Source organism: Nocardia terrae (assembly GCF_009760405.1).
Lineage (GTDB): Bacteria > Actinomycetota > Actinomycetes > Mycobacteriales > Mycobacteriaceae > Nocardia > Nocardia terrae.
The window spans coordinates 514,077-571,747 of sequence record NZ_WRPP01000003.1 but is presented as its reverse complement, the minus strand read 5'-3'; the positions used below and the strand labels follow the sequence as shown (position 1 = coordinate 571,747).

The window sequence follows — 57,671 nt, the reverse complement described above, 5'->3', positions numbered from 1 at the left end:
CCGAGATCGGGCCGACCTCGGCGCCCGGCGTGGTCTGCAGGGTGAGCGAGCCGACGCTGCTGGACATGTTCACGATTCGCGGCGAGGCCGAGCCGCGCAACATGGGCAGCATCGCGTTGGTGACGCGGAGGACGCCGATCACGTTGGTTTCCACGGCGGCTCGCACGATCGCGGGATCGACCGTGGTGGGCGTCTGCGGCATACCGCCGGTGATCGCGGCATTGTTGACCAGAACGTCGAGTCCTCCGGCGTATTCGGCGATCAGCTCGGCCGCGGCGGCGACACTCGCGTCGTCGTTCACATCGAGCGGCACGCCGAACGCGTCGACCCCGCCCGCACGCAATTTCTCCACCGCGGTCTCGCGCCGTTCCCGATCCCTCGCGCCCACACCGACTTTCCAGCCCAGGGCGCCGAGGCCCGCCGCGATCTCGTATCCGATTCCCTTGTTCGCGCCGGTCACCAGCGCGATCGTCCGTTCTGTCATACCGTCGATCGTGCTGCGGACCCGGGTGGGATTTCCAAGACCGATCGGGTGGACAGCGATACCGTACGGGTATTGATCGTGGTGAGCGCCGGATACGATCACATGGTGGAGACGCGGGAGATGCGCTATTTCGTCGCCGTCGCCGAGGAGTTGCACTTCGGGCGGGCGGCGCAACGGCTCGCGATGGCGCAACCGCCGCTGTCGCGGGCGATCCAGCAACTGGAGCGTCGGCTCGGAGTCGTTCTGCTGCAACGCAATTCACGCGGTATCAGCTTGACCCGGGCCGGGTCGGTGCTGCTGAGGGAGGCCCGGCTCGCCCTCGAAGCGATCGAAGCCGCCGAGCGCCGCACCCGCCGCGCCGCCGACCGAGCCGGTGTGGTGCTGGCGGTCAAGGCGGGATCGTCCAGCGAATTGCTGTCGAAGTTGCTGGACGCCTACGCCGCCGAACCCGGCGCTGTCCCGGTCGAGGTCGTGCTGGTCGGTCCGGGCCAACCGGAAACCCTGCTGCGCAACGGAACTGCCGACGTCGCGCTACTCCACAAGCCCTTTGACACGACGACCGGCTTCGACACCGAGGACCTGCACACCGAACCGCAGGTCGTCGTCCTGCCCGCGGGTCACCCCCTCGCCATCCGCGCCCACCTGTCGATGTCCGAGATCGACGTCCTGACCGACCTCCTGCCCCGCTGGCCCCGCCGAGACGGAACCTACCCGGACGGCCCCGGCCCCCAGATCCGCGACCACACCCAACTGACCCAACTGATCAGACTCGGCCGCGCCTGCGCGGTCATGCCCGAATCGATTCGAGCCCAACTGGGCGAGGGGCATGCCATCGTCCCGGTGCCGGACGCCCCGCCGGTCACGACCGTCATCGCCTGGCCACCCCACAGCCGTTCCAAACCGATCGCCGACCTCGTCCGCACTGCGACCCGCCTCTAGCGAAACATCAACGCGGAACCGCACATTACGCACCCGGTGTGTATTCTTTGCCTGCTGTTTTCCCATTCCATTTCTTCCGCGCCTTTCGAGGGCGCGGTCAGGCGTGCTCGGGAAAGGTGAAATGCGCATCACGGTGTCCGGGAGGAATTTCCGCCGTTCGATATCGATTCTGGCCGGTGTGGCGGCGGTCTGCCTGCTGTTTCCCCAGTTGGTGGCGGGTGCGGCGCCGGCCGAGAATCCTGACGCGCAGCCGGTTCCGGTGCGGCCGGTACTGCCGTTCCCGATTCCGCCGCTGCCCCCGGAATTCGATCCGGGCTTCTACGCCCCGCCTGCCGAGATCATCGCCGACAAGCAGCCGGGCGACATCATCGCGGCGCGGGAAGTGCATCTGGCGTTGTACTCGGTGATTCCGTTCAATATCGATGCCTGGCAATTGTCGTTCCGGTCGACGAACACCCGGGGCGAGCCGATCGCGGCGGTCACGACGGTCATGAAGCCGCGCGGCGACAACGGCGGGCAGCCGCGGCCGCTGCTGTCCTATCAGTTCCCCGAGGACTCGAACGCCAACTACTGCGCGCCGTCGTATGTGCTGCAGCAGGCGTCGATCCCGGGAAACATCACCTCGCAGTACGACATTCCGTTCGAGTTCGTCGCGCCGCTGACCGCGCTGGGCGCGGGGTGGGCGGTCGCCATGCCCGATCACGAGGGCCCGAACTCGGCGTTCGCGGCCGGGCCGCTCGGCGCGCACATCATCCTGGACGGGATTCGCGCGGTGGAGAATTTCGCGCCGATGGGTCTGCCCGGCCGGGAGACCAAGGTCGGTGTGGCCGGATACTCCGGCGGCGCAATCGTTTCCTCACACGTCGCCGAGCTGCACGCGGCCTATGCCCCGGATCTGAACATCGTGGGTGTGGCCACCGGCGGCAACGAACCGGACCTGCGCAAGACCATCGAGTTGGCCAGTAACAATCTCGGGTCGGGCATCGTCTTCAGCGGACTGCTCGGGGTGGCGCGCGAGTATCCGGCACTGGACGCCTATATCCAGCAGTATATGAATCCGTTCGGCCGCGCCATGATTCCGGTCAAGAACGCCCTGTGCCTCTACTCGGCGGGCATCTTCCCGTTCCTCAATATCCAGGGGCTGTTCGATCGCCCGGACCCGCTGCACGATCCGATCCCGAACGAGGTCTTCGACGCCATCCGGCTCGGGCATTCGGTGCCGGACATGCCGGTGTTCTTCTACCAGTCGAATCCCGACTGGCTGGCCCCGGTCGGGCCGGTGAACGCGGTCGTCGATCAGTATTGCCACGACTCGAACGCCCGAATTCAGTATGTGCGCGATCATTTCAGCGAACACGTCACGCTGGAGATCATCGGCATGCCGCGGGTGCTGCTGTGGCTGAAGGACCGCTTCGACGGCGTCCCGGTCCAGCCCGGCTGCGATATCCGCGACGAAGGATCGATGGCGCTCGACCCCGCCACCTGGCCGGTCTGGTTGCAGGGCGCGGGCACCCTGCTGGCCGGAATCGTGCAGTGGCCGATCGGAAGTCGCTGACCCTGCCCCGGGCAGGATTCGAAACTGCGACACCCGCTTGCGCCCTCGGGTCCGGGGGCGCCAGCGGGCGGCGGTCAGGACAGCGTGATGACGGTCAGGGTGCCGTCGGCGTGCTGGGCGCGCAGGCGCTTCTTGTCGAACTTGCCGACGCTGGTCTTCGGGACCTCCTCGATGAAGCACCAGTGTTCGGGCAGCTGCCACTTGGCGAACTTGGGGGCCAGGAAGTCGCGCAGCTCTTCAGGTTTCGCCTCGGAACCTTCGACCAGGACGATGGCCACCAGGGGACGCTCGTCCCACTTGGCGTCGGGGATGCCGATGACGGCGGCCTCGGCCACGGCCGGGTGGCCCATGACGGCGTTCTCCAGATCCACCGACGAGATCCACTCGCCGCCGGACTTGATGACGTCCTTGGAGCGGTCCACCAGGGTGAGGTAGCCGTTGGGGCTGATCTTGCCGACATCGCCGGTGCGCAGCCAGCCGTCGTGGAACTTGTCCGGATCGACCTCCCCGCCCGAGGGCGAGTAGTAGGAGCCGGTGATCCACGGGCCGCGAACCTCCAACTCGCCCAGGGCTTCTCCGTCATTGGGCAGCACGCTGCCGTCGTCGCCGACCAGGCGGGCCTGTACGCCGGCGGGGAAACGGCCCTGGGTGTAGCGGTAGGCCCAGGCCTCGTCACCCTCGGCGCCGGCCGGCGGGTGGCCGACCGAACCCAGCGGGGAGGTCTCGGTCATGCCCCACGCGTGCAGCAGCTTCACGTGGTGGCGCTCCTCGAAGGCCCGCATCATCGACGGCGGCACCGCGGCGCCGCCGACCACACAGGTGCGCAGGTAGGAGATGTCCTGCGGGTGGGCCTGCAGCGCGGCCAGCACGCCGCCCCAAATGGTGGGCACGGCCGCGGCGAAGGTCGGCTTCTCCTGCTCCATCATCTGCAGCAGCGGGGCGGGCTGCAGGAAGCGGTCGGGCATCAGCACATTCGCGCCGGACATGAGCGCGGCGTAGGGGATGCCCCAGGCATTGGCGTGGAACAGCGGCACGATGGCCAGCACGGTGTCCGCGGCGGTGAAGCCCATGCCGTTGGGGGAGATCACCTGCATGGCGTGCAGCCAGTTGGAGCGGTGGGAGTACACGACGCCCTTGGGGTCGCCCGTGGTGCCCGAGGTGTAGCACATGCCGGCCGCGGAACGCTCGTCGATGACCGGGAAGTCATAGGCGTCGGACTGGGCATCGAGCAGCTCGCGGTAGGAGTGCACGGTGACGCCCTCGGGCGCGGTCAGCGCGGCGGCGTCGCCGTTGGCCACGATGACGTGGCGGACCGTCTTCAGGTTCGGCAGATACTGCGCGAACATCGGCAGCAGCGAGCCGTCCACGATGACGACCTGGTCCTCGGCGTGGTTGGCCACGTAGACCAGCTGCTCGGGGAACAGCCGGATGTTCAAGGCGTGCAGCACCGCGCCCATCGCGGGCACCGCGATGTAGGCGACCATGTGCTCGTTGTTGTTCCACATGAACGTGCCGACCCGGTCGCCGACGCCGATGCCCAGGTCACGCAGGGCATTGGCGAGCCGGGCCGCATCCTGGCCGATCTCGCGATAGGTCTGGGTGCGCACGCCGTCGCCGGTCCAGGTGGAGACATGGCTGTCGCCCTGGAAGGTGGAGGCGTAGCGCAGCAGCGTCGCGAGTGACAGCTGCTCGTCCTGCATGGTGCTCAACATTTCCCAACCGCTCCTTGCATGTACTCACCGATGAGTGAACTGGGTCACTGCGGCGAGCCTAGCCGAAATCGGACATGCGCGGTCGGGGCCCCGCACCCGCGCGAAATTCCTCGGGCTGCGGACGGCGAACCCCACCTTCGCCGTCCGCAGCCCGTAGCCGACCCGCCGCCGCCCAACACGGCAACGGTCCGGCACCGCGGTCCTGATCAGCGTCTCGACATGCTTACGCAGCCCCCTGCGGCGGCGCAGAATAGCCAATCACTAACCAGGACAAGTAAATTGGAGCAAGATCCTCCGTGAATATATTGAGTGGGATATCGGGCTGTCCAGTCGAGGACAGAGTCGCAGGTCAGACGATGCTCACTGACCCGGACAGCGGATGGTGAGGGTGATAAGCGAGCGCTCGCTGAGTCGGGAGTCGGTCCTCACTTGCGGCCGTGGCCGAAAATACCGATTCACTGACCGGGGATGTCTTCGTGACCAGCGGGAACGGCTCTACCGTTGCTGATATGCAGCGAGAGCCATCCATTCTGATCATCGGCGCCGGGTTCGCCGGACTGGGCATGGCGCTGGAATTGCGGCGCCATGGTCTGACCAACTTCACCATCCTGGAGAAGGCCGCCGATCTGGGCGGCGTCTGGCGCGAGAACACCTATCCGGGCGCGGCCTGCGATGTGCCGTCGCCGCTGTACTCGTGGTCGTTCGAGCCGAAATCCGATTGGCCCCGGCGCTTCTCGCAGCAGCGCGACATCCACGCCTACATGCGCGCGGTCGCCGAGAAGTACGACCTGCCCGCGAAGATCGAGTTCGGCAGCGAGGTCGTGGACGCGGAATTCGATGAGCCGGGCGGGATCTGGCGGGTGCGGACCGCCGACGGCGTCACCCATATCGCGGATGTGCTCATCCCCGCGGTCGGGCAGCTGTCGCGCCCGGCCCTGCCGAACCTGCCCGGCATCGACTCCTTCACCGGGGCGGCGTTCCACTCGGCCGAATGGGATCACTCGGTCGATCTCACCGGCAAGCGGGTGGCGTGCATCGGCACGGGAGCCAGCGCCATTCAATACATCCCGGCGATCCAGCCGCGCGTCGAGCACCTCACGCTGTTCCAGCGCTCGGCGGCCTGGGTGCTGCCCAAGTTCGACACCGAGTACACGCCGCTGCATCACGCGCTGTTCAAATACGTGCCCGGCACCCGGCTCGCCGAGCGGTTCGCCATCTGGACCTTCTTCGAGGTGATGGCCTTGGCGCTCACCGATGTTCCGGCCATCAAGACGCCGGTGATCGCCATCGCCGACCGGCATCGCGAGAAGCAGGTGCCCGATGAGGCATTGCGCGCCAAGCTGACTCCGGACTACGCGGCGGGCTGCAAGCGCGGACTGTTCTCCAACGAGTACTTCCCGGCGCTGGCGCAGAGCAATGTGACTGTGGAGACCACGGCCATCGAGGCGGTGACGCCCAAGGGAATTCGCACCGCCGACGGCGTGGAACACCCGGTCGACGTGATCGTCTACGGGACCGGGTTCAAGGGGACCGAGTTCCTCGCCCCCATGAATATCTATGGGCTGCACGGACGTAAGCTCGCCGACGAGTGGTCGGGCGAAGGGGCGCGGGCCTTCCTCGGCATGTCGGTGCCGGGCTTCCCCAACCTGTTCATGATGTACGGACCGAACACCAATGTGGGTTCGGGGTCGATCATCTACATGCTGGAGTCGCAGGCCCGCTACATCCGGCAGGTGATCGAGTATCTGGGCGCGCGGCCCGGGCGGTTCCTGGCGGCGCGGCCGGAGGCGGAACAGTCCTGGGACGACTGGCTGCAGCGGCGGTTGAAGGACACCCCGTGGAACTTCTGCTCGAGCTGGTACCGCAACGCGTCGGGCCGGATCACCAACAACTGGCCCGGGGCGACAGCGCTGTTCCGCTGGAAGACAAGCACATTCACGCCCTCGGATTATGACCAGGGGCAGGCCGCGCGGCGCTAGCCGCATAGATCGAACCTATGGCCGCATAGAAAACCGCCGTCTACCTGCTGGGCGGCGGTCGGCGCACGATGAAGTCATGATCACCCAACGCCGCCGCCCCAGTTTCCCCGAGTGGCTCGGCTACACCGTCGGCCGCCCCATGCCCGCCGACCTTCGTGACTGGGTCCTGCGCGATCTCACCGGAAAGCACGCCTACACAAGGCATCTCATCCGGGGCATGGTCCCCTTCCTGCCCATCTTCGCAGCCTTCCTGCTGTTCTTCCCCGGCCCCTTCTGGATTCGCTGCGCCATGACCCTGCTGGCGCTGATCCTTGCCGCCTTCTACTGCGCCGCCTACATGGCCCCCAATCGCGCCCACCGCCTCGCCCAGCACGGCCTCCCCGCCGATCTCGACGCCGCCGGCATCCTCCACGCCACCCCCGCCGAACGCACCCGCTACACCCGTAACCACCCCCACTGACCAGCCCCCACCCCACCCGCGAACAATGAATGCGGTCCCCGCACCCATCACCGGGTAGACTCCCCGACGTCCAGGCCGCCCCCGCGGGACCCGGCCCGTTCAGCCCTCGTAGCTCAGGGGATAGAGCACCGCTCTCCTAAAGCGGGTGTCGCAGGTTCGAATCCTGCCGAGGGCACATTTCGATCATCATGTCCGCGGTCTGATCTGCTGGGCGTTCACCATGAGCACGACGAACCTGACATTCCGGAGTGCTGCGCCGTCGTATTGCTGAGCCGTTGTTCCGAACGGCTCGCATTCGGTACTCGACACCGTAGGGGAGTCAGCCATGTTCATCACGTACGCCGTCATCGGGGTCATACTCGGCGCGATGAGTCTCGCCTCGGCCGTGGCGAAGCTCGCTCGGACCAAGGACATGGTCGAAGGGCTGCACGGCCGGCTCGGCGTTCCGCTGGGGTGGTTCCCGTTCCTGGCCGTGTGCGAGATCGCCGGTGCGGCAGGTCTTATCGGCGGGCTGTGGTATAAGCCGATCGGCATCGCCGCCGCCGTCGGCCTGGTGCTCTATTTTATCGGAGCCGTCGGCGCGCATCTCCGCAAGAACGACGTGAAAGGCGCACCGAGCGCGACCGTCTTCCTCGTTCTCTCGGCGGCGGCGATCGCCTTCCGTGTCGTCGCGGGATGACGGTCGGGGCGTCGCAGCCGGATCGGGCCGAAGTCGGTGGTGGTGCGGGCGGGCCGAAAACTGACTTACGATCATTTCAGAAACTGGTCCGCTGACCACTTCCGCGTGATCTAATGCTGCCCAACTCGGGTGTGGCAACGCCTCGGCGTCCTTGCCGAGGGGCATTCGGGTACGTGGGAGAAGCGATGGTGGACAGTAGTATTCGGCGCGCGGGCGGTTCGGTGGCCGCGTTGGCGGTGGCGGCCGGGTTCGCGGTGTCGATGATTCCGGGTACGGCCTCGGCCGCCTCGGGGACCGTCACCTGGACCGATGGGAACAGCAAGTTCACTCGGACGGTGTCGGATACCAACCCGATCGCGGGCGAGACCGTGACGGTCACGACGATGTTCGAGCGGACCGGGATTCCGGTCGAGTACATCTACTCGATCCAGGACGTGCATCCCGCCTGCCTGACCCCGGTCGCGGGGTCGGCGACGATGGGCGGGGATCAGGTCTCGATCGACACCTCGAACCCGAACTATGTCAGCGCTTCCTTCAGCGTCGTCAAATACCCGGTGTACCCGAACATTTCGCCGAAGTCGCAGACCTTCTCGGTGCAGTACACGGTCGGCGTGAACTGCGCCCGCGACACCGCGCTGCCGACCTCCATGAACTACAACGGTTCGCTCGGCTCGGGCAACTACACCGACAAGGGTCCGGCCATCACCGTGTCCAGCGACGCCACGTCGACCACGACGCTCGCGCCGGTGTCCGGCGTGCAGGTCAACCAGGCCGTCACGCTGCAGGCGAGCGTGTCTCCGGCGGCCGCGGGTGGAACCATCGAATTCAAGGCGGGCGACCAGGTTCTCGGCGACATTCCGGTCGCCGCCAACGGCACCGCGTCGATCGTCTGGACTCCCGGCGCCGCGGGCACCTACACCCTCGGGGCCACCTTCTCCGGCCGCACCGGGGTGGCCGGTTCGACCACCACCCAGTCGGTCACCGTGGCCGCCGCCCCGACGCCCACTCCGACTCCGACCCCCAAGCCCAGCACCGGCTCCTTCGGCGGCTGATCGCCACACCCGGCACGCACCGGCCACGGACCACTTTCGAGTGGTCCGTGGCCGGTCTGCATTCGGGGGAGCATTCGACTGCGGCGATTCGGGTGACCTGGGGAATTCTCGCGAACCATTGTGTCGCAGGCCACAGTTGGATTACTCTCGCCATCCGGGACCAATCAGTTCCACTTTTGTGGCCGGGTGGCAGCCCGGCCGCGGATACGGGGGACCTCGATGACGAGGGCGATCACTTGGCGGCGTGCGGCCGCAACCATCACGGCGGCGATCGCGGTGACCGCGGGTTCGGCGCTGGGGGCCGGACCCGCGGCGGCCGACGAGATCACGCCGGGCACCACGGCGCAGAGTGTTTTCGAATCGACCGGGCCGCACGAGGTTTCGACGGCCGCCAGGGTCGGTCCTTGCCAGCAGTCGCTGGCCGGAATGATCGCGCACCTCACCGTGCTGGTCAGCGGCAATATGGACACGCTGCAGTGCACCGCGGCCTTTCCGTACGGCCTGGATATGCCGGTGGGGGTGAACACCTACTATCCGGCCGACATCGCGTCCATGGGAGCCGCGCCGTTGATCGTGCTCACCGGTGGAATCCTGTCCAACCCGGGCAATTACGACTCGATGGCGCGGTTCTTCACCAGCCACGGGTTCGTGGTGATCGTGCCCTTCGACTTCGTCAACTCGCTGCCGGAGATGCCTACCCTGGGCCTGGCGGCGGCCATCGCGCAGAATCGGGACGCGAATTCGCCGCTGTTCGGCAAGGTCGACCTGTCCCGGACGTTCTTCGCAGGGCATTCCGCCGGCGGTGCGGCCTCGATGCAGGCCGCGGCCCTGTTCCCGCCGATCGCGGGGGCGATCGATCCGAACCTGCGCATCGCCGGAGTGCTCGCCATGGCGCCGGGGCCGGTGGCGGTCGGCGCGCTCGTCGACGTGCCCACCTTCTACCTCACCGGCTACAACGACATTGTGGTGCCCGACTTCGCGTGGGTGCGCTGGTGGCAGTACAACCTGCATCTCAACGCACCGGCCTGGATCGCGGATGCCCGGGGCGTGACGCATTTCGGGCCCGTCGACGGGCCCGAAGGGTTCCGGTCCTCCGGCGCCGCGCTGGCCTGGCTGGAGTACATGGCCTTCGGTGACGACACCGCCGAGCAGTTCTTCGTCGGTCCCGACTGGAAGTTGAAGGACGACAAGAGCTTCTTCAGCGTCGAACGCAACGCGCTCGCCAGTGGATTGGGCTGAGGAACGAAATGCCTTCGAGGGAAATGAGATCGACCATGCGGGCCCGGCGCGCCGCCTGGATCACCGGCCTCGCCGCCGCGGTGATCACCACGCTGCCGCTGGTCTCGCCGCTGGCCTCGGCGACGCCCGAGAGCAACGCCGGCTGCGCCGAGCCTGTCCCGGGGCAACCGCTGCCGCGCGCGAATCCCGAAGCGGTGGGCATGGATTCGGCCGCTGTGAACGATGCGCTGGACTTCGGTACCCGGGCCGGCGGTGTGGCCGTGCAGATCTACCGGCACGGCTGCCTGGTCGGCGACCGCACCCCGACCGGGAACCTGCCGCTGCCGCTGGCCAGCGCCACCAAGGGCGTGGCCGCGACGGTGGTCGGCCGGGCCGTCACCCTGGGGTACTTCGGCGTGGACGATCCGCTGTCGAAGTTCTTCCCGCAGGCCGATCCCGCCCACGCGAATCTCACTGTGCGCCAGGTGCTCACGCAGACCACCGGGCTGCACTTCAGCTGGCCCGCCGACGTCGCCGGGCTGGCCACGGATTCGGTGGAGCAGACCCTGGCCGAGCCCGCCGACCACGCGCCGGACAGCACGTTCCAGTACGCGCAGAACGTGATCGCACTGCTGCCGAAGATCGTCGAGCTCACCACGGGCACCGACTTCCAGGACTTCGCGCAGCGAGAAGTGTTCCAGCCCTTGGGCATCGCCCGCGGCGACTGGATCTGGCTGCGCGACCGCAGCGGCACCACCGCGGTCAACGGCGGGCTCGCCATGCGCCCCGACGACCTGGGCCGCCTCGGCCGCCTCATGCTGCAACAGGGCCGCTGGAACGATCGGCAACTCGTCGACGCCGACTACATCCGCCAGGCCACCACCGGCACCGCCGCCAACCCCGGCTACGGCTTCCTGACCTGGCTCAACTCCGGCGACACCTACCGGGGCACCGAAGTGCCCACCGCCGTCGCCTACAACCGCCCCCAATTCCCCGGCTCCCCCCGCGACCTCTTCTCCTTCGAGGGCGCACTCGGCCAGTTCGTCACCGTCATCCCCAGCCGCGACATGGTCGTCATCCGCATGGGCATCCCCTTGCGCGTCGACCTGTCCAACCCCGTCGGAATGCTCACCGGCAGCGGCAATCCCGACAACAAGGAGCTCTACCAACGCATCGCCCGCGCGATCACCGACCTCCCCGCCGACCCCTACGTCGACCCGTATTCCCTCGAAACCCCGCCCCTGCCGATCGAGTCCCTCGACGACATGGGCAAACTGATCGACCCCGCCAACGCCGCCGCCATCCTCCTGGGCACCGGCCCCTACGCCTCGACGTCCTGCAACATCCTGTGGTGCAACGGAAAACCCGTCCCCGTGGACATCTTCCGCTCAACCCTCGACACCGCCGCCCAACTGGTCGCCGCCCTCCTGTCCCTCGGCAACACCCCGCGCTGACCGCGGATTCGTCTCAGCGGCGGAGCTTTTCGAGACCGTCGCCGGTCAGCTGGTCCAGTGCCGCGGTGCGGCCGGTGACAAGGAGGAGCAGGGCGGTGATGGGGCCGCGGATTTCGGCGCCGGCGCCGTGGTCCAGTCGATGTCGGTGGCGGCGAGGCGGATTCCGTCGAGGCGGTGGGGATTCCAGACGGGCCGGCCGATGCCGGCGGCGCGTTCGGCGGCCGCGGCGGCTGCGTCGAGGGGGAGGGGGTCGAGGGGGAGGGGGTCGAGGGGGCCGGGTATGTCGAGCGGACGCCGGACCCGAGCGTGGCCGCGCCCGCCTTGTGCGCCTGTCCCGGCGCGGGCGCGAGATGGCCGACCACGCCAATGGGATCGCCCGTGCGGTCCAGGACGAATGGGCCGCGCACCTCGGCCCGCGTCGCATGCGCAACCTCCGTGAGGCCCTCGCCGCCCTGCGCGAGATCACCGACCCCTACGCCTGACCGGTCAGGCGGTGCCCAGCGGGTTGAGGACGGCGAAGCGCCATTCGCCGTCCGGCGACCGGCGGGCCACATTGGCGGTGCTGCCGGTCGGCGCGATGCGCGCGCCGTCGGGAGTGTCGATCTCCATGGTCCAGTCGGTGACGAGAAGCGCTGTGTCACCGCCGATGAGGACGTGCCGCCCGGTGTTGGTGAGCCGGCCTCGGGCGGCCACCGTTCCGGAGATCTCCCGCAGCAGGGCGTCCCGTCCGGAGAGGACCGTGCCGGTGGTGGTGCGCATGGTGGCGTCGGGGGCGAACAGGGACAGGACGCCCTCGATGTCGCCGGCGTTGAGGCGGGCCTCGAAAAGGGCGGGCAGATGAGCGGGATCGGTGATCGTTGTCGTCATGCGTCCATCGTCTGCGGGCCGGCCGCGCCGGGCGAGGTGCAAACAGGACATGTCATGGTCGAAAAGGGACTAACCCTCGGGGTAGAAGACGAACAGGGTGCAGCCGACGGTGGTGGTGGGGACGTGCCAGGAACCGGCGGGCGCGTGGAGGAAGGTGCCCGCGGGGTAGTCGCGAGCACCGTCGTTGAAGATGCCGGAGACGACGAAGACCTCTTCCGGGCCCGGCTCGTGGATATCGCGGTGCGGCCATGAGGAATTCGGATCCATTTCCAGCAGGTGGGCGGCGGCGCCGGACGGCCCTTTCCAGAGCGGCCGCGCCCGGATTCCCGGGAAGATCTCGCGCACCGGGGATTCGGCGACGGAGGCGGAGATATAGCCGGGCTGTTCGAGGATCTCGGGATGCATGACCTCCACCGTTCCGTGCGCAGCGGCGGCGAACCAGTGTCTGAAATGACGTCATGGGGTACTTTTCTGCCATGCATCGTGTGGTGGCTCTGGTGCGGCCGGTGCAGTCGACCTTCGAGCTCGGCTGTGCGACAGAGGTATTCGGGACGCACCGCGAGGGTGTGCCGTCGCATTACGAATTCTCGGTGTGCACGGAGACACCGGGCTCGGTGCCGACCACGGCCGGGTACGCGATGGACGTGCCGCACGGGCTTTCGGCACTGGCCGAGGCTGATACCGTCATCATTCCCGGCTGGTTGCCGGTCGAAACGCCGCTCTCCACGCGCGTACGCCATGCCCTGGTGCGGGCGCACGCGCGCGGGGCGCGGCTCGTCACCATCTGTTCCGGGGTATTCGCCCTGGCCCGTACCGGTTTGCTCGACGGTCGATCCGCCACTACCCACTGGGCTCGGGCCGACCGATTGCGGCGCGAATTCCCCAGTGTACGAGTGGAACCCGATGTGCTCTACGTCGATCACGGCGATGTCGCCACCAGCGCGGGCGCGGGCGCGGGGATCGACCTGTGCCTGCACCTGGTCCGCAAGGACCACGGCGCCGCCCATGCCGCGCTGCTCGCCCGGCACATGGTGATGCCACCGCACCGTGAGGGCGGTCAGATGCAGTACGCGCCGTACCCCGCGCCCCCGGACACCCTGGACGGTCTGCTCGCCTGGGCCTCGGCCCGCCTGGGCACGCCGCTCTCGGTGAACGATATGGCCGCGTATCTGAATGTCTCGACTCGAACTCTGGCCCGGCGCTTCGCCGATCAACTCGGCACCAGCCCGGGCGCGTGGCTGCTCGCCCGTCGCATCGCGGCGGCCCGGACCCTGCTGGAGGACACGGATCTGCCGGTGGCGGCCATCGCCACGCGGGTCGGGCTCACCTCGGCGGTCAACCTGCGCCGCCGCTTCCGAACCGGGGTCGGGACGACTCCGGGCGCCTACCGGCGCGCCTTCCGGGTGCCGTGAGCCATCGGCCGGCGGGCACCGGCTCGGCAGACTATTCCGGTCGAGGGGCGGGATCCGTACCGTTAGCTCGAGGGCGGATGCCCGCAATCTGCAGGGGTGGACGAGGAGGTCCCGGGTGGAATCGACACGCGCGCACGGTGGATCGATGGTCGGAGGTGGGCGCGGATGACGCTCGGGTTGATCAGGTCGGTGGGGGAGCGGGCCTATCTGGAGGCGGAGTCGGCTCGGCTGGTGGTGGGGGCGGGGCTGGCCCGGGTCGAATCGCCGACGATCCTGTTGTCGGCGGCCACGGCCATGCTGCGGTACGGGACGCTGGCGGCGGGGCTGCGGTTGTCGGCGGCGCGCTACGGCGCGCGGACGGCGGTGATCGACGAGCTGGGGGAGCTGACTTTCGCCGAGCTCGAGGATCGATCCAATCGGCTGGCCAACGCCTGGCGCGAACGCGGGCTGAAACCGCGTGAGGGCGTGGCGATTCTGGCGCGCAATCATCGCGGGCTGCTCGAAGCGGTCTTCGCGGCCGCCAAGTGCGGGGCCAAGATCATTCTGCTGAACACCGATTTCGCGGGGCCGCAGATTCGCGACGTCGCCACCCGCGAGGGCACCGACCTGCTGGTCTACGACGACGAGTACGCGCACATGCTCGACGAGGTGCATCCGCGGCGCGGCAGCTACCGGGCCTGGACCGAGCAGCCGCGCGAGGACAGCCTCGAATCCCTCATCGCGACAGGATCATCCGCCGCCCCGCCCGCTCCCGGTGCGGAACCGAAGATCATCCTGCTCACCAGCGGCACCACCGGCACCCCGAAGGGCGCGCCCCGCGCGGAGCCGAAATCGCTGCTGTCGCTGGGCGGTCTGCTGTCCAAGGTCCCGTTCCGGGTGAACGAGGTGACCGAGTGCTGTGCGCCCATGTTCCACACGCTCGGCTTCGCCATGGCCATGCTGTCGCTCGGATTCGGTTCCACCGTGGTGATCCGCCGCCGCTTCGACCCCCAGGTCGCCATCGACTCCATGGCCGAACACAAGGCCACCACCGTGATCGCCGTGCCGGTCATGCTCAACCGCATGATCGACCTGGGCGGGCAGGCGCTCACCGGGCACGATCTGTCGGCGCTGCGCATCATCTTCGTGGCGGGATCGCAACTGGGTGCGCAGCTCTGCCGCGAGGTGACCGCGGCCTTCGGGCCGGTCGTCTACAACCTGTACGGGTCGACCGAGGTCGCCTACGCCACCATCGCCACCCCGGAGGATCTGGCCGCAGAGCCCGGCTGCGTGGGCAGACCGGTGCTGGGCGCGCGGGTGCGGATCCTCGACGACCGGGGCCGCGCGGTGCCCAACGGCGCGACCGGCCGCATCTTCGTGGGCAACAGCATCCAGTTCGAGGGCTATACCGGCGGCGGCCACAAGGAGATCATCGGCGGCCTCATGTCCTCCGGAGATGTCGGCCACTTCGACGGCGAGGGCAGGCTTTTCATCGACGGCCGCGATGACGACATGATCGTCTCCGGCGGCGAGAACGTCTTCCCGATCGAGGTCGAGGAGCTGCTCTACACCCATCCGGCGGTGCGCGAGGCGGCCGTCATCGGCGTGGCCGATGAGCAGTTCGGCGCGCGGCTCAAGGCCTTCGTGGTGGTCCACGACGGGCACACGTTCACCGAGGCGGAAGTCCGGGAGTTCGTGAAGTCGAACCTGGCCCGCTACAAGGTTCCCCGCGAAGTGGTCTTCCTCGACGAACTCCCGCGCAACCCCACCGGCAAGGTGCTCAAGCGCAAACTCCAGGAGGTCTGAGCACTACTGCGCGAGCTTGGCGAGCAGGGCTGCGAACTCGGCGCGCGACAGGAAGCCGTCGCCGTCGAGATCGGCTGCCACCAGCAGGCTTTCGGCCGATTCGTCGGTCAGCCCGGGGCAGGTGCGCAGCAGTGACTCCAGCTCGTCGAGCTCGATCAGCTCGTTATGGTTGACGTCGAAGGTGTCGAAAGCGGCGTCGGCGTCGGTGATCTCGGGATCACGGCCCAGCCGCGCCGCCTCGAACTCGGCCCGCGAGATCAGCCAGTCCCCGTCGGTGTCGGCCGCCGCGACCAGCCGCTCGACCGCCTCGGCATCGATGTCCAACCCGAGCGCGGTGATCCCGGCCAGGATGTCGTCGGCGGAGATCTGCCCGTCCCCGTCGCGGTCCCACAGGTCGAAGGTGTCGGCGGGCTGCTCGCTGGCCACGGGTGCTCCTCGGTGCTGAACATATTGGTGCCGACTGCATTCGACCCCACCTCGAGCGGGTCGGTCAAGCCGGAGACTCCACTGTGCACCCGCCCCCGGCGGCCGTATGCTGAGCACCGCGCGATACGCGGTGAAGCAGGGGAGGGCAGGTGCCCGGGGAAGGCGATCTCGGCCACTACCGACTGGTCAAATTGCTCGGCCGGGGCGGCATGGGGCAGGTGTGGCTGGCCGAGGACACTCGCCTGGAACGCGAGGTGGCGCTGAAACTCCTCCCCGTCGAGCTGGCCGCCGATGAGGACTATCGCCGCCGCTTCGAACGCGAAGCCCGGCTGGCCGCCCGCCTGCGCGGGCCACATGTGGTGCCCATCCACGCATTCGGTGAGTCGGCTTCGCCGCACAGCGGTGTCTCGGCGGCGCGAATGCCCGGGGTCGGTCCTGAGCCTCTGAGCGCCGCCCCGTCGCCGAGCGTGACACCGCCCGGTTCGGTTCCGCAGGGTGGAATGCCAGCGGGCGCAACGCATTCACCCGGCATGATGGCGCACGAAGACGCCGCGTCCGCGGTCATGCCTCCACCTGGTGTGCTACCACGGCCCGGCGTGCCGCGCGGTGGAGTATCCGTGAGTGGACCGTTCGGCGTTACTTCCATGACCGCAGCATCGCCCGCGGGTGGAATGGCCATGGACAGGGTGGATTACGTCTCGCCGCATTCGTATTCGCAAGCGGGAACCGGCTACTCCACCGGGACGGTCCCGCCGATGGAGAAGCCGCGGGTTCGGCCGTGGCAGCCGGTGTGGTGGGTGGTGCTGGGACTGCTGGTCCTGCTGTTCGGGCTCTTGGCGATCGCGACCGTCCTGATGTCGCTGGATCGAGCCTTCGACGGCATGGGCGAGACGGTGGTCGCGTGGTTCATGTTCGTAGCACCGTTCGCGCTGTTCGTCTGGCTGGTCGTCCGGGAGGTAAAGAAGTTCCGGGCCGAACGGCGTCGTTGGCGGGAAGCCGGTGCACGGTGAACGCGGTTCGGCGCGACCGGGTTTCGGTCGCGCCGAACGGTGTTCTCAGGCGCTCAGCAGTTGCGGAGTTCCGGGCTCTGGTTGAGCAGCTGGGCGCGGGTGGAGATGAAGGTGCTGTAGGTGTCGTTGCCGACCGAGGAGAGCGGGAACGCCGCTACCCGGTGGCAGTTCTGGAAGGCGAGCTTGATGCCGAAGTGGCGTTCCAAGCCGCCGCGGATGGCGTCGGAGGCCATGGCGCGCAGGAGCTGGCCGCGAGCGGTCTCATCCGGTGGCGCGATGGTGTTGTCGGCGAATTCCGCCGTGCCGGAACGCAGATCGGCGGCTACCCGGCTGACGACCTCGTAGGCGTAGGGCAGCGAATTGCGGACGCATTCGACGAACTCTGCGTCGCTGACTTCACCGCGTTCAGCGCGCTCGAGTAGTGCGGTGGGTACGTCGAGTGACATATCGCTCTCCTCATGGGATGGCGGAAGGTGTCAGCCGATTGTAGACGGAAACGGTTGTCAATAAGTCTGGATTCGCAGTGAAAGTGCCCGTTCCAGAGCATTTTTCGCATCCGCCGACAGGGTGCGCACCAGCTCGCCCGCCGGTAGCTCGGGTGCCAGCGAATGCGCCTGACCTGCCCAGAGATTCACCGCGTCGGCGTTGCCCTCCGTCCGTGCGGCGGCCCGCAAAGGTCCGGTCGCGTAATGGATCTCGGGGTAGGCGGCGGGTGCGTCCGGGTGCTCGACCATGAATCGGTTGCGCAGCCCGCGGGCTCGCCGCCCGGTGAAGGCGCGGGTGAGCATGGTGGGTGTGTCCTCGGTGATGGCCGCCCGGATCAGCGGTGCGGTCCCGGCTTCGGGGCAGCGCAGGAACGCGGTGCCGATCTGGGCCGCCGCCGCACCCGCGGCCAGCACCCCGGCGACGGCCTGCCCGGTGGTGATTCCGCCGGCCGCGACGATCGGCACCGACACCGCCGCGCGCAGCAGCTGGACCAGGGTCAGCAGCCCGAGCGCGTCGACGAGATCATCGGCCGGGTCGTCGGCGAACGTCCCGCGATGCCCGCCCGCTTCGGTGCCCTGTGCGACGAGCACGTCCGCGCCCGCCTCGACGGCCTGCCGGGCCTCGGCCACGGTCGTGACGGTCACCCACATCTCGGACCCGACCGCGTGCAGTCGCGCGATCTCGGCGGCCGAGGGGCAGCCGAAGGTGCTCGACACCACCGCGACCGGGTCGGCGACCAGCAGGTCGAGCTTGGCGTCCCAGTCGTCGGTGTCGTGCTTGGCGTCGCCGACGGGGAACTCGCGGGACAGCTCCTCTATATAAGGAGAGAACCGAGCGGTCGGACTGGGCTCGGAAGGGTAGAACAGATTGACCCCGAAGGCGCGCGTGGTCAGCGCCCGGGTGGCCTTGATGCGTACACCCAGTTCACTCGCGGGCAAATATCCGGCCGCCAAGAACCCCAGCCCGCCCGCCTCGCAGACGGCGGCGGCCAGTTCCGGTGTGGACGGGCCCCCGGCCATGGGGGCAAGAACGATCGGCGTACCCAACTCGTCGAGAACCATGTCACAAGTGTGCCCCTCGAGTTACCTTTTGTGATCAAGGGTTCGAGTACCCGACCTGGCGTTATCGCACAAAAGGTTGCGGAATGGTCACGGACGAGTACAGTTTCCATCACAGCGATGCCGAATCGTTACCGGACCCACCGAACGCTAGGACTTGCAGTGCCGCACCACCGAACGACCGCGAACTCCGTAACTGTCATGGATTTGCTTGGTGATTCCGGTGCCGGTCGCACTGGCGCCACGTCTCGCAGACGTCACCGGGCCGAACCGTCCACCACCGATCGCGTGAAGACCGTCGCGGGTGTGGCCGTCGCCGCGGGTGCCCTCATCGGCACCGCGACGCAGCTGGTCCCCGCCCTCGCGCACGCCGCACCGCTCCTACCCGGTCATGACGAGAAACCGGCCGCCCCGGTCGCCGAGGCCGCCTCCGACTCCGCGGTCATGCTCAAAGAGGCCAAGCCGGACGTCGCCCCCGTCGCGCAGGCCGCGACCCAGGCCAAGGACGTCGCCGCCACCCCCAGCCCCGATCCCGCCCCGTTCGGCCTGCAGAACCTGCCGCCGGAGGTCTCCGCTCCGCTGCAGCAGGCCGAGCAGACCCTCAAGACCCTGCAGCAGCAGCTGAATCCCGGGCCGAACGTGGTCAAGCCGGTCGACGGTCAGCTCACCTCCGGCTTCGGAATGCGCTGGGGCGCGATGCATTACGGCATCGACTTCGCCGATCCGATCGGCACCCCGATCCACTCCGTCATGGGCGGCACGGTCATCTCGGCCGGCCCCGCCTCGGGCTTCGGCCTCTGGGTGCGTGTCAAGCAGGACGACGGCACCACCGCGGTCTACGGCCACGTCAACGACATGTACGTGACCGTCGGCCAGCGTGTGAACACCGGCGATGTCATCGCCTCCGTGGGCAACCGCGGCAACTCGACAGGTCCCCATCTGCACCTCGAGATCTGGGACGCCGCAGACAACAAGATGGATCCGCTGCCATGGCTAGCCAGCAAGGGCGTTCTCATGCAGCAGCAGTGGGGACCGGACCAGTAGAGCGTTCACCGCTGCCCGCGGCCGGACGATTTCCGGACCGGCGACCGCCGGTGGGCGCGGTGACGACACTGGACGATCTCTTCGACCCGGCCTCGCTGCCCGGCCGCTCCTACGCCGTGCTCGTAGCGCACCCGCGCTCGACCGTGCTCGAGGTGGCCGAGCGGCTGACCGTGCCGCCCCGGGTGGCCGAATCCGCCCTCGAGGCGCTGTGTCACCTCGAGGCCGCGGTCCGGCTCACCGACGGCAAGGGTGTGGTGCGTTTCGACGCGCACGCCCCGGAAGCCCTGTCGGAGGCCGAGACTCGCCGCCGCAACCAGGACATGCTGCGCATGCAGTCGGCGGCGGCGCGGCTGGGCGAGACCTTCCGCTCGGTGCGTCGCACCGCCGACGCCGACGGCGCGGTGGTGGCGGTCTACGAACGCCGCCAGCTGCTGGCCGATTTCGAGGACCTGCAGCACACCGCGCACGCCTGCGTGAAGGTGGTCGAGCGCGGCCCGTTCCTCTCCGACGTGGAGACCGAGGAGCGGATGTTCGAGCTCAAGTCCTCGCGCATTCAGGCGGGCATCGACTACCGGACCCTGTACCAGGAGACCATCTACCAGGACCCGGAGCGGCTGCGGCACGTGCTCGCGACCAATGCGGTTGGTGCGCAGGCGCGTACGCTGCCCGATCCGCCCATGAAGCTGATCGTCGCCGACGATCGGCGCGCGGTGCTGGTGCTGCACACCGACGAACGCCGCGGCGACCCCATGGGCGTGCGCGTCGGCCCGTCGCCCACCTTGGACCTGCTGGTCAAGACGTTCGACGCGCTGTGGCTCATGTCCACGCCGATCTCGGTGAACCCGGCCGAGGCCCTCGACGAGCGTGACAAGGCGATCCTGACGCTGATGAGCATGGGCGCGACCGACGACACCATCGCGCGCCGGCTCGGCCTCTCGCGCCGGACCGTGGTGCGCCGGACCGCGAGCCTGCTCGAACGCCTCGGCGCCAGCACCCGCTTCCAGGCGGGAGTGCAGGCCACACGCCGCGGCTGGCTCTGAATCGCCGGTCGATCCGCCGCCGCGTCGCGGTGGAATCGGCCCTGAATTGTGGTGTATTTCACTCGCGTTGATGAAGCTGCAACGCGACGGCGCTCTCGCGCCGATGGGTGAGTGAACAGAGATCGTGCGGGAATTCCCGCCGATGCGCCCGTATAGGATTGCTCAGACCGCCCCCACAACTGACGGCATGCGCTCGCGCCGTCGGCTGGATGCCGAATTCGCTTCGGCCGAGCGGGACCTGATGAACGCGAGAGGTGAAGACACTCGAATGGATACTGCCCGCCGTTCAGCTCGTGGTAGCCGTCGCCGCCGGTCCGGCAGCCTGCTCTTCGGGCAGCTGCTGACGGCCTCGGTCGAGGCCGCGGCCGATGCGGTGGCGATCCGTTTCAACCCCACCGGCGCTCCCGCCGACCAGCGGGAACTCACCTATCGCGAACTCGACGAGACCTCCTCGCGGCTGGCGCGCGAGCTCATCGAACGCGGCATCGGCCCGGGTGACGTGGTCGCCATCGGGATCAGCCGCTCGATCGAATCGGTGCTCGCGGTCTGGGCCATCGCCAAGGCGGGCGCGGCCTACGTGCCGGTCGACCCGAAGTATCCGGCCGATCGCATCGACTACCTGCTGACCGACTCGGGCGCGGTGCTCGGTGTGACCACTTCGCAGCACCGCGAGGCGCTGGGCGACGGCGTCACCTGGCTGGAACTCGACGAGCCGGGGAACGCGGCCCGCATCGAGGCCCGGCCCGCGCACCCCATCTCCTACGCGGACCGGGTGCGTCCGCTGACCGAGCAGCATCCGGCCTACCTCATCTACACCTCGGGCTCGACCGGCCGCCCGAAGGGCGTCGTCGTCACGCACACCGGTCTGGCCGCGCTGGTCGCCGCCGAGCGCGAGCACTACGGCGTCGAGCGGGATTCGCGGGTGCTGCACGTGTGCTCGCCGAACTTCGACGTCTCGGTGCTGGAACTGCTGCTCGCCTTCTCCTCGGGCGCGACCCTGGTGGTGTCGCCGCCGACCGTCTTCGGCGGGCACGACCTGGCCGAACTGCTGCGGCGCGAACGCGTCTCGCACATGCTGATCACCCCCGCCGCGCTGGAGTCGGTCGAGGCGAGCGGCCTGGACGAGCTGCGCGTCGTGGTGGTGGCCGGTGACAAGTTCGGTCCGGAACTGGTCGCGCGCTGGGCGGTCCCGGGGCGGGCCTTCTACAACGGCTACGGTCCGACCGAGGCCACCATCCTCGCCACCAGCTCGGCGGCGATGGTGCCGGGCGAACCCATCACCATCGGCACCGCGATCCCGGGCGTCGGCGCGTTCGTGCTCGACACCCGGCTGCGGCCGGTGCCCGCGGGCGTCATCGGCGAGCTGTACCTCGCGGGTCCCGCTCTCGCGCAGGGCTATCTGGGCCGTCCGGGCCTGACCGCGGAACGCTTCGTGGCCAGCCCCTTCGCCGGGGCCGACAATCCGGGCGCTCGCCTGTACCGGACCGGCGACCTGGTGCGGTACGGCCGCGAGGACGGCGTCATCGAATACCTGGGTCGCTCCGACTTCCAGGTGAAGATCCGCGGCTTCCGCATCGAACTGGGCGAGATCGACAACGCCCTCACCGCGCACCCGGACATCGATTTCGCGGTGACCCTCGGCAAGACCCTGCCCTCGGGCGCGACCGCGCTGGTCGCCTATGTCCTGCCGACCCCGGGCCACACCGTCGACACCGCCGCGGTCGCCGAGGAGCTCGGGCGCAGCCTGCCCGCGCACATGGTGCCCTCGGCCCTCATGGTGCTCGACCACCTGCCGCTGACCTCCAACGGCAAGCTCGACCGCGCCGCGCTGCCCGAGCCGGAGTTCCCGGCAACCACCTCGCGACCGCCGTCGGGTCCGGTGGAAACCCAACTGGCGCAACTGTTCGCGGACCTGTTGCGGGCCGAAGAGGTCGGCGCGGACGACTCGTTCTTCGCCATCGGCGGCGACTCCATCCTGTCGATCCAGCTGGTGTCGCGGGCGCGCGCGGCGGGCATCGTCTTCACCCCGCAGGACGTGTTCGAGCAGCGGACCGTGGCCGGGCTGGCCAAGGTGGCCGTGGTCGGCGACGACACCCAGATCGTGAAGCTCGAGGAGCTGCCCGGCGGCGGCATCGGCGAGATCCCGCTGACCCCGGTGCTGGCCGAATACCTGGCCGACGGTGTGTCGGAACGCTTTTCGCAGACCATGGTGCTGGGGCTGCCGGAAGGTATCGACCGCACCGGTATCGCGGACACCCTGAACGCCGTCCTGACCCACCACGATGTGCTGCGGTCCCGGCTGCAGCGCGACGGTGACACCTGGTCGCTGCAGGTGCCCCCGGCCGCGGGCGTGGACGCGAACGCGCTGATCGCCGAGGTCGAGCTGCCCGCCGGTGTCGAGGGTGCGGAACTGGCCCGACTGGGCAGCGCCGCAATGGATTCCACCCTGGCCGCGCTGGACCCGATCGGCGGCCGCATGGTCGCGGTCACCTGGCTGCGCCGCCCCGACGCGGCCGATGTGCTGCTCGTCGCCGCGCACCACTACGTGATCGACGGCGTCTCCTGGCGCATCCTCATCTCGGATCTGGTGCTGGCCTGGGTGCAGCGCGCGGCCGGACAGCGCCCGGCGCTCCCGGGCGTCGGCACCTCGTTCCGGCGCTGGGCCCACGCCCTGGCCGAGGTCGCGACCGAGGACGCGCGTCGCGGCGAGCTCGACTACTGGCGTCGCGCGCTCACCTCGCCGGACCCGCTGCTGGGCGCCCGCGCCCTGGACAAGTCGGTCGACACCTATGCGACGGTGCGCCGCTTCAGCATTCAGGTGCCCACGGAGGTCACCGAGGCCGTGCTCACCGAGGTGCCCGCGCTCTACCGCGGCGGCGTGAACGACGGCCTGCTGGCCGCGCTCGCGCTGGCGGTGCGGTCGTGGCGGGATCGCCGCGGCGTCGACGCGCCCGTCACCCGGGTCCGCATGGAGGGCCACGGTCGCGAGGAGAGCGTCGTTCCGGGCGCGGACATCACCCGCACCATCGGCTGGTTCACCACCGTCTACCCGGTCGCCCTGGATCTGACCGGCTTCGACACCGCGGCGGCGCTGGAGGGTGGCGCGATCACCGCGGCGGTGCTGCGTTCGGTGAAGGAACAGCTGTTGGCCATGCCCGACAAGGGAATCGGCTTCGGCATGCTGCGTCACCTCGATGCGGCGAGCGCCGGTGAGCTGACGGGCCGGGTGGCCCAGATCGGCTTCAACTACCTGGGCCGGATCTCGACCGGCGAGATCGCCGAAGCTCCGGCGGGCGCGGGCTGGCTGCCCACCGACGCGCTCGGCGAGCTCGAGGTGGATCAGGACCTCGCGATGCCGGTGAGCACCGTCGTCGACATCAATGCCATCGTCACCGACGGCGAGGCGGGACCCCGCATGTCGGTGTCGTTCCAGTACGCCGCCGAGATCCTGGACGAGGCCGCGGTGCGCGAGCTGGCGCAGGACTGGGTGGCCGCGCTCGGCGCGGTCGCCCGCCACGTGAAGGACCCGGCCGCAGGCGGTTTGACGCCCTCGGACGTGCCGCTGGTGCGTGCCACCCAGGTCGAGCTCGACTCCTGGCGGCGCGAATACCCGGGCCTGTCGGACGTGCTGCCGCTCTCGCCGCTGGCCTCGGGTTTGTACTTCCACACCCTCATGACCGCCGGTGCGGCCGACGATTACGTCACCCAGTTCGCGCTCGAGCTCGCGGGCACGGTCGATCTCGAGCGCATGCGCCGCGCGGCGCGCGCCATCCTGGATCGGCACGCCGCGCTGCGGGCGGCCTTCGTGCCCGCGGCCGACGGGACGCCGGTGCAGGTCGTGGTCGACGGGCTGGAAGCACCGTGGCAGGTCATCGACGACGTGGCCGACGCGGATGTGCCGACCCTGCTCGAACAGGATCAGCGCACCCGATTCGATCCGGCCGTCGCGCCCCTCATTCGATTCACGGTGTACCGCACGGTGTCCGGGCGCATCCACTTCGTGCTGACCACGCACCACCTGCTCTTCGACGGCTGGTCGCTGCCGCTGTTGATGAAGGATCTGCTGATCTCCTATGCGATGCACGGGGATTCGTCGTTGCTGCCGCCGGTGCGGCCCTACCGCGACTACCTGACGTGGCTCTCGCGCCAGGACCGTGACGCCACCCTGGAGAAGTGGCGGACGACCCTGACCGGCGCGCTGCCCACCCTCGTCGAGAACGTGCTGACGCGCCCCGCCGACCCCGAGATCGGTTACGGCGAAATCGAATTCGAGCTCTCCGAGGCCGAGACCGCGGCCGTCACGGCCTTCGCGGCCGGGTCCGAGGTCACCGTCAACACCGTGGTGCAGGCGTCCTGGGCGCTCATTCTGTCCGCGCTGACCGACCGCGACGACGTGGTCTTCGGCGCGGTGGTCTCGGGCCGCCCGCCGCAGCTGGACGGCGTCGACGACATGATCGGCCTGTTCACCAACACCATTCCGGTGCGGGTGCGCTTCGACGAAGACTGGACCGTGCGGGATCTGCTGGGCCGGGTGCAGGCCGAGCAGGCTGGTCTGCTCGAGCACCACTACCTGGGGCTGGCCGAGGTGCAGAGCGCGGCCGGGATCGGCGCGGCGTTCGACTCGCTGGTCGCCTACGAGTCCTATCCGGTCGACGCCGAGGGGCTGCAGGCCGCCGGCGGCGCCATCGACGGCCTCGAGGTGGCCGGGATCAAGGGCGTGACCTTCACCCACTACCCGGTGACCGTCGTGGTGGAATCCGGTGCGCGCCTGCGCTTCAAGATCTGGCACCGCCGCGACGCCGTGTCCGGCTCGACGGCCGAATCGCTGGCCGCCCTGCTGCGCGCGCTCGTCGGCCGCTTCGTCGGCGCATCGCCGGATGCGGTTGCCGCACAGTCGAACTGGTGGCTGTCGGGTGCGCCCGCCGGTCGCCTGGAGTTGCCCGCCGACCGCCCGCGCCCGGCCACGCCGTCGCGCCGCGGCAACGAGCTGCACTTCGATCTCTACCCCGAGGTGCACTCGGCGCTGGATCGTCTGGCGCAGCGACATGATTCGAGCGTGTTCACCGTCGTGCGCGCGGCCTTCGCGGTGCTGCTGTCGCGTCTGTCGGGCGGGACCCGGGAGATCGCCATGGGCGCGGTGTCTTCCGATCGCCCTGCGGCCCTCGCCGTTTCGCCCGCCGACGCGATCGTGCTGCGCACCGAGGTGGATCCGGGCAGCACCTTCGCCGCGCTGCTCGACCGGGTGGGGAGCGCCGACGCCGAGGCGTTCGGCCGTCCCGGCGGTGCGTCGGAGCGACTGTCCGGCATTCTCGACGCGATCCGCGGCGCGGCGGGTCAGCCGCCGTTCCAGGTGCTGATCACCGCCGGAAACCCGGGCTACGGCAACGGGGTCGCGCAGGTCGACCTGCAACTCGACGTGACCGACCGGCCCGCCGCCACCGGCGTCGCGCTGACCTTCACCTACGCCACCGATCTGTTCGAACCGGCGACCGTGCAGGACTTCGCCGATCGCCTGACCCGGCTGCTCACCGCCGTCGCGGCGGACGAGAACGCGGTGGTCGGCGATATCGACATCTACGCCCCGGGCGAGCGCGATCTCGTTCTGCACGAGTGGAATTCGCCCGGCGCGCCGGTGCCGGACGTGACCCTCGTCGATCTGATCGCGGCGCGCGCCGCGCAGCATCCCGAAGCCACGGCGGTCCGCTTCGGTGACGCCACGCTCACCTTCAGCGAGCTCATGCGGCAGGCCAACCGGGTGGCGCGCGGGCTCATCGCCGCGGGCGCGGGACCGGAATCGCTGGTGGCCGTGGCGGTTCCGCGGACCGAGCAGCTGCCGGTGGCGCTGCTGTCGGTGCTGGTCGCGGGCGCGGGCTACCTGCCGATCGACACCGCCTACCCGGCGCAGCGGCTGGAGTTCATGCTGGGCGATTCCCGCCCGGTCGCCATTCTGACCACCGCCGCCGAACGGGACGCGGTGCCCGCCGGGGACATTCCGGTGGTGCTGCTGGACGAGCCGACCGGCTACTCGGCCGCCCCGGTCTCCAACGCCGAGCGCCGTGCGCCGCTGCGCTCGGACCAGCTGGCCTACGTCATCTACACCTCCGGCTCGACCGGTGTGCCCAAGGGCGTCGGCGTCACCCACCGCAATGTGGTGGAGCTGTTCGCGAACACCCAGGCGCACTTCGACTTCGACGACCACGACGTGTGGACGCTGTTCCACTCCTTCGCCTTCGACTTCTCGGTGTGGGAACTGTGGTGCGCGCTGGCCAACGGCGGCGCGGTGGTGGTGGTCGACCACCTCACCTCGCGGTCGCCGGAGCAGTTCCGCGAGTTGCTGATTCGCGAGCGGGTGACGGTCCTCAACCAGACGCCGTCGGCGTTCTACCAGCTCGTCGAGGCCGATCGGGCCGCGGCGGGCGCGAGCGACCCCTCCGGCTGGGGTGAGTTGGCGCTGCGCTACGTCGTATTCGGCGGTGAGGCACTGGATCTGCGCCAGCTGCGCCGCTGGTACGACCGGCATCCCGCGGACGCGCCGCGCCTGGTGAACATGTACGGCATCACCGAGACCACGGTGCACGTGTCGTTCCTGGCGCTGGACGAGGAGCTGGCCGAGCAGCCGAGCAGCATGATCGGCCGCGCGCTGCCGGGCCTGAGCGCGCGCGTGCTCGACCAGCGGCTGCACCCGGCCCCGGTCGGGGTCGCGGGCGAGATCTATGTCGACGGCGCGCAGCTCTCGCGCGGTTACCTGGGCCGCCCGAGCCTGACGGCCGCGCGCTTCGTGGCCAACCCGTTCGGCCCGCCCGGTTCGCGCATGTACCGCGCCGGTGACGTCGGCCGCTGGGTCGGTTTCGGCGGCGAGGCCAATCTCGAGTACGCGGGCCGCAGCGACCAGCAGGTGCAGCTGCGCGGCTTCCGCATCGAACTCGGCGAGATCGAGTCGGCGCTGCTACGCCTGCCCGGCATCAGCCAGGCGGTCGCGCTGGTGCGCACCGACCACGGCGTGGATCAGCTGGTCGGATATGTGGTGCCCGAGGCCGACACCCTCGTCGATCCGGCGGAGATGAAGGCCGCGCTCGGCGAATTCCTCACCGCCTACATGGTTCCCGACGCCCTCGTGGCCCTGGACGTGCTGCCGCTCACCCCGAACGGCAAGCTGGACCGCAAGGCGCTGCCCGCGCCGGAGACCGTCAGCTCCGTCGAGTTCCGCGCACCCCGCACCGAGACCGAACGCGTGGTGGCCGCCGAGTTCGCGGCCCTGCTGGGCGCGGCCGAGGTCGGCGTGGACGACGACTTCTTCGCCCTCGGCGGCAATTCGCTGCTGGCCACCCGCGCGGTGGCACGCATCAACGAGGCCCTGGGCGCGAATCTCGCGGTGCGCGAACTGTTCGAGGCGTCCACGGTCGAGGCGCTGGCCGCCCGCGTGGTGACCGGTGCGGCCGGGAACCGCCCGGCGCTGGTGGCGGGCGAGCGGCCTGCGCACGTGCCGCTGTCGCTGGCCCAGCAGCGCATGTGGATCCTCAACCAGCTCGATCCCGAATCGCCCGCCTACAACATCCCACTGGCGCTGCGGCTTTCGGGCACCCTCGACATCGCGGCGCTGCGCCGGGCGGTGCTGGACCTGCTCGAGCGTCACGAGTCGCTGCGCACCCGCTACCCGGTGGACGCGGAAGGCATTGCCTACCAGGAGATCCTGCCGGTCGAGCAGGTGCTGCCCAATGGGCTCGAGGTCGGGCCGCGGGCCGACGCGCTGCAACGCATGACCGCGGTGCTCACCGGCGGATTCGATGTCACCGCACAGGTTCCCATCCGGGCGCTGCTGTGCACCGACGGCGACGGCGGGACCGAGCATTACCTGGTCGTGGTGGTGCACCACATCACCGCCGACGCCGCGTCGCTGCCGCCGCTGGCCCGCGACCTGATGATGGCGTACGTGGCTCGCTCCCAGGGTGTTCCGCCCGCGTGGACGCCGCTGCCGGTGCAGTACGCCGACTTCGCGCTCTGGCAGCACGAGGTCATCGGCACCGACGACGACGAGAATTCGGTCGCCGCGGCGCAATTGGCGTTCTGGCGGGATCGGCTCGACGGCGCGGGGACCACCCTCGGCCTGCCGCTGGACCGGCCCCGGCCGGCGGTGCGGACCATGGAGGGCGGCGCGACCACCTTCACGGTGCCCGCCGAGGTGCACGAGGGGCTGAATCGCATTGCCCGCGAGCACAATGCCTCGCTGTTCATGGTGGTGCACGCCGCACTGGCCGCGCTGCTCGCGCGGCTCTCGGGCGGGCGGGACGTCACCATCGGCACGCCCATCGCGGGCCGCGGCGAACGCGTCCTCGACGATGTGGTCGGCATGTTCGTGAACACCCTCGCGCTGCGCACGGCGGTCGATTCGGCGGCGTCGTTCGGCGAGCTCGTCGACACCGCCCGCGAGACCGACCTGGCCGCCTACGGCAACGCGGACATCCCGTTCGAGCGGGTGGTCGAGGCGGTCGCCCCGGATCGCGGTGCCCAGGGCCAGGATTCGCTGTTCCAGGTGGTGCTGTCGTTCCAGAACACCGAGCAGGCCGGGCTGGAGCTGCCCGGGCTGTCGGTCACCGCGCTCGACACCGGGGCGGTCTCGGCCAAGTTCGATCTGCAGGTCACCATCGACCCGCGGCTGTCGGAGCAGGACGGCACCGTCGGCGAGCTCGTGGGCGCGCTCACCTACGCCTCCGACATCTTCGACGAGGCCACCATCCGCACCTTCGGCGAACGGCTGACGCGGGTGCTGACCGCGGTGGCCGCCGATCCGCGCGGCCGTGTCGGGGACATCGAACTCGGTGGCGCGCAGGCGCGTCCGCAGGCCGCCGCGCCGGTCGCCCAGACCGCGGCCGTCACCCGCGGCACCCAGCTGCCGCAGTTGCTGACCGCGGCGGTGGAGGACGATCCGGACGGTCCCGCCCTGGTGTGGGGCGACGGTGCGCTGTCGTATCAGGAACTCGACGCTCGCTCTTCGCGTTTGGCGCGGGTGCTCATCGGCCGCGGCTGCGGTCCGGGGACCGGGGTCGCGGTGCGCCTGGATCGCGGCATCGGCGCGGTCGTGGCCACCTGGGCGGTGCTCAAGTCCGGTGCGGCCCTGGTGCCGGTGACCGGCGCGGAGCTGCCCGCCGATCTGGTGATCAAGGTCGGGCTGACCGCCATCGCGGGCGGCACCACCCATGATGTCGACTGGCTGGTCCTCACCGATCCGGCGCTGGCCGCCGAGATCGCGGCGGCCTCGCCGCGCCCGGTGACCTACGCCAACCGGACCCGGGCCCTGCAGGGCGGCGATCCGGCCTTCGTCACCGGTGACCGCGTCCTGACCTACGACGAGCTCGCCGAGCTGGTCAGCCGGATCGGTGCGAGCACCGAGTTGACCTTCGAGTCGCGCACCTTCCGCCGCGGCCGTTCCGATGTGCCCGCGGCCGCGGTCGAGGTGCTGGCCGCCGGTGCCAGCGGTGCGTCGGTCGTGATCATGACGGTCGAGTCCGGCGATTCGCTCGCCGATGCCCTCGCCGAGGAATGGGTGACCCACCTGTTCAGCGATCTGGCCGGGCTCGGGGAAGTGGGTACGGAACCGCTGGAGGATCTGCAGGCGGTCATCGTCGACGAGGGACCGGCGGATAGCGCTGCCGCCCTTGTGCCTTGGGTCACCACGATGGTTTCCGTGGAAAGTAAGCAATGAGTTAACGGGGTCGAGGTTCCCCTTATCGAAACTGGTCATGCCCGGTCGCCGCTGGTGGTCGGGCATGACTCGTTTTCCACCGTGACGCTATAAGTCCCGTTTATCTCGCATTGTACGACTTGCCGGTATTTATACGCTCGTCCAGTATTGGAACGTTTGAGTCGACGTCGCGATAACGGTGAAAAATGGGGAGTGGCTAATGGTTTGGGCCGGGGGCAATCCGCTCGAGAATGCCGCACAACGAGCTGGACGGCCCGGCTCGAACCGAACCCGCCCGGTCCGGACCCGAGGTCCCCGGATACCCACCCTGCCGCAATTGCTCTCGGCCGCGGTCGAATCCGATCCGCATGCCCTCGCGCTCGTCCTGGCCGACGACTCGGCCACCCTGGCGACCCTGACGTACACCCAACTGGATGATCGTTCGACACGGTTGGCCCGACTGCTCATCGAGCAGGGCATCGGCCCCGGAGATCTGGTGGCGGTGGGAATTCCGCGCTCGATCGAATCGATCGTCGCGGTGTGGGCCATTGCCAAGGCCGGCGCCGGATTCGTACCGGTGGACCCGAAATACCCGGCCGATCGCGTCGCCCACATGGTCACCGATTCCGGTGCGGTAGCGGGTATCACGATCGCCGCGATCGAATCCGGGCTGCCCGGTGCGGTCGAGTGGCTGGTCATCGACGCCCCGGCGGGCGCGGCCCGGCTGGCGGCCGCGTCGAGCGAGCTGATCACCAATGTCGACCGGGTGCGCCCGCTGCACGCGCACCACCCCGCCTACGTCATCTACACCTCGGGTTCGACCGGCCTGCCCAAGGGCGTGGTGGTCACGCAGGCCAATGCCTCGGTGTACAGCGGCGTGCAGCGCGAGCTCCTGGCCGCTTCATCGGATTCCCGGGTCCTGCACGTGATCTCGCCGTCGTTCGACGTCTCGGTGGGTGAGCTGCTGCTCGCGATCGGTGCGGCCGCGACCCTGGTCGTCGCCGCGCCGACGGTCTACGGCGGTCCGGAACTGGCGGCGCTGCTGCGGCGCGAGCGGGTGACGCACATGATGATCACGCCGGCGGCGCTCACATCGGTAGATCCGAGCGGGCTCGACGCGCTGGAGGCGGTGGTCGTCGCGGGGGAGGCGTGCCCGCCGGATCTGGTGCGGCGCTGGGCCATTCCGCTGTCCGACGGACGCACCCGACGGTTCGTGAACGGGTACGGGCCGACCGAGGCGACGATTCTGGCCAATACCGCCGATCTGACGCCGGACGCGCCGGTGACGATCGGCGGACCGCTGCGCAGTGTCCTCGAATACGTGCTCGACGAGCGGCTGCTGCCGAGCCTCGACGGTGCGGCGGGTGAGCTGTACCTCGCGGGGGACCAGCTGGCCCGGGGTTATCACGATCGGCCCGGGCTCACCGCGGAGCGGTTCGTGGCGAATCCGTTCGGCCCGGCGGGTTCTCGCATGTACCGCACGGGCGATCTGGTGCGACAGGCGGCGTCCGGGGATCTGGAGTATCTGGGGCGCAATGACTTCCAGGTCAAGATTCGTGGCTTCCGGATCGAGCTCGGTGAGATCGACGCGGTGCTCGCGGGACATCCGAGCGTGGACTTCGCGGTCACCATCGGGCACGAACTCGCCGATGGCGCAACGATTCTGGCCTCGTACGTGCATGCCGACGGTGCTGCCGTCGTCGATGCCGACGAGCTGATGGCCCTGGCCGGGCGCAGCCTGCCCGCGCACATGGTGCCCACCGTCATCACGGTGCTCGACCGGATTCCGCTGACCCCGGTCGGGAAGCTGGATCGCCGGGCGCTGCCCGCGCCCCGGTTGCGTGTGGCCGAGTTCCGGGCCCCGGTGGGCCGGCTCGAGACCCTGGTCGCCGAGGTGTTCGCCGAGTTGCTGGGCACGGTGGATCCGATCGGCGCGGACGATGACTTCTTCGGCCTGGGCGGCAATTCGCTCATCGCCGCCCGCGGCGCGGCGCGGCTGGGTGCGCTGATCTCGGCCCGGGTGCCCGGCCGGCTGCTGTTCACCGCGCCGACGGTGTCCGAATTGGCGCGCGAGCTGGCCGAACTCGAGGGCGCGGGTGGGCGCGCGGCGCTCGAACCACGTCCGCGTCCGGAACGCGTCCCGCTGTCTCCGGCGCAGCAGCGGATGTGGTTCCTCAACCAGTTCGATACCGGTTCGGCGGCCGAGAACATCCCGTTCGCGCTGCGGCTGACCGGTGCGCTGGACGTCGTGGCGTTGCGGGCGGCGTTCGGCGACCTGATCGAACGGCACGAAGCGCTGCGCACCGTGTACCCCGCCGTGGACGGCACCGGCTACCAGTCGATTCTTCCTGCCGCGGAGGTGATTCCGGAGATCGTCCCGCAGCCGGTACCCGAGGAGAACATCCTCGCGTGGCTGGCCGAACGGGCCCTGTCCGGATTCGACGTGTCGGCGCGGGTGCCGCTGCGCGTCGAGCTGGCGTGGCTGGGCCCGGACGACCACGTGCTCGCGATCGTGTTGCACCACATCGCCGCCGACGGCTTCTCGACCGGACCCTTCGCACGAGATCTGCTGACGGCCTATCTGGCTCGGCTCGGCGGTCTGGCCCCGGACTGGCGTCCGCTGCCGGTCCAGTACGCCGATTACACGCTGTGGCAGCGCGCGCTGCTCGGCGACGAGAATGAACCGGGATCACTCGCCGCCACCCAGATCGACTACTGGCGAACGGCTTTGGCGGGCATTCCCGACCGCCTCGAACTGCCCGCGGACCGGGCGCGGCCGACCGTGGCCTCGGGGCGGGGCGCGACCCACAGCTTCGCGATCGACGCGGAACTGGTCGCGCGGATCGGCGAACTCGCCCATGCCGCGGGCGCTTCGCCGTTCATGGTGTGGCACGGTGCCCTCGCCGCACTGCTGGCCCGGTTGTCCGGTACCGGCGACATCGTGATCGGGACCCCCGTGGCGGGTCGCGGTGAGGCCGAGCTCGACGATCTCGTCGGCATGTTCGTCAACACCCTGGCACTGCGGACCCGCGTCGACGGCGACGCCTCGTTCACGGAGCTGCTCGGGACCGTGAAGGAAACGGATCTGGCGGCGTTCTCGCACGCGGAGCTGCCCTTCGAGCGGCTCGTCGAGGTCCTCGATCCGGTCCGGACCCGGGCGCATCATCCGCTGTTCCAGGTCGCGCTGTTCTTCCAGAATCTCGATGCCCCGCGCGTCGAACTGCCGGGACTTTCCGTCGAGTCCGTCGAAACCGGCGGTGCGATCGCGAAATTCGACCTGCAGCTGTCACTGCTTCCCCAGGCGGACGAGGGAAAGCCCGCCGGGATGAACGCGGTGTTCACCTATGCCACGGACCTTTTCGATCAGCCGACCGTCGAGGGCTTCGCGCAGCGACTGGTGCGCCTGCTGTCCGCGGTGGCGGAGGACCCGTCCACGCCCCTCGGCGATATCGAACTGCTCGGCGCCGACGAACGGGCCCGAATGCTGCTGGGCTGGAACGACACCCGGCATCCCGTCGGCGCGGAGGCGCTGCTCGACGGCTACCGGCGTGCGGTGGAGGCGTTCCCCGACGCGGTGGCCGTGCACTACGAGGGCGTGGAGCTGACCTATCGGGAGTTCGACGAGCGCGTCAACCGGCTGGCCCGGCTGCTGATCGACCGGGGCGTGGGTCCGGAATCGCTGGTGGGCCTCGCGATCCGGCGGTCACCGGACCTGGTCGTCGGCATGTACGCCGTCCTCACCGCCGGTGGCGCGTACGTTCCGCTGGACCCCGACCACCCGGTCGAGCGCAACCGGTACGTGGTCGACATCGCCCGGCCGGTATGCCTGCTGACCACCTCGCGCGACGGTTTCGAGCTCGCCGCACCGGGGGTCGTGCTGCTCGATGAGCTGGATGTGTCGGGCTATTCCGACGCGCCGGTCACCGACGCGGACCGGCTCGCCCCGCTGCGCCCGGAGCACACCGCGTACGTGATCTTCACGTCCGGTTCCACCGGTCGCCCCAAGGGCGTCGCGGTCTCCCATACCGCCATCCACAACCAGATCAGCTGGATGCTGGCCGAGTATCCGATGACCCCGCAGGACGTCTATCTGCAGAAGACGGCGACGACGTTCGATGTCTCGCTGTGGGGTTATTTCATGCCGTTGCGGGTGGGTGCGAAGCTGGTGGTCGCCACGCACGACGGGCATCGTGACCCGGCCTATGTGGCGGAAACCATTGCCCGGCAGCGGGTGACGGTGACCGATTTCGTGCCGTCGATGCTGACGGTTTTCGCCGCGCACACCGTGGCGGGTGGTCTAGGGACGCTGCGCGATGTCTTCGTGATCGGTGAGGCGTTGCCGCCGGAGACCGTGGCCGCTTTCGCCGGGGTCTGTTCGGCGCGGGTGCACAATCTGTACGGTCCGACCGAGGCCGCTGTGTCGGTGACCTATTGGCAGGCACGCGGTGACGAGCGCGCGAGCGTCCCGATCGGTGGCCCGCAGTGGAATGTCGCGGTGTACGTGCTGGATTCGCGGCTGCGTCCGGTCCCGGCCGGTGTCCCGGGCGAGCTGTATCTCGCGGGCGATCAATTGGCGCGCGGTTATGTGGGCCGCCCCGATCTGACCTCGGATCGGTTCGTCGCCAATCCCTTCGGGCACGGTGAGCGCATGTACCGCACGGGCGATCTGGTCGTCTGGCGTGCGGGCGGGCATCTGGATTATCTCGGGCGCACCGATTTCCAGGTGAAGTTCCGCGGCCAGCGCATCGAGCTCGGTGAGATCGAAACCGCCTTGCTGGCACAGCCTTCGGTCAGCGCGGCCGCCGTCTCGGTGATGTCCTCCGAGCTCGGCGATCAGCTGGTCGCGCATGTAGTGGCAGCCCCCGGTCACCTCGTCGAGAGTGCGGAGCTGCTGGCGGCGTTGTCGGATTCGCTGCCCAAGTACATGATTCCGTCGGCCGTGGTGGCGATGGCCGAGTTCCCGCTCAACGCGAGCGGGAAGCTGGATCGTAAGGCGCTGCCCGCGCCGAGTTTCAGTGCTCGTGAGTTCCGTGCTCCCGCGACTCCTGTCGAGGAGATCGTGGCGGGTGTGTTCGCCGAGGTGCTCGGTGTGGAGCGGGTGGGTGCGGACGATGATTTCTTCGCGCTGGGCGGCAATTCGCTGATCGCCACGGCGGTGGTGGCCAGACTCGGCGCGGCCGTGGGCGGTCGGGTGCCGGTGCGTGTTCTCTTCGAAGCGACCACCGTCTCCGAACTCGCCGACCGCGTCGAAAAGCTCGCGGGTACGGGCGGCCGGATCCCGCTGACCGCACGGGAGCGGCCGGACACGATTCCGCTCTCCCTGGCTCAGCGACGCATGTGGTTCCTCAACCAGTTCGATACGGACTCGGCGGCCTACAACATGCCGATCGCCATCCGGCTCACCGGTGAACTGGATGTGGCCGCCCTGCGGACCGCCGTCGCCGACCTGTTCGCACGCCACGAGATCCTGCGGACGATCTATCCGCGCACCGAGGGCGATCCGTCGCAGGTCATTCTGACCGTGGCGCAAGCGCTTCCGGACCTCGCGCCGGTCGCGGTGCCCGCACGGGAGCTGCCCGGCCGGATCATCGAATTCCTCGCGGCGGGCTTCGACGTGACCACCGACGTGCCGGTGCGGGCCAGGCTCTTCCGGGCCGGCGACAGCGAGAACCCGGAGTACGTCCTGGCTCTCGTCGCCCACCACATCGGCGCCGACGGCTGGTCCATGGGCCCGCTCACCCGCGACGTGATGACCGCCTACGCGGCCCGGGTGTCCGGGCACGCCCCCGGCTGGTCCCCGCTGCCGGTGCAGTACGCCGACTTCGCGCTCTGGCAGCGCGAGGTGCTCGGCTCCGAGGACGATCCCACCAGCCTGCTGGCCACGCAGTCCGCCTACTGGCGTACCACGCTGGCCGGACTGCCCGACGAACTGAACCTGCCCGCCGACCGCCCCCGGCCGGCGGTCCAGTCCGGAGCGGGCGGCCGCGTCCGCTTCCGCATCGACGGCGAATGCGGCCGGGCCGCACACGAACTCGCCCGCGCGAACCGGGTGACCCTGTTCACGCTCGTGCACGCGGCCCTGGCGGTGCTGCTGGCGCGGCTGTCGGGCACCGAGGACATCGTCATCGGCACCCCGGTGGCGGGTCGCGGTGAGGTCGAACTGGACGATGCCATCGGCATGTTCGTCAACACCCTGGCGCTGCGCACCCCGGTCCGGGGCGAGGACAGTTTCACCGAGCTGCTGGCCCGCACCCAGGAGGTCGATCTGGCTGCGTTCGCGCACGCGGATCTGCCCTTCGAACGACTGGTGGAGGTCGTCAATCCGGCCCGGTCGACCTCGCGGCATCCGCTGTTCCAGGTGATGCTGTCGTTCTGGAATCTGCCCGAGAGCACCTTCGAACTGCCGAATCTGCGTGTGGAAGCGATCGATTCGGATATCGCCGCCGAGGAGTTCGACCTGTCGGTGACCATCACCGAGACCCGCGACTCTGGTCTGCACGCCGAATTCTCCTATTCGCGAGACCTTTTCGACGAGGACACGGTGGCCGGATTCGCCGACCGGTTCTGCGGCCTGCTGGACGCGGTGACCCGCTGGCCGCACGCCGCCGTCGGCGATCTCCCGCTCCTGGACGCCGCGGAGTACCGCGAACTCGTCCGGAAGACGCCCGCGATCGGATCCGGAGAACTGCTGCCGGAACTGCTGGAACACGGTGTCCGCCTGGGTGCGGACCGCCCGGCGCTGCGCTTCGACGGCCGCACGATCAGCTACGGCGAACTCGACGACCACGCGTCACGCCTGGCGCGGTTGCTCATCGCACACGGGGCCGCGCCCGGGACGCCGGTGGCCGTCGCGCTGCCGCGCTCGCCGTGGAATGTGACGGCCCTCTGGGCGGTCGCGCGCAGCGGTGCCGCGTTCGTGCCGATCGACCCCGCCTATCCCGCCGATCGGGTGCGCTACATCCTCGAGGACGCGGGAATCACCCTGGGCGTCACCGTGTCCGGCCACCTGGCCGCGCTGCCGGACGGTCCGCAATGGCTCGTGCTGGACGACCCGGCCACCGAGGCGCGTCTCGCGGACGTATCCGGTGAGCCGGTGTCCGACGCGGACCGGCTCGGGCGGCTGCGTCCCGACCAGCTCGCGTATGTCATCTACACCTCCGGATCGACCGGCCGCCCCAAGGGCGTCGCCGTCACCCACACCGGTCTGAGCGACCTGGTCGAGCACAATGTGGAGCTGTTCGGCCTGAAGTCCGATCACCGGATGCTGCACATCTGCTCGCCGAGCTTCGACCAGTCGATCGAGGAATGGCTGCCCGCCTTCCGCGCGGGCGCGACCCTGGTCATCGCACCGCCCGACATCGTCGGCGGCGCGGAGCTGCACGAGCTGCTGCGCGGCGAGCGGATCACCCACCTGCTCGTCACCCCGGCACAGCTGGGCACCGTCGACCCGGCCGGGCTCGACGACCTCGAGGTGGTATCGACCGGCGGCGAGGCCACGACCCCGGAGCTGGTCGCCAAGTGGCAGCCGGAACGCCGCTATCTCAACGGATACGGGCCGACCGAGGCCACCGTCTCCGTCACCTACGCGGAACTCACCGCGGGACAGCCGGTATCGATCGGGACCCCGCTGCCCGGCGTCGCCGCCTATGTGCTGGACGCGCGGTTGAACCCGGTGCCGCCCGGCGTCGCGGGCGAGCTGTATCTGGCGGGCCGTGCGCTGGCCCGCGGATATCACGGCCGCGCGGGGCTCTCCGCCGAGCGGTTCGTGGCCAGCCCGTTCGCGACGGGAGAGCGCATGTACCGCACCGGCGATGTGGTGCGCTGGACAGCGTCCCGCGAACTCGAGTACATGGGCCGCTCGGACTTCCAGGTGAAGATCCGCGGCTTCCGCATCGAACTCGGCGAGATCGACGCGGTCCTCGGCGCGCACGACCAGGTGGACCACGTCGTGACCCTGGGCCGGGAGACCGCCGCCGGGGAAACCGTGCTGGTGTCGTATGTGACTGCCGTGCACGGCCATACGGTGGATACCGGTCGATTGACCCAGCACGTGGCCGCGTATCTGCCCTCCTACATGGTCCCGGCGGCCATCGTCGTACTGGACGCGTTGCCGCTGACTCCGGTCGGCAAGCTGGACCGTGCCGCCCTGCCCGCGCCCGAGCTGCGGCCCCGCGCCTACCGGCAGCCCGCGACACCCGCTGAATCCCTGGTTGCCGAGGTCTTCTCGGAGGCGCTCGGGTTGGAGCGGGTCGGCGCCGAGGACGACTTCTTCGCGGTCGGCGGCACCTCGCTGCTGGCGACCGGGGTCGTGGGCCGTCTACGGGAGGAGACCGGCGCACCACTGACCGTCGCCGACGTCTTCGGCGACGCCACCGTCGCCGGGCTGGCCCGCCGCCTCGAGGTGCTCACCCGGACCGGCGCGCCCGGCGCGCTCGACGGGCACGACCCGACCGGCGCGCTCGGCGTCATGCTGCCCATCCGGGCGGCGGGCGAGGCCCGGCCGCTGTTCTGCGTCCATCCGCTGGTCGGATTGGCCTGGTGCTATTCGGGTTTGACCCGCGTGCTACCGGTCGGACAGCCGATCTTCGGTGTGCAGTCGCCCGCGCTGACGGAAACGGACTTCGCTCCGGCCACCCTCGCCGATATCGCGCGGCGCTACATCGCCGAGCTGCAGACCGTCCAACCCGAGGGGCCCTACCGCCTGCTGGGCTGGTCGCTCGGCGGCAAGCTCGCACACACCATGGCGACAATGCTGCAGGCCCGGGGAGAGTCGGTCGAGCTGCTCGCCATTCTCGACGGGTACCCGGCGGCGGATCGGGCGGAATTCCGGGCCGATGTCCGGGAGACCTTCGCCAACCGCGGGCTCGCGGACGCCCTGCCCGGCACCGAGGACGCGCTCGAGCTGAACGAGGCCACGCTGGCCGCGCTGCACACGGCCCTCGCACCCGAACTCGACGGCGTGCCACCCGAATTGGTGCGACGCGTGGCCGACACGGCCTTGCGCACGGTGGCGATGGAGGAGGACTTCCGGCCCGCCGTCTATCGGGGCACGCTGTTGTTCTTCGGCGCGGCCGACCCGGCCCACGCGGTGGCCGGACGATCGGTGTCGGACTGGGAGCCGTTCGTCTCCGGAGCGATCGTCGACCATCTGATCCCGGTGACTCACGACCGCATGACCGATTCAGCGGCCTTTGCGCGCATCGGTGCATTCCTCTCCGACGCACTGCAGAAAATCGACGACGGGCATCTCGATCCGACCGACATTGCCGTCGCGGATGTGCCGTGGGTCACTCCGGGTGTCGGATCGGCAGTGAACGCCGAGTGAACCACGATCCGGTCGACAGCGAGCTCGGAGGGAATATCGAGTAGCCGCCCGGGCCCTGTGGGCTTGCCGGCACCCGGCAGATACCGTATGCAGCGTGTGTCCGTTCGCTGAGGACGGGTAACGGTTGGCGCAACCCGATTCGATGAATCAGGATGTGTGCTTCAGCATGCGCGCAGGGTACGACGGCAAGGGATGAGGCAGCGGTTCATGGTTCGGGCGGTCGGGGAACAGTGGAACACGATGGACGCGGGAGCCCGGGCATGACCCGCCCGGTCCGCCAGCGGCCCACCCGTACCCGTCAGCCGCGCGTCACCACCCTGCCGCAGCTCATGGCCACGGCGGTGGAGGCCAACCCCACCGGCGCCGCGGTCGTCTACGCCGACGCGGGCGCGACGCTGGCCATGCTGACCTACGCCGAACTCGACGAGCGATCCACCCGGCTGGCCCGGCTGCTCATCGACCGCGGCATCGGGCCCGAGGCGCTGGTCGCCATCGGCATCCCGCGCTCGCCGGCCTCGGTGGTGGCGGTGTGGGCCGTCGCCAAGACCGGCGCGGGCTATGTCCCCGTCGACCCGAACTATCCGCAGGACCGTGTGACGCACATGGTCACCGACTCGCGGGCCGTGCTGGGTCTGACCGTGGCCGAGGTCCGCGAGGACCTGGCCGACGACGTCGAGTGGCTGACCCTCGACGACCCGGAGTTCCTCGCCGAGCTGGCGCTGTACCCCGACGAGGCCGTCACCTCCGCGGACCGGGTGCGGCCGCTGCGCGCCGAGCACCCCGCCTACGTCATCTACACCTCCGGGTCGACCGGCAAGCCCAAGGGCGTGGTGGTCACCCAGGCCGGACTGTCCGGCTTCTGCGACGAGCAGCGTGAGCGCTACCGCACCGGAACCGACTCGCGCGCACTGCATTTCGCCTCCCCGTCCTTCGACGCCTCGGTGCTGGAGCTGCTGCTCGCCCTGGGCGGCGCGGGCGCGCTCGTGGTCGCCTCACCCGACGTGCTCGGCGGCGACGAACTGGCGGCGCTGCTGCGCCGGGAGCGGGTGACCCACGCCTTCATCACCCCGGCCGCGCTGGCCTCGGTGGATCCCGCCGGGCTCGACGACCTGCGCGTGGTGGTGGCCGGCGGCGAAGCCTGCCCGCCGGATCTGGTGCGGCGCTGGGTACTTCCGATCGCGGGCGGCGCGACCCGGGAGTTCTACAACGGGTACGGGCCGACCGAGACCACCATCATGACCAATATCAGCGCGCCGCTGGTACCCGGTGAACTGGTCACCATCGGCGGGCCGGTGCGCGGCATCACCGAATACGTGCTCGACGAGCGCCTGGTGCCGGTGCTCGACGGCGTGGTGGGGGAGCTCTACATCAGCGGTGCGCAGGTGGCGCGCGGCTACCACGAGCGGCCGGGTCTCACCGCCGCACGGTTCGTCGCGAATCCCCTGGACCCCAGCGGCGCTCGCCTCTACCGCACCGGCGACCTGGTGCGGCGCACGCCCTCCGGGGATGTGGAATACCTGGGCCGCAACGACTTCCAGGTCAAGATCCGCGGCTTCCGCATCGAACTGGGCGAGATCGACGCGGTGCTCGGCTCGCACGACAGCGTCGACTTCGCCGTCACCGTCGGCCACAAACTCGACACGGGCGCAACGATTCTGGCCGCCTACGTGCACGCCGCGCCGGGCGCGACGGTGGACGTCGACGCGCTGACCGCCTACGCCGAGCAGAGCCTGCCCGCGCACATGGTGCCCACCACCATCATGCTGCTGGACGTCATTCCGCTGACCCCGGTCGGCAAGCTGGACCGCCGCGCGCTGCCCGAACCGCAGTTGCGCACCAAGGAGTTCCGCGCGCCCTCGGGCAAGCTCGAGGAGCTGGTGGCGGGCATCTTCGCCGATCTGCTGGAACCGGTCGACCCGATCGGCGCCGACGACGACTTCTTCGAACTGGGCGGCAACTCGCTCATCGCCACCCGGGTCGCGGCCCGGCTGGGTGCGGAGATCTCCGCGCGGGTCCCGGCGCGGCTGATCTTCACCGCGTCGACCGTCACCGCGCTGGCGGCGCAGCTGGAACCGTTGGTGGGCGCGGGTGGCCGTCCCGCGCTGACGACACAGCCGCGGCCCGAGCACATTCCGCTGTCGCTGGCGCAGCAGCGCATGTGGTTCCTCAACCAGTTCGATCCGGCCTCGGCCGCGAACAACATTCCCTTCGCCATCCGGCTGCGTTCGGCCGAGGCGGGCTCGGATGCTCTGGACATTCCCGCGCTGCGGGCGGCCATCGGTGATCTGGTGGCACGGCACGAGACGTTGCGGACCGTGTACCCGGCCGTGGACGGCACCGGCTACCAGGTGATTCTGCCTGCCGCACAGGCGATTCCGCAGCTGGCTCTGCGGCCGGTGGCGCCCGAGGCGGTGCCGGACTGGCTGTTGGGCCTGGCCGGTCGAGGATTCGACGTCGCCACCGAGGTGCCGCTGCGTGTCGAGCTGGCCGAGATCGGGCCCGGTGACTATGTCATCGCCGTAGTGGTGCACCACATCGCGGCCGACGGCGCGTCCGTCGGCCCGTTCATGCGGGACCTGCTGACCGCCTACTTCGCCCATCACGGCGGTACCGCGCCGATGTGGGAACCGCTGCCGGTGCAGTACGCCGACTACACGCTGTGGCAGCGCGCGCTGCTCGGCGACGAGCACGACGCCGGTTCGCTCGCGGCGACCCAGATCGCTTACTGGCGTGACGCTTTGGCGGGTATCCCGGACCGCCTCGACCTGCCGTCCGACCGGCCCCGGCCCGCCGTGGCCAGTGGCCTGGGCGCGGTCTACAAGTTCGAGATCGACCCGGCGCTGCACGCCGCGCTCGACGCGCTGGCCCAGCGCTCCGGCGCGTCGCCGTTCATGGTCATGCACAGTGCGCTGGCGACCCTGCTGGCCCGGCTGTCCGGCTCCGACGACATCGTGATCGGCACCCCGGTCGCGGGCCGCGGTGAGCGCGAACTCGACGACCTCATCGGCATGTTCGTCAATACGCTGGTGTTGCGCACCCGGATCGACCCCGCCGCCACCTTCGCCGAGCTGCTCGACGCCGCGAAAGAGACCGACCTGGCGGCCTTCTCGCACGCCGAGTTGCCGTTCGAACGCCTGGTGGAGGTCCTCGACCCGGTCCGTTCGCAAGCCCACCATCCGCTGTTCCAGGTGGCGCTGTTCTTCCACAATATCGAGACCCCGCGCCTGGAACTGCCGGGCCTGACCGCCGAGGCCGTCGAACTCGACGGCGCGGTCGCGAAATTCGATCTGCAGCTCTCGGTCATCCCGCGCGAACGCGACGGTGTCGCGGACGGCATGACGGCCGTATTCACTTACGCCACCGAGCTTTTCGACGAGTCCACGGTGGCCGGTTTCGCCGATCGCCTGCTGTCGGTGCTGTCGGGCATCGCCGCGGACCCGCGGACCCGCCTCGGCGACCTCGAGCTGCTGACCGCGCCCGAGCGGGAGCGAATCCTGCTGGGCTGGAACGACACCCGCCATCCCGGCGCGCCCGAACTGCTGCTCGACGCCTACCGCCGGGCCGTGGTCGCCCATCCGGACCGGGTGGCCCTGCACTACGAGGGCGTCGAACTCACCTACCGCGAATTCGACCTGCGGGTGAACAAGCTGGCCCGGCTGCTCATCGCCTACGGGGTGGGCCCGGAGTCGCTGGTCGGCCTGTCGCTGCGCCGGTCACCGGAACTGGTGATCGGCATGTACGCGGTGCTCACCGCGGGCGGCGCGTACGTGCCGCTGGATCCGGACCATCCGGCCGAGCGCATCGCGCACATTCTCGATACGGCCCAGCCGGTCTGCGTGCTGACCACCATCGCCGACGCGGTCCCCGTTCCGGACGGCACCGGCGTGGTGTACCTGGACGTCCTCGACAACGACGTGTTCAACGGCGCGCCGCTGAACCCGGGCGAACTGCTCGGCAAGGTGCTGCCCGAGCATCCCGCCTACGTCATCTTCACCTCGGGCTCCACCGGCCGCCCCAAGGGCGTCGCGGTGTCGCACGCGGCCATTCACAACCAGACCACCTGGATGCTGTCGGAGTATCCGATGGGCCCGGGTGACGTCTACCTGCAGAAGACCGCGACCACCTTCGACGTGTCGCTGTGGGGCTACTTCATGCCGCTGCGCACCGGCGCGAAACTGGTGGTCGCCACCCACGACGGCCACCGCGACCCGGTGTACGTGGCGGAAGCCATTGCGCGCCACGGCGTCACGGTCACCGACTTCGTGCCCTCCATGCTCACCGTGTTCGCCTCGCACACCGCCGCCGGGTCGATCGAGAGCCTGCGCGACGTGTTCGTCATCGGTGAGGCGCTGCCGCCGGAGACCGTCGCCGCCTTCGCCGCGGTGTGCGGCGCGAAGGTGCACAACCTCTACGGCCCGACCGAGGCCGCCGTCTCGGTGACCTACTGGCAGGCGCGCGGCGACGAACGGCCGACGGTGCCGATCGGCCTGCCGCAGTGGAACACCCGCGTCTATGTGCTCGATGGGCGGCTGCGTCCCGTGCCCGCCGGGGTGGCCGGTGAGCTGTATCTGGCCGGTGACCAGCTGGCCCGCGGTTACGTCCGCCGCCCCGACCTGACCGCGGATCGCTTCGTGGCCAACCCGTTCGGGCACGGCGAGCGCATGTACCGCACCGGCGACCTGGTGGTCTGGCGCGACGCCGGGGCCGACCGCCCGCAGCGGCTGGACTACATCGGCCGCACCGACTTCCAGGTGAAGTTCCGCGGCCAGCGCATCGAACTCGGCGAGATCGAGACCGCGCTGCTGGCCCAGCCGTCCGTGTCGGCGGCCGTCGCCCTGGTCATGCCGTCGGACCTCGGCGACCAGCTGGTCGCCTACGCGGTGCCGCTGCCCGGACAGGCCATCGAACCGGCCGAGCTGCTGCCCGCGCTCGCGGATCACCTGCCCGCGTACATGATTCCGGCCACCATCGTGGCCCTCGACGAATTCCCGCTCAACGCCAGCGGCAAGCTGGACCGCAAGGCCCTGCCCGCACCGACCTTCGAGGGCCGCGAATTCCGCGCTCCGGCAACGGCTGTCGAGGAGATCGTGGCCGGGGTGTTCGCCGAGGTGCTCGGTGTCGCCCGGGTCGGTGCGGACGACGACTTCTTCGCCCTCGGCGGAAACTCGCTGGTGGCAACGCAGGTCGTGGCCCGGCTCGGTGCCGCGGTCGGCGACCGGGTGCCGGTGCGCGCGCTGTTCGAGACCCCGACCGTGACCGCGCTCGCGACCGCGATCGAATCCCGCATCCGCAGCGGCCGCACCCATCAGCTGGGCAGCATCGAACGGCCGGAACAGCTTCCGCTCTCGCCCGCGCAGCAGCGCATGTGGTTCCTCAACCGCTTCGAGGACCAGGGCGACGGCACCATCGGCGCGGGCTCGGCCGCCTACAACCTGCCGTTCGCGCTGCGCATCACCGGCAGCCTCGACGTGGCCGCGCTGACGGCCGCGCTCGACGACGTGGTGGCCCGGCACGAGGTGCTGCGCACCGTCTACCCGGAAACCCCCGAGGGCCCGGTGCAGGTCGTGCTGCCCGCGGGCGTCGAGACCGCCGCCGCGCGACTGGAATCGGTGCGGGTCACCGAGGCCGAGGTGGCGGCGTCGGTGTACGAGCTCGCGGTGACGCCGTTCGATGTCACCAGCCAGGTGCCGATCCGGGTGCGGCTGCTCGAGATCACCGACATCGCAGCGGATCTCGAAACGGGCACCGTCGCGCCGCAGTACGTGCTGGCCGTGGTCGCGCACCACATCGCCGCGGACGGCTCCTCCATGGCCCCGCTGTCCCGCGACATCATGACCGCGTACGCGGCCCGCGCCGCCGGCGTCGAGCCGGGCTGGGCCCCGCTGGCCGTGCAGTACGCCGACTTCGCCCTGTGGCAGCGCGCCGTGCTCGGCGACGAAGCCGATCCGGAATCCGTTGCCGCGCAGCAGATCGCGTACTGGCGCAAGGAGCTCGACGGCCTGCCCGATCTGCTCGAACTGCCGACCGATCGGCCGCGCCCCGCGGTCGCCTCGCTGGCCGGGTCGCGCATGAACGTCGTCATCGACGCGGACACGCACGCCGGGCTGATGCGCTTGGCGCGTGAGCACAACGCGACCCTGTTCATGGTGGTGCACACCGCGTTCGCCCTGCTGCTGTCGCGATTGTCGGGCACCGGCGACATCGCCATCGGCACGCCCATGGCGGGCCGCGGCGAACGCGAACTCGACGATCTGATCGGCATGTTCGTCAACCAGGTCGTCTTCCACACCCGGGTGAACGGCGACGACACCTTCGCCGAACTGCTCGCCCGGCAGCGCGAGACCGACCTGCAGGCGTTCTCGCACGCCGACATCCCGTTCGAGCGGCTGGTCGAGGTGCTCAGCCCGCCGCGCTCGACCGCGCACCACCCGCTGTTCCAGGTCGGCCTGTCCTTCCAGAACATGGCGCAGGAAACGCTGGAACTGCCCGGCCTCACCATTTCCGGTCTGGCCGCGGATGCCGAAGTGTCGCAGTTCGATCTGCACCTCATCGTGTCCGACGCCTACGACGAGGCCGGTGCGCCCGCCGGCATCGGCGGCTTCATCACCTACTCCACCGACCTCTACGACGCCGCGACCGTGGCGGGCATGCTGGAGCGGCTGCAACGCCTGCTCGCCGCCGTCGTCGCGGACGGCTCGGTGCGGGCCGGGGACATCGAGTTGCTGGCCGCCGACGAGCGCGACGAACTCCTGCGGGCGCGCAACGCCACCGCGCATCGGGTCGACACCGCCGCGACCCTGGCCTCGCTGCTGACCGCGAGCGTCAACGGCGCACCCGAGGCCACCGCGCTGGTCGGTCCCGACGGCAGGGTCATGACCTACGGCGAACTCGGGCTGCGGGTGAATCGCCTGGCGCGGCACCTGATCTCGCTCGGCGTCGGCCCGGAGACCCGGGTCGCGCTGGCGCTGCGGCGCTCGGTGGATCTGATCGTGGCCATGTACGCGGTGTCGGTCGCCGGCGGCGCGTACGTGCCGGTGGATCCGGACCAGCCCGCCGACCGGACCGGGTACATCCTCGAGACCGCCGCGCCGCTGTGCGTGCTCACCAACTCCGAAGCCGGGTTCGACACCGCGGTGGCGCCCGTGCTCAACCTGGCCGACCTGCGCCTGGAATCCCTTGCGGGCCACGGGGTCACCAATGCCGAGCGGGTCGAGCCGCTGCGTCCGGCCAATACCGCGTACGTGATCTTCACGTCCGGATCGACGGGCCGGCCCAAGGGCGTGGCCGTGCCGCACCGGGCCGTGGTCAACCAGCTGCGCTGGAAGACCAGCGAATTCGCGCTGGGCGCGGAGGACGCGGTACTGCTCAAGACCGCCTCGACCTTCGACCTGTCGGTGTGGGAATTCTGGTCCGCCGCCGCATCGGGCGGCCGTCTGGTGATCGCCTCGGCCGACGGGCACCGCGATCCGGCGTACCTGAACGAGCTGATGGCGCGCGAGCGGGTCACCACGCTGCACGTGGTGCCGTCCATGCTCGACGCCCTGATGACCGAATCCGGTGGGGCGCTGACGTCTTCGCTGCGGCGGGTGCTGGCCATCGGCGAGGCGCTGCCCGCCGCGGTGGCGCAGCGTTTCCGCGCCGAGAACCCGTCCGCTCGGCTGATCAACCTCTACGGTCCGACCGAGGCGGCGGTGTCCATCACCAGCCACCCGGTCACCGATCGCGACCAGCTGTCGGTCCCGATCGGCACACCGGAATGGAACTCGCGGGTCTACGTGCTCGACGCCCGGCTGCGGCCGGTGCCGGTCGGCGTGTCCGGCGAGCTGTACCTGGCGGGCGACCAGCTGGCGCGCGGCTACTTCGGCCGACCCGACCTGACCGCGGATCGCTTCGTGGCCAACCCGTTCGGGCACGGCGAGCGCATGTACCGCACCGGCGACCTGGTGGCGTGGAACGCCGACGGTGAGCTGGAGTACCGGGGCCGCACCGACTTCCAGGTGAAGATCCGCGGCTTCCGCATCGAGCTGGGTGAGATCGAGGCGGCGCTGCTGGCGCTGCCGACGATCGCGCAGACCGCGGTGCTGGCCAAGTCCGATCCGCACACCGGTGACCGACTGGTCGCCTACCTCGTGCCGTCCGGCTCGGGTATCGATGTGCCACAGGTGAAGTCGGCCCTGTCGGCGGCCTTGCCCTCCTACATGGTGCCGGCGGCCTTCGTGGTCCTCGACGCCCTGCCGCTCAATGTGAACGGCAAGCTGGATCGAAAAGCGCTGCCCGAGCCCGAGTTCGAGGCCGTCGCCTTCCGTGCCCCGTCGACCCCGATCGAGGAGATCGTGGCGGGCGTCTTCGCCGACGTGCTCGGGGCCGAGCGGGTCGGCGCGGATGACGACTTCTTCGCCCTCGGCGGAAACTCGCTGGTGGCAACGCAGGTCGCCGCCCGCCTGGGCGCGGCCCTGGACACCCGTGTCCCCGTGCGCGTCCTCTTCGAGGCGCCCACGGTCGCCGCCCTGGCCACCCGGGTCGAGCAGCACGTCGGCCACGGTCGCAAGGCGCTGACCGCCGGGCCGCGTCCGGAGATCGTGCCGCTGTCGATGGCCCAGCAGCGCATGTGGTTCCTCAACCAGTTCGACGTCGAGTCAGCGGCCTACAACATCCCGGCCGCCGTGCGCCTCACCGGCGAGCTGAATGTGGCCGCGCTGCAGCAGGCCGTCGCCGACACCATCGCCCGGCACGAGTCGCTGCGCACGATCTACCCGCAGATCGACGGCGCCGCGCGCCAGGTGTTCCGGCCCGCCGCCGACGTGGTGCCCGACCTCACCCCGGTGCTGGTCACCGCGGGCTCGCTGCCGCACCGCGTCGCGGGCGTGCTCGCCCAGGGCTTCGACGTCGCCCGCGAGGTTCCGTTGCGGGCCAAGCTGTTCCGCATCGAAGCCGTCGAGAACGAATACGTGCTGGTGTTCGTCGCCCACCACATCGCCGCCGACGGCTGGTCGATGGGCCCGCTGACCCGCGACATCATGCTGGCCTACGCGGCGCGGGCGCAGGGCGAGGCGCCGAGCTGGGCTCCGCTGCCGGTGCAGTACGCCGATTACACGCTGTGGCAGCGCGAAATCCTCGGCTCCGAAGACGATCCCGAGAGCCTGATCTCGGCGCAGGCCGACTTCTGGCGTACGACTCTCGCGGGTCTGCCGGACGAGTTGAACCTGCCCTCGGATCGTCCGCGGCCGCCCGTCGCTTCCATGCGCGGCGGCACGGTCACCTTCGAGATCGAGGCCGAGTTGCAGCAGGCGCTGCAAAGCCTTGCGCGGGAACGCAATGCGACATTGTTCATGGTGATGCACACCGCGCTCGCGGTGTTCCTGTCGCGGCTGTCGGGCAGTGACGACCTCGCGATCGGCACCCCGATCGCGGGCCGCGGCGAAGCCGAGCTCGATGACGTGATCGGCATGTTCGTCAACACGCTGGTGCTGCGCACCCGCGTCTCGGATCGGCAGACGTTCGAAGACCTGCTGGCCGAGGTGAAGGAATCCGACCTGGCCGCCTTCGCGCACGCCGACGTCCCGTTCGAGCGGCTGGTCGAGCTGCTCAACCCGGAACGCTCGACCGCGCGCAACCCGCTGTTCCAAGTGGCGCTGTCGTTCGAGAACCTGCCCGACGCCGGGTTCGAACTGCCCGGATTGCGGATCGGCGCGGTGGATTACGAGGTCGACACCGCCAAATTCGATCTGCAGCTGACCATCGCGGGATCCACCGACTCCGGTGCGACCGGCATCCTCACCTTCGCGCGCGACCTGTTCGACGCCGCGACGGTGGAGCTGTTCGCGCAGCGCTTCCTGCGGCTGCTGACCGATATCGCCGCGCGGCCGGAACAGCCGGTCGGCGACCTGGAACTGCTCTCGCCCGAGGAGCGGGCGGATCTCACCGATCGCAGCGGCGGCCCGGCCGCGCCGATACGCACCCTGCCGGAGCTGATGCGGGCCGCCGTCGGGGCGAACCCGTCCGGGCCCGCCGTGGTGCACCGCGGCCGCTCCTTCGACTACGCCGATCTCGACGCGGCCTCCTCGAAGCTGGCGCGGGCCCTCATCGCCCACGGCGCGGGACCGGGAGTCCCGGTGGCCGTGGCCATTCGGCGGTCCATCGAATCGGTGCTGACAACCTGGGCGGTGGCCAAGACCGGAGCGGTCTTCGTGCCGATCGACCCGGACTACCCGGCAGATCGCATCGCGCACATGGTCACCGACTCGGGCGCGCCGCTGGGACTCACCCTGCGGGCCGAGATCGGCGGTCTGCGCGAGCTTTCGGCCGAGACCGAATGGATCGCGCTGGACGAACAGCAGTTCGTGCGCGATGTGGACCGGCACTCGGACGCGCCGATCACCGATGCGCAGCGCACCCGGCCGCTGCGTCCGGAACATCCGGCGTACGTCATCTACACCTCCGGTTCGACCGGCGTGCCCAAGGGCGTCGTGGTCACCCATACCGGTCTGGCCAATATGACCGCCGTGCTGACGGCGCGGCTCGGACTCGATTCATCTTCGCGGGCACTGCATTTCGTGTCGCCGTCCTTCGACGCGTCCATTTTCGAGTTCCTGCTCGTCATCGCCGCGGGCGGTGCGCTCGTGATCGTCCCGCCGGGCACCTACGGCGGCGAGGAGCTCGCCGAGCTCATCCGCGACGAACGGGTCACCCACGCGTTCGCGACCCCCGCGGTGCTGTCGACCTTCGACCCGGCGGGCCTGGATTCGCTGCGCGTCCTGATCGTCGGTGGTGAGGCCGTCCCGGCCGATCTGGTCGACAAGTGGGCGGTTCCATTGGCGGACGGCACGATTCGTGCCTTCCGCAACGGCTACGGTCCGACCGAGACCACCATCATGACCAATATCAGCGACGCGCTGGTGCCGGGCGATCCGGTCACCATCGGCGGCCCGATTCAGGGTGTGCAGGCGCTGATTCTCGACAACCGCCTGCACCCGGTGCCCGTGGGCGTCGCCGGTGAGCTGTACCTGTCGGGCATCCAGCTGGCGCGTGGCTACCACGCGCGGCCGGGTCTGACCGCCGAGCGGTTCGTCGCCAACCCGTACATGGACGGCGAGCGGATGTACCGCACCGGTGACGTGGTCCGCTGGACCGCCGACGGCGTGGTCGAGTACGTGGGCCGCTCCGACTTCCAGGTGAAGGTGCGCGGTTTCCGTATCGAGCTCGGTGAGATCGACGCGGCGCTGGCCTCGCACGAGTCCGTCGACTTCGCGGTCACCCTCGGCCACAAGTCGGCGGCGGGGGCCACCATCCTGGTGTCCTATGTGCTGCCCGCGGCAGGACAGCGCATCGATACCGCGGCGCTCACCGACCATGTCGCGGGACGACTGCCGGAATACATGGTGCCGACGGCCATCACGGTCCTCGACACCCTGCCGCTGACCCCGGTCGGCAAGCTCGATCGCCGGGCCCTGCCCGAACCGACGCTCATCAGTCGTGAATTCCAGGCCGCCAGAACGCCTCTGGAGCAGACGGTGGCCGACACCGTGGCCGAGGTGCTCGGCCTGGAACGGGTCGGCGTCCACGACAACTTCTTCTCCCTCGGCGGCAACTCGCTGCTGGCCACCCGCGTGGTCGGCGAACTGAACCGGGTGACCGGAGCGAAAGTCCGTGTGGCGTGGTTCTTCACCGACCCGACCGTGGCCGGGCTCAGCGCCCGGATCGCGGCAGGCCCCGAGGCCGACGCCGAGGTGGAGGCCAGCCTGCGGCCGATCCTGCCCATCCGCGCGCAGGGCTCCCGGCCGCCGCTGTTCTGCGCGCCGCCGCTGTCCGGCCTGGCGTGGCCGTTCGCCGGACTGGCCCAGTACCTGCCCGAGGACCAGCCGATCCTGGGACTGCAATCGCCCGCGCTGACCGAGAAGGACTACGACCCGGCCTCGTTCGAGGACATGATCGGTCACTACCTGAAGGCCATGCGCGCGGCCCAGCCGCACGGGCCCTACCGGGTGATCGGCTACTCCATGGGCGGTCTCATCGCTCACGCCCTCGCCACCGAACTGCGCGCGGCGGGGGAGGAGGTCGAGCTACTGGGCATCCTCGACGCCTACCCGGAGATCGACCTCGAGTACTTCCGCAGCACGGTGCGCGACGAATTCGTTCAGCTGGGCGTGCCCGCCGAGGCGTTCCCGGCGGATCTGCGGGACCTGGGCGACGACGCCCTCGCCGCGCTGACCGCCGCGCTGCCACCGGAACTCGCGGTCCTCACCCTGGACCGGATGCGGCGCATCTACCGCGGTGCGATGGGCACCGTCCAGCTGCTGGCCGAGTTCCGGCCGGCCCGCTTCGACGGCACGATCGAACTGTTCCGCGCCACCGTCCACAACGACGGCGAGCGGGTCGGCGCGGTCGCCGATTGGGAGCCGTTCGCCGCCCGCGTCACCGACCGCGCGCTGCCGCTGCGGCATCAGCAGATGACCGGCGCCGAGGCGTTCGCCGAAATCGGCCCATGCCTGGCCGAACTGCTCGACCCCGCGCGGGAGCCCGCGGCCCCGGCCGCCGAACCCGCCGCGGCCGAGGACGACTGGGACACGGGCGCGGACTGGGCCATCACCCAGGTGCTGCCCGTCATCAAGCCCGAGGATCTCGCCGCGGGCCTGAAGCCGCACGAGGACGCGTCCGACGTCGAGATCGAGGACACGCCCGAACCCGAATCCGAGGAAGCGGCGAATCCCGAACCGGCACAGCCGGAGTCCATCGATCCGGCACCGGCGGAGTCCACCGATCCGGCACCGCCGCAGTCCACCGATGCGACCCCGGCGACCGCCGAACCGGCCCTGGCGACCCCGGCCTCGACCAACGGCCCCCGGCTGAGCTCGGTCGGCGAGACCTCGCCGCTGCCCGCCGGAGCCATGGGCCTGCTCGAGATCGAACCGTCCGGACTCTGGGTCCGGGCCATCACCCTCGACATCGCCGCGGGCATCTCCGGCACCCGGGTGCGCCGCTCGGTGGCCGCCCTGCTCGACCGCCACCCGGGCCTCTGGGCCCGGCTGCGGCGCGACGGCGACGCCTTCGCCCTCGACGTGCCCGCGCAGCAGCCGCGCGGCGCGGCCGTGGTGTGGCAGATCGACCCGAACGTGGAGGCCGTCGGCGACCCCATCGAGGCCGTGATCCACGCCGCCGCCGCCGAATTGGACCCCGAGAAGGGGTACAACATGCGGTTCGTGCTGGTGGAGAACTCGGCCGCGCGCGGCGCCGAGGAGCGGCCCGCCGCCGTGCTGGTGGTCGTCGCCAACGGCCTGGTGGTGGACGACACCTCCTGGCGCACCGTCATCGACGACCTCACCGCCTCCTGGTCCGGCGGCCACTCCACCCCGCCCAGCGCCGACGCGCACCCGCTCGGCATCGCCCGCGAGCTCGCCCAGCGGGCCGTCGACGCCGAGACCCTCGGCGAACTGGACTGGTGGCGAAAGGCGCTCGCCGACGTCACCGAGGGCGTGTCCCCGGAACAGGTGCTCGGCAACGTCGATTCCGGTGGCCGCGGCCGCGTCTCGGTCTCCATCACCGGCGAGGGCGCGGCGGCCGTGGACGCGGTAGCCCGCCGCTACGACGCCGGCATCGACGACGTGCTGGTGGCCGCACTGGCCGCCGCGCTCCTCGACCCGGCCGCCGAAACCCTGCGCGACACACTGGGTTCGGTGGTACGGCTGATCGCCGACGGCCGCGGCCCCGGCGACCGGACCGGCGTGCGCACGGTGGGCGCGTTCAGCACCGCCTACCCGTTCCCGCTGCACCTCGAGAATCTCGACCCCGCCGACGTGCGCGCCGGCGGACCCGGCGCGGGCTCGATCATCGAGCAGATCCGCGACCGCTTCCGGGAAGTGCCGTCCGGGGGCGTCGGTTTCGGACTGCTGCGGTACCTGAACCCGGAGACCATGGCCGACATCGCCGTACTTCCGGTTGGCCGCATCGGGTTCCGCTACCGCGATCTGCGTCCGGCCCGGGTCTACCCCGAGCCGGTCGCGCAGGACCTGTACCTGGACATCACGGTGGACACCAGCGAGGACAGCCTCGTCGCCCGTTTCGACTTCGTGGGCGCGGTGCTCGGTCTGGATCAGGTCAAGCAACTCGTCGAAGGCTGGGTGCAGGCCCTGGGCGGACTCGCCGAACATGGGCGATAACATCGATAGCTGTTACGGCGGGGGGATTGGCCGTATGGTCTCTCGGGGGCAGAAATCGACACGAGATGAAGGTGCGAAACATTGATTCGTCGACATGTCCGGAACGGGCGGCGCGGGGTTCGAACCGCGGCCTTCCTCGCAGCCACAGCGGTTCTCACCGGTCTCGTGACCGGAGTCGGTGGCGGCACGGCCTCCGCTGACCCGATCATCGACGGCAAGAAGCTGTTGGCCGATCCGGTGTCGGCGGACGGTTCGAAGATCACCAAGGCCGAGATGAAGGATGACCGGAACATCCGGCTCTACGTCCACTCCGCGGCCATGGACGCCACCTACCCGGTCGACGTGCAGCGTCCCGCCGACGCCTCGGTGCCGCGCCCGACCCTGTACCTGCTCAACGGCGCGGGCGGCGGTCAGGACGACGCCTCCTGGGTCAAGAAGACGAACATCGTCAACGGCTTCCTCGGCGACAAGAACGTCAATGTCGTGCAGCCCATCGGCGGCAAGTGGTCCTACTACCAGGACTGGGACAACGACGATCCGGTCCTCGGCCGCAACAAGTGGACCACCTTCTTCACCCAGGAACTGCCCCCGCTGATCGACGCGGCGCTGGGCACCAACGGCGTCAACGCCGTCTCCGGCATCTCCACCTCCGGCACCACCGTGCTCACCCTGGCCGAGGCCCAGCCGGATCTGTACAAGTCCGTCGCCGCCTACTCCGGCTGCGCGCAGATGGCCGACCCGCAGGGCCAGGAGTTCATGCGCCTGACCGTCGAGACCTGGGGCGGCGGCAAGCTCGAGAACATGTACGGCCCGTCGGACTCGCCCGAGTGGGCGGCCCACGACCCGGTCATCAATGCCGAGAAGCTGCGCGGCATCAACCTCTACATCTCCTCGGGCAGCGGTCTGCCCGGCCAGTACGACACCCTCAACGGGCCCTACGCCCTGCCGGGCGCCTACGGCCTGGCCAACCAGATCCTGGTCGGCGGCGTCATCGAGGCGGGCACCAACTTCTGCAGCCACAACCTGGCCAACAAGCTGAACTCGCTGGGCATCCCGGCCACCTACAACTTCCGGGCCACCGGCACCCACTCGTGGGGCTACTGGAACGACGAGTTCATCAACTCGTGGCCGGTCCTGGCCCAGGGGCTGGGCATCTAGCCCGAGGGTCCACGCGGACAACACGAAACAGCCCGGCATCCGGAAGGTGCCGGGCTGTTTGCCGTTATGGCTATGGTCACAGGTTGGTTGGCAGGGCTAAACAAAAAGTTCGGCTAACCGTAAACTCTAGGAGTGAGTACCAGTGTGGCCGATCAGCAGCGCAGCCCGTTCCAGCGAGCGCGATCGGTCACGGTCCTACTCGGTCCCGCCTTCGTCGCCGCCATCGCGTACGTCGATCCGGGCAATGTCGCGTCCAATATCAGCGCGGGTGCGAAGTACGGCTATCTGCTGGTCTGGGTCGTCGTCATGGCCAACGTCATGGCCGGGCTGGTGCAGTTCCTCTCCGCCAAGCTCGGGCTGGTCACCGGCCGGTCCCTGCCGGAAGTGGTGCGCGAGCGGGCCAGCCGCCCGGTGCGCATCGGCTATTGGGCGCAGGCCGAAACCGTCGCCGTGGCAACCGATCTGGCCGAAGTGGTCGGCGGCGCGATCGCGCTGAACCTGCTGTTCGGGCTGCCGCTGCTGGCCGGCGGCGTCATCACCGGCATCGTCTCGCTGGGCCTGCTGATGATCCAGAACCGGCGCGGGCAGCAGCCCTTCGAGCGCGTGATCACCGGACTGCTCGGCGTCATCGCCATCGGATTCCTTGCCTCCCTGTTCATCTCACCGCCGTCGGCCCCGGAAGCCCTGGGCGGGCTGGTACCTCGCTTCGACGGCTCGGGCAGTGTGCTGCTGGCGGCCGCCATGATCGGTGCGACCGTCATGCCCCACGTGGTGTACCTGCACTCCGGCATGGCCCGTGACCGCCACGGACGCCCGGAAGCGGGCGCGCCGCGAAAGCGCCTGCTGCGCATCACCCGCTACGACGTCGGGCTGGCCATGCTGCTGGCCGGTGCGGTGAACCTGGCCATGCTGCTCATGGCGGCCGGCACGCTGCGCGGTCGCGACGGCGTGGACACCATCGAGGGCGCGCACGCCGCGGTCCGGGAGGTCCTCGGCCCGGTGGCGGGACTGTTGCTGGCGGTGGGCCTGCTCGCCTCCGGGCTGGCGTCCACCTCGGTAGGGGCCTATGCGGGGGCCATGATCATGCAGGGCCTGCTGCACCGCCACATTCCGCTGGTGGTGCGCCGCGTCATCACCCTGATCCCGGCGCTGGTCGTGCTCGCGACGGGGGTGGATCCCACTCGCGCGCTGATCCTTTCGCAGGTGGTGCTGTCCTTCGGCATCCCGTTCGCGCTCATCCCGCTGGTGCGCCTCACCAGCGACACCGATCTCATGGACGGCAATGTCAACCACCGCGTCACCACCGCCCTGGCCTGGCTCGTGGTCGCCGTCATCACCGTCCTGAACGTGATGCTGATCTACCTGACCGTCGCCGGAAGGAGCTGACCGCTATTCGGCGAAGACGGCCTTGCGCTTCTGCAGCATGGCCGACGCGCCCTCGGCGAAATCGGCGGAGTCGAGCAGTTCGCACTGACCGGTCTTCTCGGCCGCCAGGGCCGAATCGAGCGAGGCCAGCGCCGCGCCGTTGAGGGCGAGCTTGGTGAGCTCCAGGGCGCGACGCGGGCCGTGCGCGAGCTTGGCGACGGCCGCCTCCACCTTGGCGTCCAGCTCCTCGTCGGTGTGGACGCCCGCGATCAGGCTGTGCTCCAGGGCCTTTCGGGCCGGAAGCCGCTCACCCAGCAGCGCCATCTCGGCGGCCAGCGGGCGACCGGCCGCGGCGGCCACCATGGCCGCCGCGCCGCCGTCGGGCATGAGACCGATATTGATGAAGGCCAGCAGCAGGTAGGCGTCCTCGGACAGGTAGGTGAGATCGGCGGCCAGCGCGATGGCGACGCCGATTCCGGCGGCCGAGCCCTTGACCCTGGCGATCACCGGAATCGGGGCCTCGACGATGGCCTTGATCATCCCGTTGGCCCCGTCCAGGATCATCTCGTTGGTGATCCCGCGCTCGGCGTACGCGTCCGCGGCGGACAGATCCGCGCCGGTGCAGAAGTCGCCGCCGTCACCGGTGATCACGATGACCCGCAGCGCCGGATTCGCCGACGCCGCGCGGACGGTGTCGCCGAGGCTCACCATGCCGTCGTAGGTGAGCGCGTTCTTGCGCTTGGGATTGCTGATGGTGATGCGCAGCACCCGCCCGTCCTGAATCGCGGTGAAACCCGGAGTGGTCGCGGTACTCATTTGCGCTCCCAGATATATATGCGGCCGCATTGCCGCAGACTTGTGTTCGACATTGCGAATTGTGGTTAACTTAAGGTCGTTCGTCCGGCACTGTCAACAGCCGGTGCCATCGAGAAGGAGAAACTGTATGGTCGCCGATCGCAGCGAGGCCGCCCTCGCTTCCGTGCGACCCGACAGCGACTCGAGCCGGCCCGACGGTCGATCCGGGACAACCGACAGCGAATCCGGTCCCCGCCGCCGCCCCAAGAACCGCAAGGCCCAAATCGTGCGGGTAGCGGCGCGAGCCTTCGCCGAGCGCGGCTACCACCCGGTCGGCGTGGACGAGATCGCCGCCGAGGTCGGCATCTCCGGCCCGGCCCTGTACCGGCATTTCCGCAACAAGTACGCACTGCTGGTGGCCGCCGCGGAAATGGGTGCGCAGCAATTGCTGGACGCCGCCAAAGCCTCCGACAATCCCGAGCTGGAACCGGAACCGCGACTCACCGCGCTGATCCGCGGCATCGCCGAGTACACCA

General features: G+C 69.8%; 28 protein-coding genes and 1 tRNA gene (2 of these 29 cut by a window edge). 21 read left to right on the top strand and 8 right to left on the bottom strand.

The window, feature by feature from the left end:
- Positions 1–484, bottom strand: partial view of an SDR family oxidoreductase gene (locus GPX89_RS17860; RefSeq protein WP_157388673.1) — the 5' portion only. Its footprint begins 242 nt before the window's first position; 484 of the gene's 726 nt are visible here — the first part of the coding sequence; it begins with the start codon at positions 482–484; its stop codon lies beyond the left edge, outside the window.
- Positions 485–532: 48 nt separating this feature from the next.
- On the opposite strand from GPX89_RS17860, the gene GPX89_RS17855 reads away from it, so the two are divergent.
- Both GPX89_RS17855 and GPX89_RS17850 read left to right on the top strand, forming a co-directional pair.
- Positions 533–1,423, top strand: a complete 891-nt coding sequence (locus GPX89_RS17855) for a LysR family transcriptional regulator (protein WP_328601948.1) — start codon at positions 533–535, stop codon at positions 1,421–1,423.
- 121 nt (positions 1,424–1,544) lie between these two features.
- A complete protein-coding gene (locus tag GPX89_RS17850; protein ID WP_157388671.1) occupies positions 1,545–2,978 on the top strand; it encodes a lipase family protein in 1,434 nt (477 codons plus the stop codon).
- Positions 2,979–3,052: 74 nt separating this feature from the next.
- On the opposite strand, the gene GPX89_RS17845 is transcribed toward GPX89_RS17850, so the two are convergent.
- Positions 3,053–4,690, bottom strand: a complete 1,638-nt coding sequence (locus tag GPX89_RS17845; RefSeq protein ID WP_157388670.1) for a long-chain fatty acid--CoA ligase — start codon at positions 4,688–4,690, stop codon at positions 3,053–3,055.
- Positions 4,691–5,199: 509 nt separating this feature from the next.
- Between GPX89_RS17845 and GPX89_RS17840 the strand changes: the two genes are divergently transcribed.
- The 8 genes from GPX89_RS17840 to GPX89_RS45490 all read left to right on the top strand — a co-directional run bounded on the left by GPX89_RS17840 (position 5,200) and on the right by GPX89_RS45490 (position 12,014).
- Positions 5,200–6,669 (top strand): flavin-containing monooxygenase, encoded by a 1,470-nt coding sequence (locus tag GPX89_RS17840; protein ID WP_157388668.1) that lies wholly within the window; start codon positions 5,200–5,202, stop codon positions 6,667–6,669.
- A gap of 76 nt (positions 6,670–6,745) precedes the next feature.
- Positions 6,746–7,129, top strand: a complete 384-nt coding sequence (locus GPX89_RS17835; protein ID WP_157388666.1) for a DUF5313 family protein — start codon at positions 6,746–6,748, stop codon at positions 7,127–7,129.
- A 102-nt stretch (positions 7,130–7,231) separates the two neighbouring features.
- Positions 7,232–7,304 (top strand) — tRNA-Arg (locus tag GPX89_RS17830).
- 150 nt (positions 7,305–7,454) lie between these two features.
- Entirely contained in the window at positions 7,455–7,808 is a 354-nt protein-coding gene (locus tag GPX89_RS17825; RefSeq protein ID WP_157388665.1) for a DoxX family protein, read from the top strand.
- 185 nt (positions 7,809–7,993) lie between these two features.
- A complete protein-coding gene (locus GPX89_RS17820) occupies positions 7,994–8,860 on the top strand; it encodes an Ig-like domain-containing protein (RefSeq protein ID WP_157388663.1) in 867 nt (288 codons plus the stop codon).
- A 219-nt stretch (positions 8,861–9,079) separates the two neighbouring features.
- The gene (locus tag GPX89_RS17815; RefSeq protein WP_157388661.1) at positions 9,080–10,099 is read left to right on the top strand and encodes a poly(ethylene terephthalate) hydrolase family protein; all 1,020 of its coding nucleotides are present in this window, start codon (positions 9,080–9,082) and stop codon (positions 10,097–10,099) included.
- 35 nt (positions 10,100–10,134) lie between these two features.
- Positions 10,135–11,532: a serine hydrolase domain-containing protein gene (locus GPX89_RS17810; RefSeq protein ID WP_157388660.1), complete on the top strand. Its 1,398-nt coding sequence runs from the start codon at positions 10,135–10,137 to the stop codon at positions 11,530–11,532.
- A gap of 350 nt (positions 11,533–11,882) precedes the next feature.
- Complete coding sequence (locus tag GPX89_RS45490) at positions 11,883–12,014, top strand: hypothetical protein (RefSeq protein ID WP_268893317.1); 132 nt, start codon at positions 11,883–11,885, stop codon at positions 12,012–12,014.
- Positions 12,015–12,018: 4 nt separating this feature from the next.
- Here GPX89_RS45490 and GPX89_RS17805 read toward each other — a convergent pair whose 3' ends face one another.
- Together GPX89_RS17805 and GPX89_RS17800 are read right to left on the bottom strand one after the other, a co-directional pair.
- On the bottom strand, positions 12,019–12,399 hold the full coding sequence (locus GPX89_RS17805; RefSeq protein WP_157388658.1) for a YybH family protein: 381 nt from the start codon (positions 12,397–12,399) through the stop codon (positions 12,019–12,021).
- A gap of 69 nt (positions 12,400–12,468) precedes the next feature.
- The gene (locus GPX89_RS17800; protein WP_157388656.1) at positions 12,469–12,804 is read right to left on the bottom strand and encodes a cupin domain-containing protein; all 336 of its coding nucleotides are present in this window, start codon (positions 12,802–12,804) and stop codon (positions 12,469–12,471) included.
- A gap of 71 nt (positions 12,805–12,875) precedes the next feature.
- Here GPX89_RS17800 and GPX89_RS17795 point away from each other — a divergent pair, with 71 nt between their 5' ends.
- Both GPX89_RS17795 and GPX89_RS17790 read left to right on the top strand, forming a co-directional pair.
- Positions 12,876–13,811 carry a GlxA family transcriptional regulator gene (locus GPX89_RS17795; protein ID WP_157388654.1) on the top strand — a complete coding sequence of 312 codons (936 nt, stop codon included), beginning with the start codon at positions 12,876–12,878 and terminating at the stop codon, positions 13,809–13,811.
- Between the two features lie 165 nt (positions 13,812–13,976).
- Entirely contained in the window at positions 13,977–15,596 is a 1,620-nt protein-coding gene (locus tag GPX89_RS17790) for an acyl-CoA synthetase (protein ID WP_157388652.1), read from the top strand.
- Positions 15,597–15,599: 3 nt separating this feature from the next.
- Here the strand turns inward: GPX89_RS17790 and GPX89_RS45910 are convergent, their stop codons facing one another.
- Positions 15,600–16,022, bottom strand: a complete 423-nt coding sequence (locus GPX89_RS45910; protein WP_328601947.1) for an EF-hand domain-containing protein — start codon at positions 16,020–16,022, stop codon at positions 15,600–15,602.
- A gap of 149 nt (positions 16,023–16,171) precedes the next feature.
- Between GPX89_RS45910 and GPX89_RS46245 the strand changes: the two genes are divergently transcribed.
- The gene (locus GPX89_RS46245) at positions 16,172–17,032 is read left to right on the top strand and encodes a protein kinase family protein (RefSeq protein WP_157388650.1); all 861 of its coding nucleotides are present in this window, start codon (positions 16,172–16,174) and stop codon (positions 17,030–17,032) included.
- Between the two features lie 53 nt (positions 17,033–17,085).
- On the opposite strand, the gene GPX89_RS17775 is transcribed toward GPX89_RS46245, so the two are convergent.
- The gene (locus tag GPX89_RS17775) at positions 17,086–17,478 is read right to left on the bottom strand and encodes an SCO5389 family protein (RefSeq protein ID WP_157388649.1); all 393 of its coding nucleotides are present in this window, start codon (positions 17,476–17,478) and stop codon (positions 17,086–17,088) included.
- Positions 17,479–17,535: 57 nt separating this feature from the next.
- Positions 17,536–18,579 (bottom strand): NAD(P)H-dependent flavin oxidoreductase, encoded by a 1,044-nt coding sequence (locus GPX89_RS17770; protein ID WP_157388647.1) that lies wholly within the window; start codon positions 18,577–18,579, stop codon positions 17,536–17,538.
- Between the two features lie 285 nt (positions 18,580–18,864).
- Here GPX89_RS17770 and GPX89_RS17765 point away from each other — a divergent pair, with 285 nt between their 5' ends.
- The 7 genes from GPX89_RS17765 to GPX89_RS17725 all read left to right on the top strand — a co-directional run bounded on the left by GPX89_RS17765 (position 18,865) and on the right by GPX89_RS17725 (position 56,361).
- Complete coding sequence (locus GPX89_RS17765) at positions 18,865–19,620, top strand: M23 family metallopeptidase (RefSeq protein WP_328601946.1); 756 nt, start codon at positions 18,865–18,867, stop codon at positions 19,618–19,620.
- A gap of 59 nt (positions 19,621–19,679) precedes the next feature.
- Positions 19,680–20,660, top strand: a complete 981-nt coding sequence (locus GPX89_RS17760; RefSeq protein ID WP_328601945.1) for a helix-turn-helix transcriptional regulator — start codon at positions 19,680–19,682, stop codon at positions 20,658–20,660.
- 268 nt (positions 20,661–20,928) lie between these two features.
- Positions 20,929–30,360, top strand: coding sequence for a non-ribosomal peptide synthetase (locus GPX89_RS44655; protein WP_235947487.1), 9,432 nt, complete (start codon positions 20,929–20,931; stop codon positions 30,358–30,360).
- A gap of 199 nt (positions 30,361–30,559) precedes the next feature.
- A complete protein-coding gene (locus tag GPX89_RS17740) occupies positions 30,560–39,664 on the top strand; it encodes a non-ribosomal peptide synthetase (protein ID WP_157388642.1) in 9,105 nt (3,034 codons plus the stop codon).
- A gap of 152 nt (positions 39,665–39,816) precedes the next feature.
- Complete coding sequence (locus GPX89_RS17735) at positions 39,817–53,817, top strand: amino acid adenylation domain-containing protein (RefSeq protein WP_407939407.1); 14,001 nt, start codon at positions 39,817–39,819, stop codon at positions 53,815–53,817.
- 165 nt (positions 53,818–53,982) lie between these two features.
- Positions 53,983–54,975: an alpha/beta hydrolase gene (locus tag GPX89_RS17730; protein WP_328601944.1), complete on the top strand. Its 993-nt coding sequence runs from the start codon at positions 53,983–53,985 to the stop codon at positions 54,973–54,975.
- Positions 54,976–55,119: 144 nt separating this feature from the next.
- A complete protein-coding gene (locus GPX89_RS17725) occupies positions 55,120–56,361 on the top strand; it encodes an Nramp family divalent metal transporter (RefSeq protein ID WP_328602062.1) in 1,242 nt (413 codons plus the stop codon).
- A 3-nt stretch (positions 56,362–56,364) separates the two neighbouring features.
- On the opposite strand, the gene GPX89_RS17720 is transcribed toward GPX89_RS17725, so the two are convergent.
- Positions 56,365–57,156: an enoyl-CoA hydratase-related protein gene (locus tag GPX89_RS17720; protein WP_157388638.1), complete on the bottom strand. Its 792-nt coding sequence runs from the start codon at positions 57,154–57,156 to the stop codon at positions 56,365–56,367.
- 127 nt (positions 57,157–57,283) lie between these two features.
- On the opposite strand from GPX89_RS17720, the gene GPX89_RS17715 reads away from it, so the two are divergent.
- Positions 57,284–57,671: the start of a TetR/AcrR family transcriptional regulator gene (locus GPX89_RS17715; RefSeq protein ID WP_157388637.1), read on the top strand. 884 nt of this gene lie beyond the right edge of the window; only the first 388 of its 1,272 coding nucleotides appear in the window; it begins with the start codon at positions 57,284–57,286; its stop codon lies off the right edge, out of view.

Coding starts and splice junctions, on each gene's coding strand:
- GPX89_RS45490 (WP_268893317.1), top strand. CDS start 11,883: ATGGCCGACCACGCCAATGGGATCGCCCGTGCGGTCCAGGACGAATGG.
- GPX89_RS17825 (WP_157388665.1), top strand. CDS start 7,455: ATGTTCATCACGTACGCCGTCATCGGGGTCATACTCGGCGCGATGAGT.
- GPX89_RS44655 (WP_235947487.1), top strand. CDS start 20,929: ATGGATACTGCCCGCCGTTCAGCTCGTGGTAGCCGTCGCCGCCGGTCC.
- GPX89_RS17800 (WP_157388656.1), bottom strand. CDS start 12,804: ATGCATCCCGAGATCCTCGAACAGCCCGGCTATATCTCCGCCTCCGTC.
- GPX89_RS17720 (WP_157388638.1), bottom strand. CDS start 57,156: ATGAGTACCGCGACCACTCCGGGTTTCACCGCGATTCAGGACGGGCGG.
- GPX89_RS17815 (WP_157388661.1), top strand. CDS start 9,080: ATGACGAGGGCGATCACTTGGCGGCGTGCGGCCGCAACCATCACGGCG.
- GPX89_RS17810 (WP_157388660.1), top strand. CDS start 10,135: ATGCGGGCCCGGCGCGCCGCCTGGATCACCGGCCTCGCCGCCGCGGTG.
- GPX89_RS17840 (WP_157388668.1), top strand. CDS start 5,200: ATGCAGCGAGAGCCATCCATTCTGATCATCGGCGCCGGGTTCGCCGGA.
- GPX89_RS17845 (WP_157388670.1), bottom strand. CDS start 4,690: ATGTTGAGCACCATGCAGGACGAGCAGCTGTCACTCGCGACGCTGCTG.
- GPX89_RS17805 (WP_157388658.1), bottom strand. CDS start 12,399: ATGACGACAACGATCACCGATCCCGCTCATCTGCCCGCCCTTTTCGAG.
- GPX89_RS17795 (WP_157388654.1), top strand. CDS start 12,876: ATGCATCGTGTGGTGGCTCTGGTGCGGCCGGTGCAGTCGACCTTCGAG.
- GPX89_RS17850 (WP_157388671.1), top strand. CDS start 1,545: ATGCGCATCACGGTGTCCGGGAGGAATTTCCGCCGTTCGATATCGATT.
- GPX89_RS17820 (WP_157388663.1), top strand. CDS start 7,994: ATGGTGGACAGTAGTATTCGGCGCGCGGGCGGTTCGGTGGCCGCGTTG.
- GPX89_RS17735 (WP_407939407.1), top strand. CDS start 39,817: ATGTGTGCTTCAGCATGCGCGCAGGGTACGACGGCAAGGGATGAGGCA.
- GPX89_RS17740 (WP_157388642.1), top strand. CDS start 30,560: ATGGTTTGGGCCGGGGGCAATCCGCTCGAGAATGCCGCACAACGAGCT.
- GPX89_RS17790 (WP_157388652.1), top strand. CDS start 13,977: ATGACGCTCGGGTTGATCAGGTCGGTGGGGGAGCGGGCCTATCTGGAG.
- GPX89_RS17775 (WP_157388649.1), bottom strand. CDS start 17,478: ATGTCACTCGACGTACCCACCGCACTACTCGAGCGCGCTGAACGCGGT.
- GPX89_RS17770 (WP_157388647.1), bottom strand. CDS start 18,579: ATGGTTCTCGACGAGTTGGGTACGCCGATCGTTCTTGCCCCCATGGCC.
- GPX89_RS17835 (WP_157388666.1), top strand. CDS start 6,746: ATGATCACCCAACGCCGCCGCCCCAGTTTCCCCGAGTGGCTCGGCTAC.